Origin of the sequence: Paenibacillus luteus (assembly GCF_006542765.1) — a bacterium.
Lineage (GTDB): Bacteria > Bacillota > Bacilli > Paenibacillales > Paenibacillaceae > Pristimantibacillus > Pristimantibacillus luteus.
Window position 1 is genome coordinate 346,029 of the sequence record NZ_SKCD01000011.1, and the last position, 57,671, is coordinate 403,699.

49 protein-coding genes (2 of these 49 cut by a window edge) are annotated in these 57,671 nt (G+C 45.9%); 8 read left to right on the top strand and 41 right to left on the bottom strand.

Annotated features, from left to right (window positions below):
- From E0496_RS09545 to E0496_RS09625, 17 genes are all read right to left on the bottom strand, one after another.
- Window positions 1-277: the start of an AAA family ATPase gene (locus E0496_RS09545; protein WP_141501340.1), read on the bottom strand. Its footprint begins 713 nt before the window's first position; only the first 277 of its 990 coding nucleotides appear in the window; its start codon is at window positions 275-277; the stop codon falls past the left edge of the window.
- Window positions 278-366: 89 nt separating this feature from the next.
- Window positions 367-1,044, bottom strand: a complete 678-nt coding sequence (locus E0496_RS09550; protein ID WP_141501341.1) for a YdcF family protein — start codon at window positions 1,042-1,044, stop codon at window positions 367-369.
- Window positions 1,041-1,598 (bottom strand): ribonuclease FAU-1 family protein, encoded by a 558-nt coding sequence (locus tag E0496_RS09555; protein WP_141501342.1) that lies wholly within the window; start codon window positions 1,596-1,598, stop codon window positions 1,041-1,043. The genes E0496_RS09550 and E0496_RS09555 overlap by 4 nt, the downstream gene beginning before the upstream one ends.
- Before the next feature lie 222 nt (window positions 1,599-1,820).
- Window positions 1,821-2,465, bottom strand: a complete 645-nt coding sequence (locus tag E0496_RS09560; protein ID WP_141501343.1) for a peptidylprolyl isomerase — start codon at window positions 2,463-2,465, stop codon at window positions 1,821-1,823.
- Window positions 2,466-2,467: 2 nt separating this feature from the next.
- Window positions 2,468-4,957 (bottom strand): penicillin-binding protein 1A, encoded by a 2,490-nt coding sequence (locus E0496_RS09565; protein ID WP_141501344.1) that lies wholly within the window; start codon window positions 4,955-4,957, stop codon window positions 2,468-2,470.
- Between the two features lie 151 nt (window positions 4,958-5,108).
- Complete coding sequence (hfq, locus tag E0496_RS09570) at window positions 5,109-5,354, bottom strand: RNA chaperone Hfq (RefSeq protein ID WP_141501345.1); 246 nt, start codon at window positions 5,352-5,354, stop codon at window positions 5,109-5,111.
- 17 nt (window positions 5,355-5,371) lie between these two features.
- Window positions 5,372-6,385, bottom strand: a complete 1,014-nt coding sequence (miaA, locus tag E0496_RS09575; RefSeq protein WP_421923543.1) for a tRNA (adenosine(37)-N6)-dimethylallyltransferase MiaA — start codon at window positions 6,383-6,385, stop codon at window positions 5,372-5,374.
- Window positions 6,382-7,158 carry a class I SAM-dependent methyltransferase gene (locus E0496_RS09580; RefSeq protein WP_141501346.1) on the bottom strand — a complete coding sequence of 259 codons (777 nt, stop codon included), beginning with the start codon at window positions 7,156-7,158 and terminating at the stop codon, window positions 6,382-6,384. Before E0496_RS09580 ends, miaA begins: the two co-directional genes overlap by 4 nt.
- Entirely contained in the window at window positions 7,155-9,374 is a 2,220-nt protein-coding gene (gene mutL / locus E0496_RS09585; protein WP_141501347.1) for a DNA mismatch repair endonuclease MutL, read from the bottom strand. The genes E0496_RS09580 and mutL overlap by 4 nt, the downstream gene beginning before the upstream one ends.
- 27 nt (window positions 9,375-9,401) lie before the next feature.
- Complete coding sequence (gene mutS / locus E0496_RS09590; protein ID WP_141501348.1) at window positions 9,402-12,089, bottom strand: DNA mismatch repair protein MutS; 2,688 nt, start codon at window positions 12,087-12,089, stop codon at window positions 9,402-9,404.
- Window positions 12,090-13,793: 1,704 nt separating this feature from the next.
- Window positions 13,794-15,374: a putative amidoligase domain-containing protein gene (locus E0496_RS09595; protein WP_206669737.1), complete on the bottom strand. Its 1,581-nt coding sequence runs from the start codon at window positions 15,372-15,374 to the stop codon at window positions 13,794-13,796.
- A 33-nt stretch (window positions 15,375-15,407) separates the two neighbouring features.
- Window positions 15,408-15,971 carry an outer spore coat protein CotE gene (locus tag E0496_RS09600; protein WP_141501350.1) on the bottom strand — a complete coding sequence of 188 codons (564 nt, stop codon included), beginning with the start codon at window positions 15,969-15,971 and terminating at the stop codon, window positions 15,408-15,410.
- A gap of 783 nt (window positions 15,972-16,754) precedes the next feature.
- Window positions 16,755-17,723 (bottom strand): aromatic acid exporter family protein, encoded by a 969-nt coding sequence (locus E0496_RS09605; RefSeq protein ID WP_141501351.1) that lies wholly within the window; start codon window positions 17,721-17,723, stop codon window positions 16,755-16,757.
- Window positions 17,724-17,762: 39 nt separating this feature from the next.
- Window positions 17,763-18,560, bottom strand: a complete 798-nt coding sequence (locus E0496_RS09610; RefSeq protein ID WP_238404453.1) for an ABC transporter permease — start codon at window positions 18,558-18,560, stop codon at window positions 17,763-17,765.
- A gap of 82 nt (window positions 18,561-18,642) precedes the next feature.
- Complete coding sequence (locus E0496_RS09615; RefSeq protein WP_141501353.1) at window positions 18,643-19,440, bottom strand: ABC transporter ATP-binding protein; 798 nt, start codon at window positions 19,438-19,440, stop codon at window positions 18,643-18,645.
- Between the two features lie 28 nt (window positions 19,441-19,468).
- Window positions 19,469-20,479, bottom strand: coding sequence for an ABC transporter substrate-binding protein (locus E0496_RS09620; RefSeq protein WP_141501354.1), 1,011 nt, complete (start codon window positions 20,477-20,479; stop codon window positions 19,469-19,471).
- 153 nt (window positions 20,480-20,632) lie between these two features.
- On the bottom strand, window positions 20,633-22,147 hold the full coding sequence (locus E0496_RS09625; RefSeq protein WP_141501762.1) for a carboxypeptidase M32: 1,515 nt from the start codon (window positions 22,145-22,147) through the stop codon (window positions 20,633-20,635).
- Between the two features lie 135 nt (window positions 22,148-22,282).
- Here E0496_RS09625 and E0496_RS09630 point away from each other — a divergent pair, with 135 nt between their 5' ends.
- Window positions 22,283-22,615 (top strand): iron-sulfur cluster biosynthesis family protein, encoded by a 333-nt coding sequence (locus E0496_RS09630; protein WP_141501355.1) that lies wholly within the window; start codon window positions 22,283-22,285, stop codon window positions 22,613-22,615.
- Entirely contained in the window at window positions 22,612-23,178 is a 567-nt protein-coding gene (locus E0496_RS09635; protein WP_141501356.1) for a beta-class carbonic anhydrase, read from the top strand. Before E0496_RS09630 ends, E0496_RS09635 begins: the two co-directional genes overlap by 4 nt.
- A 26-nt stretch (window positions 23,179-23,204) precedes the next feature.
- Here the strand turns inward: E0496_RS09635 and E0496_RS09640 are convergent, their stop codons facing one another.
- Entirely contained in the window at window positions 23,205-23,738 is a 534-nt protein-coding gene (locus tag E0496_RS09640; RefSeq protein ID WP_161601353.1) for a DUF309 domain-containing protein, read from the bottom strand.
- A gap of 191 nt (window positions 23,739-23,929) precedes the next feature.
- On the opposite strand from E0496_RS09640, the gene E0496_RS09645 reads away from it, so the two are divergent.
- The 3 genes from E0496_RS09645 to E0496_RS09655 all read left to right on the top strand — a co-directional run bounded on the left by E0496_RS09645 (window position 23,930) and on the right by E0496_RS09655 (window position 26,746).
- Window positions 23,930-24,349 (top strand): hypothetical protein, encoded by a 420-nt coding sequence (locus E0496_RS09645; RefSeq protein WP_238404399.1) that lies wholly within the window; start codon window positions 23,930-23,932, stop codon window positions 24,347-24,349.
- A gap of 2 nt (window positions 24,350-24,351) precedes the next feature.
- Entirely contained in the window at window positions 24,352-24,636 is a 285-nt protein-coding gene (locus E0496_RS09650; protein WP_175598033.1) for a DUF2653 family protein, read from the top strand.
- Between the two features lie 190 nt (window positions 24,637-24,826).
- Window positions 24,827-26,746, top strand: a complete 1,920-nt coding sequence (locus E0496_RS09655; protein ID WP_141501358.1) for a glycosyl hydrolase family 18 protein — start codon at window positions 24,827-24,829, stop codon at window positions 26,744-26,746.
- Window positions 26,747-26,812: 66 nt separating this feature from the next.
- Here E0496_RS09655 and E0496_RS09660 read toward each other — a convergent pair whose 3' ends face one another.
- On the bottom strand, window positions 26,813-28,090 hold the full coding sequence (locus E0496_RS09660) for an ATP-binding protein (RefSeq protein ID WP_141501359.1): 1,278 nt from the start codon (window positions 28,088-28,090) through the stop codon (window positions 26,813-26,815).
- A 221-nt stretch (window positions 28,091-28,311) separates the two neighbouring features.
- Here E0496_RS09660 and E0496_RS09665 point away from each other — a divergent pair, with 221 nt between their 5' ends.
- On the top strand, window positions 28,312-28,866 hold the full coding sequence (locus E0496_RS09665) for an SMI1/KNR4 family protein (protein ID WP_141501360.1): 555 nt from the start codon (window positions 28,312-28,314) through the stop codon (window positions 28,864-28,866).
- Between the two features lie 6 nt (window positions 28,867-28,872).
- Here the strand turns inward: E0496_RS09665 and E0496_RS09670 are convergent, their stop codons facing one another.
- The 15 genes from E0496_RS09670 to E0496_RS09740 all read right to left on the bottom strand — a co-directional run bounded on the left by E0496_RS09670 (window position 28,873) and on the right by E0496_RS09740 (window position 49,865).
- The gene (locus E0496_RS09670; RefSeq protein ID WP_206669738.1) at window positions 28,873-29,820 is read right to left on the bottom strand and encodes a formylglycine-generating enzyme family protein; all 948 of its coding nucleotides are present in this window, start codon (window positions 29,818-29,820) and stop codon (window positions 28,873-28,875) included.
- Between the two features lie 300 nt (window positions 29,821-30,120).
- Complete coding sequence (locus E0496_RS09675; RefSeq protein WP_141501362.1) at window positions 30,121-30,996, bottom strand: amidohydrolase family protein; 876 nt, start codon at window positions 30,994-30,996, stop codon at window positions 30,121-30,123.
- Window positions 30,983-34,153 (bottom strand): GNAT family N-acetyltransferase, encoded by a 3,171-nt coding sequence (locus E0496_RS09680; RefSeq protein WP_141501363.1) that lies wholly within the window; start codon window positions 34,151-34,153, stop codon window positions 30,983-30,985. Before E0496_RS09680 ends, E0496_RS09675 begins: the two co-directional genes overlap by 14 nt.
- Before the next feature lie 464 nt (window positions 34,154-34,617).
- On the bottom strand, window positions 34,618-34,896 hold the full coding sequence (locus tag E0496_RS09685; RefSeq protein ID WP_141501364.1) for a ParA family protein: 279 nt from the start codon (window positions 34,894-34,896) through the stop codon (window positions 34,618-34,620).
- A gap of 178 nt (window positions 34,897-35,074) precedes the next feature.
- A complete protein-coding gene (fxsT, locus tag E0496_RS09690; protein WP_141501365.1) occupies window positions 35,075-38,062 on the bottom strand; it encodes an FxSxx-COOH system tetratricopeptide repeat protein in 2,988 nt (995 codons plus the stop codon).
- Between the two features lie 97 nt (window positions 38,063-38,159).
- The gene (locus tag E0496_RS09695) at window positions 38,160-40,367 is read right to left on the bottom strand and encodes an AAA family ATPase (RefSeq protein WP_141501366.1); all 2,208 of its coding nucleotides are present in this window, start codon (window positions 40,365-40,367) and stop codon (window positions 38,160-38,162) included.
- A gap of 178 nt (window positions 40,368-40,545) precedes the next feature.
- The gene (locus E0496_RS09700; protein WP_141501367.1) at window positions 40,546-41,373 is read right to left on the bottom strand and encodes a recombinase zinc ribbon domain-containing protein; all 828 of its coding nucleotides are present in this window, start codon (window positions 41,371-41,373) and stop codon (window positions 40,546-40,548) included.
- 182 nt (window positions 41,374-41,555) lie between these two features.
- Window positions 41,556-42,878 (bottom strand): LLM class flavin-dependent oxidoreductase, encoded by a 1,323-nt coding sequence (locus tag E0496_RS09705; protein ID WP_141501368.1) that lies wholly within the window; start codon window positions 42,876-42,878, stop codon window positions 41,556-41,558.
- Entirely contained in the window at window positions 42,847-44,097 is a 1,251-nt protein-coding gene (locus tag E0496_RS09710; RefSeq protein WP_141501369.1) for an MFS transporter, read from the bottom strand. The genes E0496_RS09705 and E0496_RS09710 overlap by 32 nt, the downstream gene beginning before the upstream one ends.
- Window positions 44,098-44,411: 314 nt before the next feature.
- Window positions 44,412-45,272, bottom strand: a complete 861-nt coding sequence (locus E0496_RS09715) for a sugar phosphate isomerase/epimerase family protein (protein WP_141501370.1) — start codon at window positions 45,270-45,272, stop codon at window positions 44,412-44,414.
- Between the two features lie 67 nt (window positions 45,273-45,339).
- Window positions 45,340-46,173 carry a sugar phosphate isomerase/epimerase family protein gene (locus tag E0496_RS09720; RefSeq protein WP_141501371.1) on the bottom strand — a complete coding sequence of 278 codons (834 nt, stop codon included), beginning with the start codon at window positions 46,171-46,173 and terminating at the stop codon, window positions 45,340-45,342.
- Between the two features lie 204 nt (window positions 46,174-46,377).
- Window positions 46,378-46,668 (bottom strand): ArsR/SmtB family transcription factor, encoded by a 291-nt coding sequence (locus E0496_RS09725; RefSeq protein WP_141501372.1) that lies wholly within the window; start codon window positions 46,666-46,668, stop codon window positions 46,378-46,380.
- A 102-nt stretch (window positions 46,669-46,770) separates the two neighbouring features.
- A complete protein-coding gene (locus E0496_RS09730) occupies window positions 46,771-47,712 on the bottom strand; it encodes a ketopantoate reductase family protein (protein WP_141501373.1) in 942 nt (313 codons plus the stop codon).
- Between the two features lie 232 nt (window positions 47,713-47,944).
- Window positions 47,945-49,168 carry an amidohydrolase gene (locus tag E0496_RS09735; RefSeq protein ID WP_141501374.1) on the bottom strand — a complete coding sequence of 408 codons (1,224 nt, stop codon included), beginning with the start codon at window positions 49,166-49,168 and terminating at the stop codon, window positions 47,945-47,947.
- Between the two features lie 19 nt (window positions 49,169-49,187).
- A complete protein-coding gene (locus E0496_RS09740) occupies window positions 49,188-49,865 on the bottom strand; it encodes an ankyrin repeat domain-containing protein (RefSeq protein ID WP_141501375.1) in 678 nt (225 codons plus the stop codon).
- A 119-nt stretch (window positions 49,866-49,984) separates the two neighbouring features.
- Between E0496_RS09740 and E0496_RS09745 the strand changes: the two genes are divergently transcribed.
- Complete coding sequence (locus tag E0496_RS09745; RefSeq protein ID WP_141501376.1) at window positions 49,985-50,872, top strand: LysR family transcriptional regulator; 888 nt, start codon at window positions 49,985-49,987, stop codon at window positions 50,870-50,872.
- A gap of 63 nt (window positions 50,873-50,935) precedes the next feature.
- Here E0496_RS09745 and E0496_RS09750 read toward each other — a convergent pair whose 3' ends face one another.
- From E0496_RS09750 to E0496_RS09780, 7 genes are all read right to left on the bottom strand, one after another.
- On the bottom strand, window positions 50,936-51,424 hold the full coding sequence (locus E0496_RS09750) for a GNAT family N-acetyltransferase (RefSeq protein ID WP_141501377.1): 489 nt from the start codon (window positions 51,422-51,424) through the stop codon (window positions 50,936-50,938).
- A gap of 18 nt (window positions 51,425-51,442) precedes the next feature.
- Window positions 51,443-51,820 (bottom strand): VOC family protein, encoded by a 378-nt coding sequence (locus E0496_RS09755; protein WP_141501378.1) that lies wholly within the window; start codon window positions 51,818-51,820, stop codon window positions 51,443-51,445.
- A 196-nt stretch (window positions 51,821-52,016) separates the two neighbouring features.
- The gene (locus tag E0496_RS09760) at window positions 52,017-52,829 is read right to left on the bottom strand and encodes an SDR family NAD(P)-dependent oxidoreductase (RefSeq protein ID WP_141501379.1); all 813 of its coding nucleotides are present in this window, start codon (window positions 52,827-52,829) and stop codon (window positions 52,017-52,019) included.
- A 20-nt stretch (window positions 52,830-52,849) separates the two neighbouring features.
- On the bottom strand, window positions 52,850-53,620 hold the full coding sequence (locus E0496_RS09765; RefSeq protein ID WP_141501380.1) for an SDR family NAD(P)-dependent oxidoreductase: 771 nt from the start codon (window positions 53,618-53,620) through the stop codon (window positions 52,850-52,852).
- 214 nt (window positions 53,621-53,834) lie between these two features.
- Entirely contained in the window at window positions 53,835-54,413 is a 579-nt protein-coding gene (locus E0496_RS09770) for a TetR/AcrR family transcriptional regulator (protein ID WP_141501381.1), read from the bottom strand.
- A gap of 261 nt (window positions 54,414-54,674) precedes the next feature.
- The gene (locus E0496_RS37160) at window positions 54,675-55,367 is read right to left on the bottom strand and encodes an ABC transporter substrate-binding protein (RefSeq protein WP_421923558.1); all 693 of its coding nucleotides are present in this window, start codon (window positions 55,365-55,367) and stop codon (window positions 54,675-54,677) included.
- A gap of 123 nt (window positions 55,368-55,490) precedes the next feature.
- Window positions 55,491-56,897 carry an MFS transporter gene (locus E0496_RS09780; protein ID WP_241674666.1) on the bottom strand — a complete coding sequence of 469 codons (1,407 nt, stop codon included), beginning with the start codon at window positions 56,895-56,897 and terminating at the stop codon, window positions 55,491-55,493.
- A 352-nt stretch (window positions 56,898-57,249) separates the two neighbouring features.
- On the opposite strand from E0496_RS09780, the gene E0496_RS09785 reads away from it, so the two are divergent.
- Window positions 57,250-57,671 carry the 5' portion of an SMI1/KNR4 family protein gene (locus tag E0496_RS09785; protein WP_141501382.1) on the top strand. The gene runs 22 nt beyond the window's last position, so only the first 422 of its 444 coding nucleotides appear in the window; it begins with the start codon at window positions 57,250-57,252; its stop codon lies off the right edge, out of view.

The window sequence follows — 57,671 nt, forward strand, 5'->3', positions numbered from 1 at the left end:
CTGCTTCCGAACGCATCCGGCTAATATAAAGCAAAGCATATATTTCATAAACAAGGGTTTTCACATTGTCCATGCCAATCATTGGCTCTAGCTCTTTTTGGATATCCGCATAATGATCCACGCTGGGCAGCGGTTTAACGGCAGGAAGCGGCTCTGCTTCCAAGACATGAGCAGATGCTCCTGTTTGAAACGTTTCTTGACTTCTAAGGACCACATTGATTTGGCGGGAAGGCCTTGCATTGCTATTTACAGGTCCAGATTTGACGTGTCCACTCATCTGTCGCATCACCTATCCTTTGCATCGAAAGCTGTAGCGGCTGACCGCACTACAAGTTTATTCTATCTTGCAGCAGCATATTAGCAGATTTACAGCGGCGATTCCGACGAACGGATTCCAAGCGTGAGAAGCAGCGAGTCCATCTTCCATTTGGTAAAAGCAAGTACCTCTCGCGATTCATTATATAAGGGATTCAACACTTTGGATTTTGTTGCGGCAACTTGAAAGCCTTTGAATTCAAGCTTTTTGGCAATCTCTTTCGCTCTTGCCGCATGATAATCATGCGTGATGACAACCAGTTTTCCCAGGTTGTTCTCTTCGGCTATCCGTTTGCTAAGAGCTAAATTTTCATAAGTGCTAGTCGCTTTATTTTCTAGCAACAGCTTGTCAGCTGAAATACCTTTTGCAATCAAATAGTCACGCATGCCCTCGGCTTCGGTCTTCTTTGCTCCGTTAGCATCAAGACCACCAGACAAGATCAGCTTGTCCACCTTACCAGCCTCGTGAAGCTGCAATGCGAAGTCCAACCGCTCCTTTAGAGCGGGACTCGGAACATCATTCCATAAAGCCGCTCCAAGCACGATGCCTGCATCGGCCTTAGCTAATGGCTTGTTCACGGGAAAACCATTAATTAACCAAAGCAGATAACCGCACCAAAACACGCCTATACAAATGATCCAGGCAGCAACGCGAAACAGGAACAGCCACGGACGACTTTTCTTCGTTCGTTTACGTGAGCTGCTCCTTCTTCTAGTTGCAGTATTCATGATTCGCTTAGCTCGCCGGTTCGCTCTAGCAAGCTCTTCCGATGCTTCAGACTAAGCGTAAAATAACGAAAACGGCCATTTCGAATGCTCGACAGCAGCTTGCCCGCAGTCTTTCGCGCGAGTGCGACGTCCCTGCTGTTCACATCGCCTGACCTTAAAGCATCCTCCAGTTCATCCTCATCCATCAAGAATACTTCCCCACTTGGGAGAACAACCACATCCAGATAAAGATCATCGAACCAAGGCACCTGTTGATCGGTCAAGCCCTGCGTCTTGCAAACATCGATATACCATTGCACGACGCGTCCCTTATCATCGAACATCGTCGTAACCACAAAATGCTCACCCTTCGGAAAATGCTGCATCCACAAGTAACCGCGATCAGCCAGACAAAGTTTTCGCCCGTTATATTCCTTCCATAACGGTTCTCTGAGCTCGTGAATCCGGTAAAACGTAACGAGACCTTTGAACTCCTCGCCGTCCAGCGCTAAGCACGAATAGCTCTTGCGCAAGATACGCCTCCAGTTGGCCCGGTCTGAAAATTTTCTCTTCATACGGAACGTACCTTTCCGTTCATTTGGGATTCGTGCGCCAAGCCTGGCGCAGCTCCTCCTGGTGTTCCTTCACAATGAACCCATCACGACATACGACAGTTTACATCTACCTATAAAAAAAGATTACCATATCTTAACGTCCATCTCCAGCCGACAGACAAAATAAACCAAGCTATTCACTCAAAATAAAAAGAATACCGCCATTTCTGGCGGTATTCTTCCTTATTGCTCAACGATCTCGATGGAATTAATTTTAATGACCTCGCTCGGAATGTTGTCCTTCACAGGTGTTTTGGCTATGGCTTTGACGACATCCATACCGCTCTCCACCTTGCCAAAAATCGTATAATTGGGCTCGCGGTTTAAATTAGCCGCATCAGGACCGGTGCAGATAAAAAACTGGCTGCCGCCCGAGTTCGGCTTGCTGGCATTCGCCATCGCCACGATGCCTTCCTCATACTTCACATCCGTGCTCAGCTCATCCGGTATCACATAGCCAGGTGTCCCCGTTCCATTGCCTTTCGGATCACCGCTTTGAATCATGAAGGACTCGATAATGCTGTGAAAGGTAAGTCCCTCATAGAAGCCCTCACGGGCCAAGAACACAAAATTATTTACCGTAACTGGTGATTCATCCGCAAACAGTCTGACAGTAAAATCGCCTTTAGTCGTTTGGAACTTCGCTACATACGTTTTGTCCAGATCAATCTGCATTTCAGGCATCTTGTCCCAGCTCATCGTTTTTGTCGAAGCGCCAGCACTGCTCCCTTCTGAACCAGATCCGCCCTTGCTGCAGCCAGCGATAAGAATCACTGCTGAGACAAGGGCAATCAAGTAGAGGAACCGCGCTTTCTTTCTATCCGCCATTACTAACCACCCGTTCCTTGCGAATTGCCGCCGGTTGCCGTATTTCCTAATGTATTCGTATTATTCTCATTGCCTGTCCCCATGGCAGGTACATCTGTTGGAATGGGATCTGTTGAACCATTGCCCGTACCAGGATCAGGCGTTGGGGTTGGAAGCTCGGTTCCATCGCTTGGCGTTGGAGTTGGCTCCTCACCGCCACCATCCACCGGAGGTGTGATTTCTCCTCCATTTGGATCATGCGGGTCCGGCTCCATTGGAATTTCCGGAATGATTTCCGTTTCCGGAATGGTCACCTTAATTTTCTGGGAAGGCGCGCTTTCCTGGTCATTTTCCGCGTCATACGCTACGACATAGTATTCGTAGGTCATTCCCGGGAACGCGCTCATATCATCAACCCCAGTTGAAACAAGCGAATCCACAAAACGGATATAATCAGTCTCCGACGCTTCCTTGCGGAAAACTTGGTAAGTCACCTTGCCATCCTGATAAGGATCCCATGATAATTTAACCTTCATTTCTTCCGGAATGAAGACGGCGCTAAAATTCGTTATCGTTGCCGGCGGCTTGTCTTCTTTAATGCCTTGCGGTTTATTAAAGCTGGATTTCGGCACATTTTTCATTGCACTCTTCATGACCTTGGAGAACATGGCAGCTGCTTGGCTGCTGCCCGTCTTTAGAATATGGTCAACATTTGTTTTATCGTATCCCATCCAGACGGCTGCTGTCCACTCCGGTGAGTAGCCAACGAACCATGCATCCCGAATTCCGGAGCCGCTGTAACCCGGAATACCATGCTGCGTTGTACCCGTCTTACCCGCTAGTGGACGATCAATGGCCGCTTTGGTGCCCGTGCCGCCTTTTTCAACGACCGTCTGCATCATCTCCGTCAAGTAATAGGCAGTCTGTGCAGACATCAGCTGCTTGGAGGCTGGTGCCTCATACGTATATGGGTCTTTATTTTTGCCAACAATTTTCAAAATCGTATGAGGGTCAACGGATTTGCCACCGTTCGCGAACACGCTGTATGCCGTTGCCATTTGCATCGGCGTCGCACCTTTGGTAAGTCCGCCTAGTGCAGCTGTCAAGTTGCGATCGTCATCCTCTAGAGTAAAGCCCAGTTTGCCAGCAAAAGCAAAACCGCTCTTCAAGCCGATTTGGTTCAGCATCCATACCGAAGCCAAATTGCGAGAATCCTTAATTGCCTGCGTCATAGAGACGGCTGTGGCGCCCCATCTGTCGGTCGGGCAATAATTGCCGTAGCATTTCTTGTCATTGGCAAGCACGGTCCAAGGGTAATACTTCCCTGATTCTAAAGCAGGGCCATATGAAATGATTGGTTTAAAGGCCGAACCAGGTTGCCGGGCTACTTCGACGCGATTAAGTCCTTTTTTCACATAGTCGCGACCGCCTGACAAGGCCTGAATCTCACCATTGCGGTGATCGATAATAATCATCGCACCTTGTACCTGCTGGTCGTCCTTGCTTTTCTCGAAATTATCATCGTTGCTGAATTGATTGTCCATGACATCCTGCGCTTGCGTGTTAAGCGTCGTATAAATCTTAAATCCGCCTATGCGCAGCTCTTCTTCGGAAAGATTCGTCTTCTCTACCGCTTCTTCAACGACATAATCAACAAATGCCGGATATTTATCCGTATTTCTTTCGGCATGGTTTTCTGGAATTTCATAGACAACCGCTTTCGCTTGCTCCATCTCCTCTGCCGTAATATAGCCCTGATCGAACATAAGCTTCAGAACTACGGCACGGCGGTTCATTGAATCCTCGGGATGAGCAATCGGATTGTAGCGGTTTGGCGCTTTAGGCATCGCTGCTATCGTAGCAATCTGCCAAAGCTCCAAATCCTTAAGGTCCGTATCAAAATAAAACTTTGCGGCTTCCTTGACCCCATGTACTCTTTTCCCGAAAAAGATCCGGTTCAAGTACATCGTCAATATTTGCTGCTTGGACATTTTTTGCTCAAGCGCAACAGCAATCGATGCCTCCGTCGCCTTCCGGAAAAACGTTTTGTCAGCCGTTAGGAAGACGTTCTTGGCTAACTGCTGCGTAATCGTACTCGCACCTTCAACTGCACTGCGCGCAATGACGTCCTTGACGACGGCACGGCCAATCGCGAAGAAGTCTATGCCTGAATGCTCGTAGAACCGCTGATCCTCCGTTGCTACGATCGCATTGAGCAACTGCTCAGGAATCTCTGAAAACTCAGCCAGCTCCCGATTCTCGTCCGGGTCCGATAATCTTGCAATTTCAACTTCATTCACATCATAGATAATCGATGCTTCGCCAAATACCAGCTTATTGGCATTTTCCGTCAGTACCCGCTCCCCGTTTAAAATAATAAGCAGATACCCGATAATGCCACATACAATTGCGATAACCGCGGTAAAAAATAAACCGTAAAACCATTTCCGTCCTGATATCTTCTTTTTCTTCTTTGGTTTCGGTGCAGTCTTGCTGCGTGGTCGCTCAGCCATTGCCGACTCCCCTCCTGTTGTTCCATAGTCCGTCTAATCTATCTTTGCCACGAAATGGAAAGAGCAACCCAGCTTGGAGCGGGTTGCTCTTACCTGCCGCTATCTAGTTAAACGATACTCGTTATTAGAAAGTTTCACTTTACGCTATCACCTATGAATCGGAACCACTATGATCCTGCTGCATAAGGGAAACATTTCGCTGCGGGGTAAACGTCGAAATAGCATGTTTATAAACCATTTGTTGACGACCTTCGCTGTCAATGATAATCGTGAAATTATCGAATGCTTTAATAACGCCCCGAATTTGGAACCCATTCATTAAAAAAACCGTAACCGGTATGTTGTCTTTGCGCAGCTGATTCAGAAACGTATCTTGAATATTGATCGATTTGTTCATTGGACGTTACCCCCGTCTTAAAAAGATTGATTAGAATTATATTCAAGATTAACTTGAAACTTTCCTGCTATTATACCATGAACAGCTTGCAAATTGTTGTGAAAATTTTCCCCCATATCAATCCAATGAATGTCCTTCATATGGCGAAACCAGGAGAGTTGGCGCTTGGCAAATCTTCGCGTATCCCGTTTGAGCCGTTCTATAGCTGCTTCCAATGTGCAGTTTCCTTGCAAGTAATCCGCAATCTCCTTGTAGCCTAGCCCCTGCATAGCAACTGCCGCAGGCGGCAAATCTCTTTCAAGTAGTCGTCTCACCTCTTCTACTAACCCTTGCTCCATCATCAAATCTACCCGCTGCTCTATTCTACGATACAACTCCGCACGGTCCATAGTCAAACCGATGATGCAAAGTTCGTAGGGAGACTCCTTCGTTTGGCCTGCTTGCTGCTCCGAAAAAGTCTCGCCAGTCATGTGGTAAACTTCTAATGCACGAATCACGCGCCTCAAATCATTAGGGTGCAATCGCTCGCCAGCCGGCGGGTCAATCGCCGCTAGCCTTGCGTGCAGCGCTTCAGCGCCCTGTTCAGCGGCATAACGCTCCTGCTCCAGCCTGAACGCTTCGTCCGAGCCGATATCCGCGAACTGAAATTGATAGCAGACTGATTCTACATAAAGTCCGGTTCCTCCAACGATAAAAGGCAGCTTGCCGCGAGCAGCGATCTGCGAGATAGCCCTGGTCGCCCCTTCTTGGAAATCCGCAGCGGAATAGGCAACATCCGGCTCGCAAATATCGATCAAGTGATGCGGGATGCCTTCCCGTTCGTCCATGGCGATTTTGGCTGTTCCGATATCCATGCCGGAATATACCTGCATCGAATCACCTGAAATAATTTCCGCATTCCAGGCTTTTGCAATATCTAGGCTCATACGCGTCTTGCCTACCGCAGTTGGCCCAATAAGAACAAGCAGCGGCTGCTTGCGTTGTGGTTTATTTTCAAGGCCTGAATCCAAGCCCGTAAGTTCTGTATTCAAAGCTGTATCACTCCATATGCAATTTTCGAAGTATTCACATGGCGGCGCTCAAATCCAAGCCTCGCGAATTCTTCACTTGCTTGATGCTCCTTAAGCACTACGCATTTGCGGGCAACCCGCTTCGCTTGTTCGATGGTCTCCAAGGATAAAGCATCCATATTTGCCACAGCCCTGAGCGGCTCCATCGAGCTCGATTCATGGATCGGCTTTCTGAACATGGGATCAAAATATACGATATCAACGCTTTTATCAGGCAAACCCGTTAAATAAACAAGATGATGAACGTTTATCATTTCGATGCGCCTCATCGCTTCATTCACATCTTCGAGCATAGTCTGATAGCCCGCCAAACCCTCCCGCACAAGGGCGCAAAGCACTGATTCGCTCTCTAGAGCAGACACCTTTCCACTAGGACCCGCGGCATAGGAGAAAACGAGAGAATCCGAAGCCAGCCCCGCAGTGCAGTCTACGATAAGGTCGCCTGCCTCGCATCCGGAGAGCTGAATAAGCGGGTCTGTCTCCCCCCGTCGCAGCCGCTTCACGCGGACAAACGCCATGCTGGGATGGAAATACAACGGCGTCTCTGCTTGGCCGTCATAATAACGAACCTCTTCTTCGGTAACGACAAGCAATCTCTTGTCCTGTGTTAAGGTGAGCAGCTTATTAACGGTCAGATTGCCTCGTGATCTAAGCGGTGAAGCGAGCTCTCCGGCAAGCCGTTCTGCTTGCGCTAGCGCGCGCTGGCTCGGCTTAGCCGTTGTTGTAACGATCACGACATCACCCGCTTGAACATTTTTTCCAGCTGGTAGGTCGAAAGATGTACGATGATTGGCCGACCATGCGGGCAAGTATAGGGCTGCTTGCAATGGCCAAGCCTCGCTAGCAGCGTTTCGCCTTCTTCACGGTTCATTCTGTCATTGGCTTTGATGGATGCTTTGCAAGCACACATGATGGCCGCTTTCTCGCGCAGCTTTCCGATATTGATGGACTTGCGTTCCGAAATGAGCAATTCAGCCATTTCTTCAAGCAGAGCCTGCTCCTCTCCCTGCGGCATCCACTCCGGATAAGCGCGAACGAGGAAGGTTTGTGCGCCAAAGGCCTCCAGCTCAACGCCAGCCTGCGCAAACAAAGGCAGAAGCTCTCTGAGCTGCGAGGCTTCCCCCGCTGTAAATTCTAACGTCAAAGGCACAAGCAATTGCTGGCTTGCTGATTCGGGATTCCCGAACTTTTGGAAAAAATATTCATAATTAATCCGCTCATGTGCCGCATGCTGATCAATCAAATAAAGTCCGTCCTCGGATTGGGCGACGATATATGTTCCGTGATGCTGGCCAATCCAATAAAGCTCTGGAAACGCCGGCTGTCCATCTTGTACATCCTCATCCGTAGGCAATTGAGCAACCGGTTGCTCAGCGGAAGGCGAATATTCGCTGCTAACTTCACCTGCTTCAGGCTGCTCTGACGACTGTTCGGAAGACACCTGAGTGCTTTGCGATATGATCTTGCTGGCTTGAGCAGTTAGCTGTTCGGCAGTCGCCTGTGCACTTTGCTCTATGCTATCGTTGACCTGCTCAACCGGCTGTTCTGTATAGCCCTGAACATTTAGGGTATAAGCCAACGGTTGAGCATTCTGCTTAGAAGCGATACCTGGCAAATCGGCCGGTTGAGATGTCTGCTTTTCGGAACGATCCGCTTGGTCCGGTGAGCTAGCTAAGGTTGGCGCAGCTTGCTCCCATGGTGCAAAAGCCTCGCGGACAGCAAGAGAGTCGCTGCTCGCTGCTGGTGGTGCATAAAGCTTCTCCGCTGCATTTTTGGGCACATACTCCCGTTCAATGATAGGCGGCTTATAGCTGCTAGCCGAGGGTTTAGGAGTCGCTGCCGGCTGAAATGGCTTAAAAGCTTCTGCTGCGGGCTCAGGACGGTGAAACGATATCGCATCCTGGACAAAAACAGGCTTGGAACGATCTGCCTTTCTGCTTGACTCTGGCCCTGGGATATGGCGTTGACGTCCGAGTACGTCCTTAATCGCTTGCTCGATCATTGTCCGCAGTTCAGGCTCTTTGCTGAATCTGACCTCCATCTTCGAAGGATGTACATTGACGTCGAGCAGGCTCGGATGCATGCCCAGCTCTAAAATAACCAGCGGATACCGGTTGATCGGCAGCAGCGTATGATACGCTTGCAGCAAGGACTGATTGATTGTATGGCTGCGGATGTAGCGCCCATTGACGATCGCAGTGATCCCGTTCCGGTTAGCCCGGGTAAGCTCAGGTTTCGAGATAAAGCCTCTCAGCTCGTAATCTGACGTTTCCGCTTCGATCGGAAGCATAACTTTGGCTGTATTCGATCCGTAAACAGCGGCAATCACCTGCAGCCTGTCCCCGGTGCCAAGCGTACGGAGCAGCACATTTCCGTTGTGCTTGAATGTAAATGCAATGCCGGGGTGCGCTAACGCAATCCGGTTGACATAATCCGAAATATGGCCAAGCTCGGTTTGAATGGCCTTCATGTATTTAAGCCGGGCAGGCGTGTTATAAAATAAATCCTGTACGGTCATTTCTGTCCCTTGCGGCGCGTTTGCCGGTTCATCGATGGTAACCTTGCCGCCTTCAATCACGATTCGGCGCGCCAGTCCCGTGGATGTCTCGGATGAGACGCATTGCAGACGGGATACGGCCGCGATACTCGGCAAAGCCTCCCCACGAAAGCCAAGACTCGCAATCCGAAAAAGATCGCTGCTCGTAGAGATTTTGCTCGTAGCATGGCGTTGAAACGCTGTAACGATATCGGAGGCTTCAATGCCATAGCCATTATCAACCACTTTTATAAGCGACAAGCCGCCTTCTTCAATCGTAATATCGACTGTAGTGCTGCCGGCATCGACGGCATTTTCGACTAGTTCCTTCACGACAGAAGCTGGCCGTTCCACCACCTCGCCTGCTGCGATTTGGTTGGCAAGCTGCTCGTCAAGCACTTTGATTTTCCCCATGACGTCACTGTTCCCCCTCTCGCCAGGCTAATTGTTCAATTTGTTTTTCATATCGTTCAGCCATTGCATCGCTTGCATTGGCGTTAGATTAAACAGATCAAGCTTACGTAATTGATCCGCCAGCAATTCAGCCTTTGGACTAGCTTTCTTCTTCGCTGGTTCTACCTCGCTGGCAGCTGCTGGCTCATCAAAGATCGAGAGCTGAACCATACCGCGGGATTCCATGACCTTCTCTGGCTGTTTGCTCTCCGCTTCGGGAACGGAAGCAAGCGGTGCATATGAAAAGCCCGGTAAAGCTGCAGCCGACATTCCTGATGCTTTAGGCGCTTCAACAACAAGCGTCTCATCCAGCAGCTCATAAGCCCTGCCAATAATCGACTGCGGAAGTCCCGCAAGCTGAGCGCAATAAATGCCGTAGCTGGTACTTGCCGCACCAGGTATCAGCTTCCGCAGGAACGTTACATTATCGCCGCTTTCTTCTACAGCCATACGCGCATTGGTTAATGAAGGCAAAGACTCCTCCAGATGCGCCAGCTCATGAAAATGGGTCGATACGAGCGCTTTGCAGCCAATATGGTGATGGACATACTCGATGACCGCTTGCGCAATGGCCATGCCTTCGCCTGTCGAGGTGCCTCGGCCTAGCTCATCGATAATAACGAGGCTATTTTTTGTCGCTTTTTCTGTCATGAGCTGGATATCCTTCATCTCGACCATAAACGTACTTTGACCGCCAATTAGATCGTCGGCAGCGCCAATTCTAGTGAAAATTCGGTCGATTAGCGGGATAACCGCCGACTTGGCGGGCACGAAGCAGCCCATTTGAGCCATGATGCAGATAAGCGCCACCTGGCGCATATACGTGCTTTTCCCAGCCATGTTCGGTCCGGTAATAAGCAGCATCCACTGGTCATCCTTATGCAGGCCCGTACCGTTTGAAATAAACGGCGTGCCGTCCATCATCGCTTCGACCACCGGATGCTTGCCATCCTCAATATGCAAATCGTAGGCTTCGGTTACTTTCGGCCGCGTAAAACGGCGCTCGGCGCTAACCGTCGCTAGCGACTGGTACACGTCAAGCTCGGCAATAATCGCAGCTGCCTTCTGAAGCCGATGCAGATGGAGCGACAAATGGTCCCGTAGCTCGATGAATCTTGCATGCTCCAAATCGACCATTTTATCCTCAGCCTCAAGAATCAGCCGTTCCTTCTCCTTCAGCTCTGGCGTTACGAACCGTTCAGCATTGGCAAGCGTTTGCTTGCGCTCATACCTTCCTTCCGGAAGCATGGCCAGATTCGCTTTAGAGACTTCCAAATAATAACCAAAAATACGGTTGTAACCGATTTTTAACGTTTTGATGCCGGTTGCCTCGCGCTCCTGGCGCTCCAGCTCCGCAAGCCATTTTTTCCCGTTCGTGCTTGCTTCGCGAAGTTGGTCCAGATAGCTGTCATACCCTGCACGAATCAAGCCGCCCTCCCTAATGGTGACAGGAGGCTCGTCTACCAATACAGTCTCGATTAGGTCCGCCAAATCCGAACACTGGTCAGCGCCTTCAACAAGCGCCTTAAGCACGTTAGAGCCGGACTGCTCGCAAAGTGCCGTTAACTGTGGAATGCGGCGCAGCGAGCTTCTTAGTGCGTTCAAGTCGCGTCCGTTCGCGCTGCCGAAGGCAACCCGGCCGACCAGTCGTTCAAGATCGTATATGGGCTGCAGCTCTGAGCGGATATCGTCTCTTAAAATCAGATTCAAATACAAAGTCTCAATCGCATCCAACCGGGCTTCAACTGCCGTGCTGCTGAGCAGCGGCTTGTCAATCCAGCGGCGAAGCAGGCGCGCGCCCATGGAGGTCTGCGTCCGATCAAGCAGCCAAAGCAGCGACCCCTTCTTATTGCGGTCGCGTACCGTCTCGGTAAGCTCTAGATTTCTTCTCGTGTAATGGTCCAAAATCATATATTGATTCGGTTCATAGCTTGTAATCGCACGCACATGCCCAAGTGAACGTTTTTGCGTTTCTTCCAGATAACCGGTCAAGACACTTACTGCTTGCAAACGTGCGCCCGAGACCTTCGCCAGCTCAGCATCGCCAAATTGTTCGACAAGCTTGTCCGCTGACATCGGCTCCCGTGCGGTCAACAGCAGCTGTTTGTTCCATACAGCCGCCTCCTGCACCTTGCCGAGCAGCTCCTTGTCCCCCACTAGCTCAGACGGCTGATAGACGTTAATCTCATCAATCAACGCCTCCATATGTTCTGGGAAAGAGGTGACATAAAGCTCGCCCGTCGACAAATCGCATGCCGATAGTCCAAGCATTCCGCCAACGCGAACGATGGCCGCAATAAAGTTGTTCGACTTGCCTTCTAACGCCTTCGATTCCATGACGGTGCCTGGGGTAATAATGCGAACGATTTCACGGCGCACGACGCCTTTGGCGACTGCAGGGTCCTCAACCTGCTCGCAAATGGCAACCTTGTACCCTTTTTCCACCAATCGGCTAATATAATTCTCGGCAGAGTGGTATGGCACGCCGCACATCGGGATCTTTTGTTCGCCGCCGCCTTCTCTCCCTGTCAAAGTAATTTCCAACTCACGGGAAGCTGCTATCGCATCCTCAAAAAACATCTCATAGAAATCGCCTAACCGAAAAAACAAAAAAGCATCCTTCGCCTCTTCCTTAATCGCAAGATATTGCAAAATCATTGGAGTATATCCAGCCATTCCGATCCTCCTCAAGAACCTATGTATCGTCATTCTGCTTTAAGCTCATCTTTATTTAACAGCGTTAATTACATGGCCTCTTCCTTTAATGACATTCCGACCATGCAGTAAACATTAGATATCTATTATAACAAGCGGAACAGATGTGCGCTATAAGCGAAAACAACCAATGCGGGCATGGTCGTTATAGATAAGTATGATTTTACTGATAAAGAAACTTTTTTGAATCCATTTTGGCTTAGCTGGGTTTACATCAGAAACTAATTTAATCCATTTTGGCATAGCTAGGTTTACATCAGAAACTAATTTAATCCATTTTGGCATAGCTAGGTTTACATCGAAAACAATTTAACCCATTTCGGCATAGCTAGGTTTACATCAAAAACAATTTAACCCATTTCGGCATAGCTGCGTTTACTTCTGAGACTATTGAAACTAAATAATTATTGGATTTAAAATACCTTCTTACCTGCCTGCCTTCCTAATTCATTCTTGCTGTTGAAATATTTCTAATTAGGCAGTGTAGCCAACATTTAACTGAAAAGTTAATGGAAACGCAACCTGAAATTATTTCATGGTTGGGTTCATATGCTCCAACAAACTCCTTTTGCGAGTTCTAATATTATCCTCTATACTTCAACAGCTTTCTGACGAAGATTTTTGTAACAGTTTAGTTGGGTTGGGTTGGGTTGGGTTGGGTTGGGTTGGGTTGGGTTGGGTTGAAAATGGTATTTCAGTTTGAATTAATGATAGTAGCAATATCTTATTTAGTTTTGTGTCATAAAGGCTTCTTTTTAGATCACGCGTAGATTTTGAATAGAATATGTTTTAAGATGGCTAGGCTATATTGTACGTAGGCACTAACTTACCTTATTTCGGCACAGAAAAATATGCTATCCTGCATATTCGCAGTAAAATTGCTCCTTTCATCTGTGGATTGAAGGTCAAAAGCCTGCTAGCATGCATTCGTACATTATAGCTTCCGAGAGACCTCTTAATCCTCTTTGTATAGAGCAAAAATACAGGATAGCTTAGCTATATTCATTAAATCCCTGGTAGTTAATGAGGTTAAATAAAGAACTACTCGAGGTCGTTCTGCCAATCACAAAGTGAAATCTTTTCCCAAAGTATATTCAATATGGACTCTGTTTTTTGGAAATCAACGGTACAGTATTTCAGCGCACTTTAGGAAACTCGTCTCAGAAAAGGATCGGAAATCTTTTTAAAATAAATTAGATAATGATTTCATCCCGTCTTAATTAGGGGGCTTGGCTTTATCGAAAAAATCCGGTTGGCCGGCATTTTCATTAACAATTACTTACCAATACGTAGATAGGATGATGCTTTAACAAGCAAAAAATAATGGTTAATCAGAGCTTTATCAAGCGCATGAATAATATCAATCTGGCATTGAAAAGTAGATGTATTAAACACACACAATTGATGATCAATCTGATGCACAAATGTTAATGGCATTAAATAAAGGGTGAATACGTCGCGCCTAACCGTTTCCAGAAAACAGGCTCATAACTGAGCAGTCTGGAATATTTAATAACGTTAAATAAATAACGTATTATTATACTTTCCTATCTGCCCCTATGACTATGGCTTACTAATAACGATGGAGACTTGTTTAGAATTTAGTCAGATTTCTAAAAGATCCCCATGTCTCGGCACGCATCACAAAAAATAGCAGCTCCCTCATCAATGAGGAAGCCGCCATTTGACGCGGATATCTGATCGTTCGTCCCAGGTCTTGCCGCGTTTAGCGGCATCAAGGAGAGGCTCAATATACGGAGCCAGCTCAGTGTAGCTGTTCGTGGCCGCGAGCGATGCGGCCAGCGCATCCAAGCAGCCGGCCAGCACTGCGCGGTCGCCGGCGTAATAAGCCTCAACATACCGCTCCTCCAGAGCAGGTATGTAATCCAGGTTCTGCTCCTCGCGGACGCACAACAGCGCGAGCGCGAAGGAGGCTTTGGCCGCTGCCGGCGATACGAGCCAGCTTGGCAGCGTTCGGTACTCAAACCCGCCATGCGGCTGCAGGCGGAAGTCCCCGAGCATCCCATATCGGGGACGGCGGGCCCGCCCAGCGGGGTCCTCGACTAGAGCGAGCGGGAATGCCGCGTAGCTGTCCAGCAGGCGGAGCAAGCGGCTCGTGAGCGGCGCTCCGCTGAGGTGGATGTGCCCGCCGAGCGCAAGCCCCGGCACGGGCATGGCTCCGGCGGCCCAGCGCAAGCTTGGGTCGCTGATGCGATCGGCGGCGCGCAGCAGCAGGCGCCGCACATTTGCGGCGAGCGCGGCCGGGTCCTCGGCCGGCTCGGGCCGCAGCTCAGCGACGGGATACAGCAGCCGTCGCCCCACAAGCAGGGCGTCGGCCCCGGCTGCCCCGCCGACGCCAGCGCCCAAAAACCGCGACGCCGATGCGATCTTACCGCCCGGCGTCACCAGCACAAACTCCGGATCGGCGCCAATCCGCAGCCGCCGATCGCCCTCCCCCGCTCTCGCCGCCGCATGCCACGCGGCAAATCGGCGCAGCACAACCGCCTCCAGCCTCGTGTCCCTTAGCTTCGGCCAAGCGGCGCGGACGACTGTTCGTCCGTCCCCGCCAAGCGCAATCTCGGCCTCACCAATATCGAGGCCGAGCGCATAGAGTGCCGCGACTGCCGTTCGCGCCACTCGCCTTAGCGCCGGGTCCTCCGGCCAGGCTCCAATCTGCTTAAGGCCAGCATCCACAGGCTCTACATTCCGTGATTCTCCGTTCCTCAGTTCTGCATTCCTCGATTCCATCCGCCTGCCCGGCAGAACCTTACCAGCCGCATCTATGCGTACCATGTCCACCGGTTCCAAATGCACGATACTGACAAGATACAAACGCTCGCTCGTCAGCGGTGCGCCTCCGCACAATCCGGCTCTGCGCCAAATGTGCTGCTTTTCCTCGTCGCTTTGCTTTGCAACAATATATCCGTTCCCATTCAGCACCCAAACGCCCGGAAACCGGCTTCTATCGAGTTCGCGCGTGTCTGACCACGCCAATACCGCATCGCCCGGTTTAACCGCTGACCAAGGCTGTGCATTAAGCGGCTGCCCATTGCGCTCGCCGGAAGTATGGAGCTCTTTCCCTGTGTAAGCAATCCGCTCTAACCGATCGTAGCTCCCTCTCCATATCCATGTCGAAGCCATTGTGTTTCCCGCCTTTACTCCTTTTATGTAAAGGTAATTTTTACGATTTAAATATTTCAAAAAAAAAGAGGGCTTTCGCCCTCGAATTTGCCGCTTGCGCAGCATATGATACCTTGACAGCAAAGCTTCCCGGCTTGCTTACAACTCATCGTCCAGCAAATCTGGATCCAAATCCTCATAATCGTTATCGCCGAGGCTGAATTCCAAATCCTTGCCGTCCAGGTCGCCGCAACCGCCTGGAAGAACCGCAACGCAGACCTTTGTCTCGGCGACAAGTTCCACTGCAAACTCACGCTCTACACGAATCACGACACTCGAACCGTTCGAAGAAATGTTGGCTTCGATACAGTTCGGCTCCTGAATCACCTCGGCAGACACTTCAACTGTAGAAGGCCGGTGCTTCGGATCTACATAGGAGAGGTTCACGTGCTCAACGTAATGCACGGATTCCTTTGCCACGTCCGTTTGCGAGTTCTTGCTGTACGAATACCAGATGTTGATATCGTAAGTACCAATTACCTCAATGCCGTCGCCCGAACGAACCGCTTCATATTGATGGTTGATTATCCATGCTCCGAGAATACTAGTCGGATTATGAGGCGGCGTTACGGTATGGGTTACAGTGGAAAACTTACGACCTTTGCCGCAGACAGCCTTCGTAATTATTTCTCTGTACTGTAGCTGCTTATCTGCAATAGCCATTGATTTAACCTCCTCCATACAATCATTCATTTAAAGTGTATGCAGGACATAGGCAAATGTTGATTAAGTGGTCCCATATAAATGTTTATGTTCAATAGCAGTGGGATATTAACACTCATTCGCTGCGTCTCCTTACATCTATATGTGCTATAAAAGTAAATGATTCGCGCTTGGCAACCTCGCCCACAAAAATAGAATAAAGACCTATAAATATAGAACTAGATCCGTTCACGGTACAAAAAGCAGCAGCCTTATGGACAATAAAAAGCCAACAATCCATAAAAACATTGTGCTAAACTAAATCGCCTATAATCGGCTTTCTATATATGAACAGGCTGTTATTTCATGAAAATCCGTCGAACTCCTCTGCTATCTTTTCGATATCTTGGTATTTTAATAAAATCATTCATCTCGCTGATACAATTCTCAAAACTGTCATCTGACGATAAATCACAAAAGAACGTTACCTTTTGACGCTTCCAATAGCCTTGAATAAAACCTTCAACACTCCAGGTAAGTGAAGTTCGAGTTAGCTTTGTTCTAGCACGAAATATTGAGCTTTCGTTTGCACTTCAACCTCAATCAGCTTCGCATTTAGTTCCTCAATCCGCTCTTTGAAGGCATTCACATTCATCCCTCCTTTTTCAAAAGCATATCATGAATTTTTGCGTCGATGATCAAAAAAAGTCCTGGCAGGCCTTGGGCTGGATTTCCCAAAGACATACGCAGGACAACATGCTCTCGCACTCACTATATTTTACTCATCCATTGCTATTCTGCTGGCTAGGCTTGAAGCTTGGCCATTTTAACTTTCCTTTTCTTCAAGCGCTTAGCAATGCCCAAATACCGCTCCAACTCGCGCAGCAGCTTAAGCAGCGAAGCGCGCACTTCGAATTCATCACGCGTCTTGGGAAGCTCCATCCCTTGAAACAGCTGTGACAGCTCATGCAGCCGCTCTTCGACGTTGCCTTCATATACATCCGATTTGACGTCGCTCGCGAGCTGATCAAGCAGGTCTGCAATCATCACGGCTTGCGGGAATTTCTGATAGACAAATGCCAGCTCCACGAGCATCTGCTGCACCGACTCCAACTGCTGGCGCCTCATCTCAAAATATGTCGACCAATACTGTTCCTGGCCCCAAAGTCGATTTTCCCGATTCCGCACAGACCGCTGCGCACCTTCTTCAATCGCGCTGTAAGCTTCAAGAATCTCGCTGCCGTTCCACACATGCGCAGGATTGCGTAAGGTGAAAGCCATTTCTTGAAAGATGATACCGAAGTTCTGTTCGAGCGAATTGCGGTAATGCTGCAGCTGATGCTCGTCCTTCGGCATGTAAATGATATTTACAATCGTCGCCCAGCCGAGACCCGCAAACAGCAGCAGTATTTCGTTGCCGATAATGCCCGTAGTTACTTCCTCGCGGTTAAACAGATGGAATACGATGACCGAACTCGTGACGATCCCGTCCTTCAATTGAAAGCGGGAAAGAACCGGGAAGGTAATCAAAATAAAAATGGCCACCGCCCAAATATGAAAGCCGAACAACGAAAAAATAAGCGATGCAAAAAAAAGGCCGAGCACAGACGCAATAAAACGGACGAATGCGCTCTTAAGTCCCTTCATTCGCGTCACTTCGACGCCGAGTATGGCAAGAATGCCCGCGCCAAGCGGCGGCTCCAGACCCAGATAGACAGCGGTATATATAGCTGCAATGGCTGCCAGAGCTGTTTTGATAATGCGAATGCCCATGAAATTAACCTCGCGTACGATAGGATTTATTCCTACATCCTAACGCTCGCGCCAGCCTGCCGTCAACCGTCGCTCCAGCATCGCCACTAGCTGATACATAACTGTCGCTACAATCGCGATCACAATGAGGCTGGATAAGACCAGTGTAAAATTAAACACTTGGAAGCCGTAGATGATCAAATAGCCAAGTCCAAGCTTCGCGACAAGGAATTCACCGACGATTACGCCTATCCAAGCCAAACCAACGTTAACCTTGAGCGTAGCGATTATGACCGGAAACGAGCCGGGCAAGATGACGAGCTTAAACAGCTGTAACCGCGATGCCCCAAGCAGCCTAACAACCTTGATATAGCCGGAATCGATCTCCCGAAAACGATTATATATATTCAAGGTTGTAATGATGACAGTAACCGATAACGTGATCGCAACGATGGACATAAACCCTGGGCCTAGCCCAACAATAAAAATCGGTCCCAACGCTACCTTCGGCATACTGTTGAGCACGACCAAATAAGGATCGAACACGCGCGACAAAAAGGGAAACCACCAAAGCACTGCAGCCATTGCCGTCCCCAGAATCGTACCGAGTAAAAAACCGACTACCGTCTCCGTTACGGTCATCCCGACATGCGGCCAAATGCTGCCGTCAGCCATCGTTTTCCACAGCTGCTGCAGCATTTTTGTGGGATAACTGAACAATAAGGGATCGATCCATTTATTACGTCCCGCAGCTTCCCACAAGCCAACAAACAGCAGGAGCAGAACCGTTTGAGTCACGATGACCGCTGCCGTAAGCTTTCGCTTCTGTGATTTGAAACGCATGTGAAGATCACCCATCCAGCTGCGTCGATCCTCCTGGATGCCGGAAGTATGGATGGGCCCTTGGACTTCTGCATTTTCAGCACTCTGCTTGCTTCGCTTATCCACTACTCCTGCCTCCTTCACCGACATCCTTGTCTAGCTCCGCCCATAAGCTGTCGAACAGTTCTTGAAAGCTAGGCAGCTTGCGTGCAGCCATTGGGGCCGCTGCACGAATAGGCTCATGAACGGAAATCTCGCTTCGGATATGTCCGGGATTTCGGCCAAGCACGATGATTCGATCGCTCATCGCAGCCGCTTCCGCCAAATCATGGGTGACAAGGACTGCGGTTTTTCCAAGTCGCTTCAGCGTCTGATGAACCAAATCCTCCAGCTGCAGCTTAATATGCAAATCAAGCGCGGAGAATGGCTCATCCAGCAGAAGCACCTCAGGCTCTGTAGCCAGCGTTCGCGCAAGCGCTACTCGTTGCCTCATCCCGCCTGATAGCTCATGGGGGTATCTCCCCCCTGCATCAGGCAAGCCAAGCTCGCTGAGCAGCTCATCAACAGCCCGTAAAGTCTTCTCAGTCTTGCGGCCGCTTATTTCAAGCCCGATGGCGGCATTTTCTCTAATCGTGCGCCATGGAAACAAATAGTCTTGCTGCAGCATATAACCTACCTTTGGCGAAGGCCCCTCTACCCGTTCTCCGCCTAGCAGCACCTGCCCTTTTGTGGGAGGGAACAAGCCGGCGAGCAAGCTAAGCACCGTCGTCTTGCCGCAGCCGCTAGGCCCAACCAGGCTAATAAACTCTCCGCGGTCAACCGTCAGATCGATCTGTTCAACCGCGAGAGAGGCTTCCTTTTCATTCACATATACATGTGATAATTGCTGCAGCTCAAGCACAGGAGTATGTTTCATGCCCAAGCCTCCATTTTCTGCATGCCGATTATTTCACTGCTTCGATCGCCTTCTCCGCAAAACTTGTGTCAACCAGCTCGCCGTGTTCCGTACGCTTCTCAAGCTCGCCCGCTGTCGTTATGACATCCAGGAGATTATTCCATTCCGCTTCATCGATAATCGGATCGGTAGCGAAGGACCCCTGCTGCTTGTAACGGTCAATTGAACTTACAACAATGTCACGATCCACATTTTCAAAGAAAGGCAGCACTGCGTCTGCAATCTTATCCGCGTCATTGCTCTCCACCCAAAGCTGCGCTTTATGCAAGGCATTCGTGAAGGACTGAACCGTATCCTTATTCTTCTTCAAATAGCTTTGCTTGGTCATGAACACCGTATAAGGCAAATGTCCACTCTCCGTTCCGAAAGACGCAATAACATGCCCTTTGCCTTCCTTCTCGAAGATCGATGCGGTTGGCTCGAACAGCTGGACATAATCACCCGTACCCGAAGCGAAAGCAGCTGCGATATTGGCAAAATCCACGTTTTGAATCAACTCCAGATCAGCCTTCGGATCAATGCCATGCTTCTTCAGTACAAACTCGCCTGCCATTTGGGGCATGCCGCCTTTTCTTTGTCCGAGAAAAATGCTTCCTTTCAGTGAACTCCAGTCAAAATCCTTCACTTCATCCTTCGCCACTAGAAATGTGCCATCCGTTTGAGTAACCTGGGCGAAATTGATGATTGGATCATCGGTTCCTTGCTGATACACGTAGATGGAAGTTTCTGAACCTACGAGCGCGACATCAATGGCGTTCGAGAGCAGCGCAGTCATCGTCTTGTCACCGCCCGGCGTCGTCGTTAATTCCACGTCTAGGCCTTCTTCCTCAAAGAAGCCATTGGCAAGTGCTACATACTCCGGTGCATAGAACAATGACCGGGTGACCTCTCCGATCCGTACCTTTGTTTTCTCTGAATCCCCTTTGCCGCAGCCCGCGAGCGCAGCAGTCATGACGAGCGCTACCGTAAGCAGCAGCGACATGAATATACGTCTTTTCATTTGGAGTCCCTCCTGCACATTTAAGTCATTTGATGTACTCCAGCCTATGCAAAGACAACTTGGGCGGTGAATGGGCATGCAAAAAGAAGGCTGCCCGCATATCGTCAATGACGAGCGGACAGCCTTCTATTTACCGTTCCTATTCGTTTTGCTTTACAGCTTGTAGATATCCGTATATTTCTTGGTCAGGTAATCAACTAAATATTGTGGGTCGAGCGGCTTGCCGGTTACGCTCTCAATCAGCTCAGATGGCGATCTCAGCTTGCCGTATTTGTAGATTCGCTCCGTTAACCAGTCCTTAATAGGAAGCAGCTCACCACCGCCGACATTCGTCCAGAAGCTGTGAAGCTCTTTCTCCATCGTATCTGCGATTTGCGCCGCATACATATTGCCAAGCGAGTAAGATGGGAAGTAACCGAACGCTCCGCCAGACCAATGCACATCCTGAAGGACGCCTTCGGCATCATTCGGCGGTGTCACGCCCAAATACTCTTTGTATTTGTCGTTCCAAATGGCAGGCAAATCGGCTGCTTTCGCTCCTCCGTTAAAAATCAGCTTCTCCATCTCATACCGAATAATGATGTGAAGGTTGTAAGTCAGCTCATCCGCCTCGATTCGGATCAAGGACGGCTTTACGACGTTGTTGCCGCGGTAAAACTGATCAACGCTAACATCAAGCTGGCCAGGAAAGCGTTTCTGAAGCTCGCCGAAATATTGGTTCCAGAACGGTCTGCTGCGGCCGATCACATTTTCCCAGAAGCGGGATTGCGATTCATGGATCCCCATGGAAGTGCCCGTGCAAAGCGTCGTTCCAATAAGCTCCTCCATAATATTTTGCTCATAGAGTGCATGGCCGCCTTCATGAATCGTGCCGAACAAAGCGCTAGTAACATCATCTTCCAAATAGCGTGTTGTAATACGTACGTCGCCAGGGCTTAAACCCGTAGCGAAAGGATGAGCACTCTCGTCCAATCTGCCTGCCTCAAAGTTATATCCCATTTGCTCCAATATGTATAAGCTGAAAGCTTTTTGAGCGGATTTATCATAATTTTGCTTTAAGAATGACTCATCCGGCTGGTGTGGCGAGTTCGCTATTGCCGCTGCCAGCGGAACGAGCTTCGCGCGCAAGCCGCCGAATACGCGGTCAAGCTCGGCTACGGTCATGCCCGGTTCATATTGGTCAAGCAATGTATCGTAGCGGGTTTCCTTAGCGCCCCAGAGATCAATAAATTGATTGGTATATGAAATGACCTTCTCTAAATAAGGCTGGAAGCCGGCATAGTCGTTGTTTTCCTTTGCTTCCTCCCACTTGGATTCGGATTGTGAGGCTAATACCACGTATTCCTGATACAGCTTTGGAGGTATTTTTACGCTGCGGTCGTATTCCTTGCGGGTTTCCGTTACAAGACGCTGGTCAATCTCAGACAGGCCTGAATAAGCAGTGCTTTCCTCCAACTCAGAAATCCATTCTCCCAGCTCGGGCGAAGTCGAAAGCTTGAATTGGTCGGCGGATAAGGCACCAATGACCTCAGAACGATTATCCATTCCTTTACGGGGCGCTCCTGTGCGCAAATCCCAGTACAGCACGCCGAGCGCTTCCTCATAGCTTTTTATTTTGCGAATCGTTTCTTTAAAGCTGTTCAGCGCTTCATTCGTTTTGGTTGACATCATTGTACCGCCTTTCTATAGTTATCGGATTGCTATCTTCATGGGAACTTCACTTGATCTTCATTATTTCAATCCTTATAATCATCTTAAACCTGCTCGTCATCCAGTGCAAGAGAGAGAAAGAGAGGAAGCCTTATGCATATTATTTTTTCGAAAGCAGCGATTGAACGAATTACTCCCTATTTGGATAACCGTGAGCTCAAGCTAAAGTTTCTTCATGATACGGAAGGCTGCGGCTGCGTCGTTAGCGGCGTGCCAGCGCTTCAGCTCATAAATGAACCGACTGTCGATGATCGGCTTGGCCAAGGCGAGCCTTTCGCCTACTATTATGAGCCCCGTCACGAGATTTATTACGAGCCCCAGATGAAAATCGATTATAACGCGGAAACCGGCAGTTTTAGTCTGAAAAGCGATAGCCAGATTTATACCCACCACCTTCGCTTCTTAACCAAAGGAAGTGCAGCGTGAACAAAATCGGCGACATCTTAGCCTACAATAAGCAATTTGTTGAGAATCGTGATTACGAAACCTATTCGACAAGCAAATACCCAAAAAAAAGAATGGTCATCGTAACTTGCATGGATACGCGGTTAACTGAAATGCTCCCTAAAGCTATGAATCTTAAAAACGGTGACGCCAAAATCATAAAAAATGCCGGCGCTATCGTCACGCAACCTTTTGGCAATATTATGCGGAGCATTCTCGTTGCACTATATGAACTCCAGGCAGATGAAGTTTTTGTCATCGGACACACCAATTGCGGCATGACTGGACTTAATCCCGAGCTAATCATTCAGCATATGGAGGAACGTGGGGTGTCTACAGATACCATCACTACGCTTAAGCATTCCGGACTGAATTTAATGCGCTGGCTGACTGGCTTCGACAATGTGCACGACAGCGTGCTTAACAGCGTAAGCATCATTCGCAACCACCCGCTGCTGCCTGCAAACATTCTCGTTCATGGTTTAATTATTGATTCGGAAACCGGACAACTAGAGCTTATAGACGCAGCTGATAAGCAAGATTGAAATAAAAAGGGAGCATGACGGCTTTATCAGCCGTTGCGCTCCCTTTTTTTCGCTTCATAAGCTTCCTGTCTAGCGGCGATCACATCCGAGCGATCTCTGAGCGTATGCCGGTGAATGGTTGCAGCCCCGAACGCTGAACTGGGGGCTCCCCAAATCAAGTCCCTATCCTTGCAAGCCTGTAAACATTGTTCCAAAAGCTCATCGCTTGTTAGGCGTAAATCCAAATCCCTATATTCAGCATCAGTTTCTGACTGCAGCGCCGCAATTCGCGGCAGCAATTGATTTTCTAAGTGGTCCTTGTCAATTCCTAATTGCTCAAGCGGGGATAAAGACAGCCTGCGCTCAGCTTGGACCATCATTTTGAGAGCGCCGCGCTTGTTGCCCCGCCTTTCGTGATAAAGCCCAACAGCCAGCTGAATAAGCCCTACCCAGGTGTCCGCAATCGGGTCCTCCGGGTGCTCTTTCCAATATTCTTCAAGCAGCTCATGGCATTCAAAGAAATCCCTAGTTGCATGAAACTCCACTAAATAAGATAAATAAGCAGCAGGAAAAGTGGTCATGTCATCCTCCCGGGCAAGTGTAATCATTCCTGTAAATTCACATTTAATATTAGAAATAGTAGCATAGATCACTTATACTTTCATACTTTTAGACCAATCCTATATAAATAAATGAAACCCAAGTCTCACTTATGCGTATGAAAGACGGTAAGCAGCTTATGTATTAAAGATACCAGGAGGAGAACAGACAGATGAAAAAGGGATTCATGGTCATGCTGGCGTTAGCTCTATTCTTCACATTAGGGTTTGGACAGTATGCCGATGCAAAACCACGGGGCGGCGGCATTAAATCTCCAAAGCAAAGCGTAACGCAAAACCCTAAGAAATCAGAAAACGTAAATCAAAGCAACCCGGGTACAAAAGCAGGAACGACAGCAGGCACAACAAAACCAGGATTTTTCAGCGGCGGCGGCCTTATGAAAGGCATGATGATCGGCGGCTTGGCTGGCTTGATGTTCGGCAGTATGTTTGCTGGCATGGGCGCATTTGGTAACATTTTGGGTTTCATGATTAATTTACTGGCGATCTTCGCGATCATTATGCTGATACGCGTAGCATTCGTATACTTGCGCAGCAAGCGCAACCCGCCAGATCAACGGAGACCTTACTAATCGTGCGTATCTATACGGATGAAATTATAAACGCTATCTGCCTGAACATGGCCGACCGCAGAGGCGTCAGCCCGACGGATGTGGAAGTTCAGCTCTCATGGGAAGAGGAATACGGATTTACGGCTGAGGTTTGGGTAAAGGGTCGCAGCCAGTTCATTCTGGAGTCTAACATCCTTGAGGCTATTGAGCAGTATATGATTAAGCAATACAATAAAAGAGTGTTTCGCTCCAACATTACGTTAGATGCGGATGAAGAGTTTTGGGCGGACATTACTGAAGAAGGTTAGACCATTAAGCATTCAGAAGCTTCGCTTATCGTGAGATAACGCGCCTCTGGGTGCTTTTTTTCATGTTCAATTACCGATAATCGTTCTATTTGAAATAATTGCTAGTCTAGGATTCATAGATAGAGAGCAACCTCCGCCCTTTCCTTGCGTCTAACTGTAGGATATGGAGAGGAGTGAGCAAGGACAATCTATGAGAAAGTGGATAAGCACCACCCTGCTGCTATTATTAGTTTTACAAACCAGCCTGACTACCTTGACGAGTACAGTCGAAGCAGCGTCCCCACAAATGACCAAATACCGTGTTTACCAGAACGATCAGGCATTAAAAGAATTCGCTACCGAGTCACAGGCTATCGCCTATGCTGGCAAATTCGCCTACAGCCATGTGGAGACCATTTCCGGACGCGCCTGGGTTTGGGACAGCCTTCCGCGCTATCAACTTTACCAGAACGGAAAGACACAGTCCAAATGGGCATTTCAGAGTTACAATGAAGCACTTTCGGCAGCGAAGAAACTGACCAACGTACATATTCGCGATTTGGAGAACGTTGGCTGGGTCTATCAATCCTACGCGAAATACCAGCTCTTTCAAGGCGATAACACGAATATAAAATGGTCCTTTCCTACTCTTGCAGCTGCTAAGCAAGAAGCCTCTAAATGGGGCAATGCTCATATTATGGAGCTGAACTCGAACACCTGGGTTTGGAGCAACCTTACAGCTGCACAGGTTAAAGCCCAACAAGAAGCAGCTCCTGTCTACCAATTGATGTTAAATGGGAAACCAGTGGAAGACACGCCTCAATATTCCTTTCTTAAGGAAGCCATTCATGCTTCTGCTGGAATAACGAGCAGCGAAGTATTGAACATAAGGACAAACAAGATCGTCCATTCGAATACTTCCGATTATTTGATTCAACAAGCAGGCAAGATTGTAGGCTCAGCTATAAGCCTGGAGGCTGCCGTTCAGCTTGCCAAAAAAACGCCAAATGCCGAGGTTTACTACAAGGATCAGGTTTATTGGTCCGGCATTCCTTTCCTAGCCGTCTATCAAGGCGACAACAAGCTCAAAGCATTCAACGCGCGAAGCAGTGCTGTTGCTTATGCCAAAGGTTTCGCGAACAGCTCTGTGCGAACGAGTGAAGGCAGAACCATATGGAGCCAAACGAAGAAGTTAGTATATATGGGCTGGAACGGAAGTTCCTCCAGTTCTACGATCATTGGCCATGCCGCTAACACGCAAGGCTTAACGATCGATTCTCCCACTTGGTTTGAGCTTGCTGCCGCAGATGGAACCGTCACTGATAAATCCGATCCAGCCATCGTTTCCTTGTTTAAAGAAAAAGGAATCCAAGTGATGCCGCTCGTTCATAATCAGTTTAATAAACAGATGACTACCGCGTTTTTGAAAAACAGCACAGCTCAGAAATCATTCATTAACACAATCACAACAAGACTATCTCAGCTCGGCGCAGCAGGCGTCAATCTTGATTTTGAGGAAGTGGCCGGCAGCGACCGAATCGCTTACACCTCCTTTGTTACAGCTTTCGCGAAAGCTGTGCAGGCAAAAGGCATGCAGCTGTCCATTGATTTACCCAGAGGCAGTCTAAGCTGGAATCACTTAACCGCGTATGATCATGCCGCGCTTGCTCCTGTCGTCGATACCATAATTATTATGGCCTATGATGAGCATTGGAGCGGCAGTGATACCCCTGGCTCTGTCGCAGGGCTGCAATGGGCCGAGGAAGGTGTAAAGCATTTTCTTAGCTACGGTATTCCGAGGAACAAGCTGATGCTGGGAATCCCCTTCTACGTCAGGGAATGGAAGCTCGACAGCAGCAATAAATTGGTTAGCAATCGCGCCGTTCTGATGAAGGAAGTGCCTAAACTGATCGCCGATACTCATGCGCAAGGCACTTATGACGCCGCCTCCGGCCAGATGAAATACAAATACGTGAAGGATGGCTTCACCTACTTGTTCTGGGCAGAGACCGAAGCCACCGTCAAAGCCCGCATCGATCTAGCCAAAGAATATGATCTCGCTGGCGTTGCCGCATGGCGCCTCGGCTACGAAAGCTCCGATTTATGGACGATGATGCTTCGTATGAAATAAGGTGAAACGCCCCTGTTCCGAGGTCAACGGAAACAGGGGCGTTCTTATTATTATCAAAATCTGAATTTATCGTTCCCCTTCTACCGCTGGAAAACGGAGTACAACCTTTGTTCCGGCCCCTTCCTTGCTCTCAAACGAAATTTTTCCGTTCAAGGCCTCCACGATACGAATCGTTACCAATATGCCTAGTCCCGTTCCCGTATCTTTGGTCGTAAAAAAGGCCGTTCCTATATTGTCTAAATCTTCCTTGGACATTCCTTTTCCGTTATCCTTAATCTCAATAAAGATCTCCTCATTGCGATAATAGGCGTTAACGGTAACTATCCCTGTATTGGGAATGGCCTCCACGCCATTTTTAATTAAATTCAGCACGACTTGTGACAGCTTTGGCTTGTCAGCAAGCACAAACAGATCTGTTTGATTGCAATTTAATTGGATTTGGACATTTTGAATTAAACTGAACGAGTTCATAATTTCGAGCGTACTGCTCAGAAAGCTGGACACTTCCACCTGTTCAAGCTGGTCTGCCTGAGGTTTAGCTAAGTTGAGGTAATCGGTAATAATATATTCCGCTCTCTCAAGCTCCGATAAAGCTATTTTTAAATAATCCTTTTTTCTATCATCTACCGATTCTTTGAGCAGCTGCAGAAATCCTTTGACAACAGTGAGCGGATTACGCACCTCATGAGCAACTGAAGCTGCGATCTGGCTTACAATCTTTAGCTTCTCGCTTCGCTCCAGCTCCAGCTTCAAATAGTTTGTTTCAATGATATGTTCTTTAAGCAGGGAAGAAATCGCCATCCCGATGAGTGAAGCTATTGCTAATATGGATATTGTGAGGAAAATATGTTTTTGATCCTCTACGGTGTAAGCTTGAATCTTTATGTAGCTTAACAAGCTGATGACAACAAGAATGACGGAATGCACGGATAAAAGGATACAGATGATCATGCGTTTGATCGTCTTATAGCTTGAAAATGATTTTATAAAGAAAAAGCTTGGAGCTACAATCGCTAAAAAACCAATCGTAGTTATGATAATAACATCGCCGCCTAAGTAAATACGGTAAAGTACGGCAATAGACAAGGCGATAATGCCGGGCAAATATTTTCCAGAGCTATACAAGATTGATATAATAACGGGTATGGATCTTAGGTCACCCTGAAAGTTTCCGATTACTTGGACTGGCAACGTCATGCACAGCACGGCTGATGCGCCGAACATGCAGCCATTTACGACTTGGTAGCGAATGTCATCCGATATTTTTTTGCGCGCAAAAAAGAACTGCTGGATAAAGATCGGAAACAATATGATAATAAGATGAATGAGTAATTGATTTATCATATCTCGTTATCGATTCTCTCTCCTTTTTACAAATTTTGTATAGTTCTTCGGAACTAATCATTATATTTGTATAATAACACAAAAAATAGAAGCAGATCACTATAATTTTGACATATTTACATTCCATCGGTAGACGCTTTTTATATTTCTCTGATTGTCGGCAATTAGCCAAATCTTCGTAACTATATTAGCTAATCCAGCACTGAAAGGAAGATGATGAGATGAACTGGACAATCCGCTTCGAATCTAATTATCAGAGTTCTGAAGGCGTATCTGAGGAGGAGTTACTGCGTTTTCTCCATACGTGGAATATCGCGCTAACCGCTCAAGAAAATAAGGAAATTAAGGATCGGCAGCGCAATCCGTTTCCGTTAACGGACCCCTTGTATCCGAAATATATCCCAATCGATCTTGCCACATGGTCCTTTCCTCAAAAAAAATTGCCAGAGAGCTATTTAGCTTTCCTGCGTTATGCCCATGGTGGCGAGTTCGGTAATGGAGAACGTTATTTTCAATTTTTCAGTACGGCTGATCTTAGAGAGATGAACTTGGCTTATGAGATTCCTGAATATATGCCTGATGCGGTTTCCTTCGCCATGGATGGCAGTGGGAACCATTACTTATGGGATATGCGTGGAGACAGGAAGAATGGTGAATATCCCATACTGGTTGCCCACTCCGGAAACTTGGGGTACGAGGACTGCAAAAAGATAGCGGATACATTTATGGAGCTTTGCACAGGGACAACTTCTGTTGATGAGGAGTTGAATGGTTGAATATTTTTACAGTCGCAAAATCCTCCTATAATGCAAATGTCCCATCATGTCATCCCATTCCACTTCTTCATGGTAAGGATCTCGATAATATACAGCGGCAGCTGGCAAGTAACCAACCACAACTCCCGTTCCCCCGCAGATCATGCTTCCTCCATCTCCCCCTTTGGGCATTAGGAGACCTTCGCGGGTAGTCCATTCACGCTGGTAAGGATCTCCGGTAAAATGCAGTCCGAAGGCATTGGGCAGCTCCAAATCGTACTCTCGCGAAGTATTGTCCGCATTTAGGTCTTCATAGTGCTTGAGCTTGAAATTGTAGTCGAAACTGTCGCCCCAAGGAAACAAGGTCCGGCAGCCGCCACCATAGCAATACTCCCACTCATCTTCAGTAAAAAGACTAAACCCTTCGTCATATAGGCTGCTCACCGCTTGATCATAGGTCAAATCTTCCTTGAACATATACAGGACGATTTCATCTTCTTTTCGTACAAGCCGAAAATGCAGATGCCGCTCATATTCGCTATAAGTGGAAGCACGGAATTTTGCAAGTTCATTCTCTACCTCTGGTTCTTCAAGCGTTGATAGTTCTTCAAGAGGAACCTCTTGCCATCCGGCTGACCGAGGGACGCGCTCCACAAGCATTGCTCCAATATTCGCTTGCCTCAGCGGCGACATTTGATCTCGAAGAAATTGATCCGAATCCTCGATGTCGTATTCGCTAAGCGATTCTAATAAATCCTGCTGAGTGGCTTCATCCATGCCATGTTCCCAGCGTTCCCAGCCGAGCGTGACCTGATCGCCAGGAAAAAATACAAATTCGCTATCCTTGTATGTAAATACCCCTGTTTCATTCGTTTTACCATATCGCTGAAAAGCCGTAAGTCCTTGATACTCAAAACCTTGCGGCAGTCTACTGAGCAGTGAACGCATCGCCGCGTCCTTCTCACCCTTGTTCATCGCAATCCAAGTACTCCGCTCTAACACGTGCATTCCTTCATTCTCATCCTCTCCAAATAGGCATATGAACCAGTTACGGACTATTTTATCAAAAATAGATTTCCACTGAATATCCTTAAATCTTACTTTTCTAATATGATATCTGGCAACAGCTATAATAGTGGGGAGCCTCTAGTCAATGTCTGCTTTATGCAGTTACAAAAAGCCATCCCATACTTTGTAGTACAGGGATGGCTTGCTCGTTTTCATTATCCTAGCGTTTAATTGCACCAAAACTACACAGTTATCAAATGAATGAGCTTAGAGCGCTGCGATCCGATCATGGATACGTGGAAACAGTCCAAACGCATTCTCGTAAAATACCTTCTCATGATGCTGCTCCGGAACAAGCCGACGGACGAATTCGGCATACAGGTCAATTGCTGCTAAAGGCCAGTCCGTCCCGAACAACATCTTCTCGTAATGGTCGGAGTACACCAGCGCCCGTCGAAAATGGTCCATATATAACGGTTCGTTCATAAACCTTTCAAAGTGAGGCCGATCGCCAACGACCAGGCCTGACAAATCGGCGTAGACGTTCGGATTCTTGGCAACCACTTCGGCGGCATCCATTACCCAAGGATCACCCAGATGGCAGATCATAAAGTTTACGCCGCGCTGCTGATAGGCTAATTCATCTACGGTAAGCGGGTGCGAATACTTAAGCAATCCGTTCATGGAGTAAGTATCGCCAGTATGAATAACCACAGGCAGATTATACTTGGCTGCCAGCTCATAAATCGGTGAGTAGATAGCGTCATAGACGTAATGATGATAATATCCAGCATACAATTTGATTCCGGCCACATCAGGTGCTTGCAGCCGCGCTTCAATCCGGTCCAGCTCTGCTACAGCATTTTTCCCAGTGAGCAGGTTCGGATTAATCCCCACACATTCCATCAGGAAAGGCGGGACGGTGCCTTCCAAGTCCAGTCCCATCGGATTAGGCGAATGGATATCAGGGAAAGCTCCCTTCGTCTGCTCCGAAACGCCCATTCCAATGCCAAGAATGACATCGTTTTTATCAAATTCCGCCTTTAGGCCGGCAACGGAATAATCCACTTTGGACAAATTCCTCGCTGTATGATGAAAGCTATCGATATCCGATAGATGAATATGAATATCAATGATCGGCATGAGAAATCTCCTTTTCATCCGTAAGGTTCGCAAAGGTTAGCTTTGATAAGCCACGTACATCCTCTTCGTTCAGAGGCATTTTTCCAAAAATCAGAAAGGTCGGCTGTGTCCAGACGGTTTCTCCATTCAGCAGTGGCAGCTGGCAATGTACACCGTGAGTGAGCACCATATTGTTCACATACACCGAAGCGCTCTGGTTGGGATGCCTATTCACGATATGCAGCATATCCTTGCGTGTTGATGCACCGATTCGCATGAGCCCCTTGGAAGGAAGTCCTGCTCCCAGCTTTCCTAGAAGGAACCGCTCTCCTTCAGGGAGCTCTACCCATCCTTCAGAAAAAACAGCCGAAGGCTTGAAGTAACTATCTTCCGACAGCGAATAATTCGGAAGAGCCACGCCGCTTTTGTTGGTTACCGAATGCAGCACACAGAGCACAGGCACGCCAGGCAGCATAAGGTAATGCTGATCGATCGTGATCCCTCGATTCGCTTCCTGCTTCTCAATGCAAGTTGTCATTCGAAGTCCCTTCCAGACGTTGCCTTGATCATCCGTCTGCTCCGTCCAAACTGCGGATCTCGGCTCCTGCTGACGACTAAATCCACTCATTCCTGAAATCCCAACGCCTAATCCACCGTGCCATGGATTCCACCACGAATGAGGGATCGCTTCCGGATAGGAGCTGTCGAGCCATTCTTCCCCTTGGAATTTCAGTGAATGTACGATGCTGCCAAATCCAGGGGCAGCTGCTAGCGAGAGAACTCCGTTGCTTACAGTGTGAATGGGCCCTGCCTCTCCTTCCTCTATCTCGCATACGATGCTTGCTTCTGTCTGCGGGAACCATAGAGACGAACGCTCCTGAACTCGGTCCTCACCGTGATAAACAGTACGGACCTTCCAAGCAGATGCGCTAAGTTCTGGCGATTCCTGTTCCGTAGGAGCAAAGGCAAAGCGGGCTGAACGCAGATCCTGCTCCCTTTGCAGCTCGAGGACAGAAACCTTCTTCTCTGGCTCGTTATCGTTTTGCGCATGCCATTCGATGCTGCCAGCGAGCGGTACCAGCTTCCGTTCGAGTAATTCTGCACTTAACGTACTCGCCGCGAACGGATTTCCCTCGCCGATTATAAGTTCAAGATGATCATTCAGCATCGGTTCAACAGATTTTCTCAGCTTACGGGCGTAGGAGCGGAAATCCCACCACTTGTTGAAGGTATTTAGCGCAAACACAGTGGACTTTGTCCGCACGACGGCTCCGCCTGAAATACGGCCAACGTTATGCTCCAGCCCAAGCGGATATTCCGGGCGAAGGAGCTTGAGAGATGGGTCCCAACAGATCCCGTAAGCGACGCTCTCCTCTTTGCAGAACAGCCAGTTTTCTGTGATATGGGCACTTTCCCAATGATCCGGATCTCCTGAGTAAGCATCGCCCATATCCACAAAATGTCCTTGGTAAGGCAGAATAAGCCGGTTTCCGAAAAACCCAAAATTCGTCAACAAATAAATATCTTCTGTCAGCTCAATACTGCCGGTGTTGCCCACTTCGTAATAAAATTCGGTGATTCCACTTGCGAAGAGCTTGCCTACTGATTTGATCTCAAGCCCAGGGAAATCTTCCGACTCGTAGAGAGCTTCAAGCACTTGGCTCTCCCCATCCGAATAGATGTTCACTTCTCTGGCCTGCTTCTTCGAAAATTCTTCTACAAATGGCTTGCCTAGCTTCGGATAAGACCACCAGAATCTATGGTTAGAACCAGGATACTCGATGCTCATGTGATTTTCGTGCTTGTTGAGATGAAGAGAAAATGCGCCATTCACGGCGACCCACTGTTCTCCGTCTTCCCCGCCAAAGCGTCCATGCGTTCCTTTTATTAGTACGGACAGTTTGCTTTTGAAGAAAACCGCGTTCTGACCGGCCTGATCTGCCTTAACCTCAACTTCTCGCGAGTAGAGCCCGTAGGACTGCAAGGTAAAGGGGACGGAAATAGAAGCTTTCCCTTTTGCCGGAACCGTAAAGGCGACTGCACGATCTTCCCAAACCAAGAATTCATCCTCCGGCAGGTCAAAAGCGAACTCCGCCTCTGAAGAAAAATGATTCTCCACATTGAGGTACAGCTCGGCTAGTATGCCCGGATAAAGCTGCTGTGAGGGTAATACCATCTTCATTTTAACCGGGAATTTCGGAGCGATGCCTATACGAAACTCTGCCTGCTTACCGCCGATCATCCATTTGCTTATCACAACGGGATGGGTCTTCTTATCCTTCTGCTCCTCCATAACCGGATCAAGCTCAAATTCACCCTCCACGATGATTGTTTCTCCTGGAGCGATCGTTTTTGCTGCAGAGAGGGCAAAACGAATATTTTTGTCGTCCTGGCCTTTGATTTCGATGAACAGCTCCGACGCCGAGCAATTCTTGATACGATAACGAACCTGATAGCTGGCTCCGAACACAAGATCATGCTCTTCGATCTCGGTGGAAATTTCATAATCTGGCGTTTGGAGAGCGGTCAGCCCACGTCCGCTTTTCTCAAATTCAGCGCGCAGGAATAGCTCTCCCTTACGCCAGGAGTAATCATAAAAATCAAAGCCACGCTCTCGGCGACCATCGGGCTCAATGGCGAGCTCACGTGTGCTGTCTTCGTACCAATGAAGCTCCTTGAAATATGGAGCGAGCGCCTCCGTTTGCAGGATCGTTGGAATGAAATTCATCAAATGAACATAATCATCATTTTTCTCCCAGAAGAACCCGCATTTCTTATACATCGGTACGGCTTTTGTGTTGCCTGCCCAAGTGAACAAATCGAGGCGCGGCCATCCCGCTTCAACCGTCTTATGGACGGCGTTCAATATGAGATTGCGGCCGACCTTGTAGCCATGATAATCCGGATGCACATTTAGCAGCGGCACATACAAGGCGCCTTCGTCCTGACGATAGTGGGCAAAACTGCAGAAGCCAACAACCTCTTTGCCATGGACAGCGAGAAATACATGAAGATTCGACGAACTCTCCATCTCCCGTCGCACCGTGTCCTCCGTTCTAAGGCTGGTGCCGCCTCCCCAACTTTCGCGGCTGGCGTTCCACATCTCAGCCACAGCTCCTGCGTAAGATGGATCATATTCTATAATGCGGATTTGTTCCGCAGTGATTTTTGCGGTCATGATTTCAGCTCCTTATTGTCAACTATAAGCATTAGTACGTAAAATCATTTTGGCTAACGAATGAGCAGAAACGATAAGCAGCTTAACTACTGAATTGATAATTTAAAACATAGTCCAATGCTCAAATTTGAGAAATACAGCCATTGAAGACAATACTATTATCATACCATTAGTTGGAATATTATTACCAATGCTCTCACCTTAAGCAAAAAAACTTCTACCGGCATTTAGCGGCAGAAGCTTTAAAATGGATTAAGTTAAGAGACCTCCCATCAATGACAGGTACGTGTGGGTCAATAACTAGCTACACTAAATAGAAAAGAAGATAAGTTTGTTATCGCGTTTTTCGATTTAAACGCTTCTTACAACCGTGGCAAACAGTGCACGTGCTACAGCAAGTCCGGTGACTTTTCTTGCTTGATCTATTGGGTACTTTTTGAGTTGTCACGGGGCATCAAATCTTTTCAGTGAGATTTGGGTAAAGTATTGCTTAGGGTTAGTTTACTCAAAATGGTGGGGGAAATCTCTTCCTGTGTCTCGTATGCTTCCTCCATCATCGTTTTTACAAGCAGCGTAGCCAATGAGACAGGAATACTGTCCGGCTCCTGATAGCCCAAAGAGTCTGTTAAATTCCCTTTCGCATCTGCATCCACAAGTAATACCCTTTTATTTTCCTTGGCCAAGTTAATACCCAAATTCACTGCCGTTGACGTCTGATTTGCTAGGGCCATTACTTTGGTCATTTCATTTCCTCTTTTCAACGCAAAAAAGCCGACTGCGCTGAGTTTCAGCACAATCAGCTCTTAAAGGATATCTATATCAAAAAGAGAGCATCTGGTGAAGGACACTCTCATTAGTAACCATGGTTAGTAATAAACCACTGGACATTTATAAAATAATCGAAAAAAGGTTTTACACAATTCATAAAAGCTGATTCATCATTTTTCTTGAATCTTCATATTTCTCAAAAGTGATTTTTTCTTGAACTGCAAGTAAGTATCTTTGTGTATCCTTGGTATAGGGATGATTCTCTCCTAAAATTCTTCTATATATTACTAATGCTTCTTTAAATATGTTTTGAGCTTCTGTCCAATTTTCTACCACCCACTTAAGTTTTCCAATACTATTAAGGACAAGTCCAACATTAAAATTATCTTCTCCATAATAAATAGAAAAATATTCTAATGCAAAGGTGAAATACTCCTCTGATAACTTATACTCCTTTAATCCGCGACATGCCATACCTAAATTATTATATATTCTTGCTAGGCGAGGTACATCTTCTCTAATTAACTGTTTCTCAATCTGTAATGCTCTGTTACATTTCTTAAAAGCTTCTTCAAACAACCCTAGTCGAATACATAAATAACCATAATTATTTTGTATATGTGCCTCTTCTAAGTAATCTGGATTCTCAATTTCATTTATTATAGTTAATGAATCCTCAAAATATTCAATTGCCCTATAAATGTCCTCTCCATTGTTTTCTGAAATTCCTTTATCTCGATATGACAGTGCAATACTGCTCAATATGTCTAACTTAAGAGATGGTATGGGCTCATTTTCATTTAATAAATGCAACGATTTAAACAAGATTTTGAGTGCATCACTGAATAGTCTTAATTTCATTAGCGTTTGTGCTAAAGAAACTTCTGCAACAATGATCTCATTATATCGCACAAATTCCTTTTTACTAACTAGATCAATGACCCTTTCCATATATTTTCGAGAATTTGTATAATCACCAGCATCACGCAGATATGTCCCAAATGTAGTAAATAGTCCAGCTATTCTGTACGTAACTACAAATTCACGTTTTTCCTCCATTTGTTCAATCCATTTTACAACTTTAGTGAATAGCTCTTTTCCCTGAAGGTGCCTACCATGTTCTAAAAGAAATATTCCTGTCTTCTGAACCAAGTAAAATACTATTTGTTCTGAAACTCCTTCTTCTATTGCATGGTCTATAAGTGCTAATGTGTGAGGCAACCATTTTTCGTAATGAATCCAATTAACAGGATCATTCGTATTATACTCGAATTTTTCTTTAATTGTTGCTGCCAGTTCAATGATGCAGTTACTTTTTGAATCAGAGGACATGCTGTATTTAATTACCTCTTGAACTAATCTATGAATAGATAATGTTTGTTCTTCATTATCTATATCTATAAGTGAATAATTAAGTAATATACTAATGGCATTATCAACTTCAAATTCATCGAATGACCAGATATCATTTTGCTCAAACAAAGAACGTGGAATTAACTCTGATGCAGTAAATGAGAGCCAATTCAATAATTTTACTGGAATTTTAGATTGACTTCTAACTTCTGAAAAAGATAAATTCCATGTAGTAGCAACAGTGGCATTATAATCAGGAATTTCTGGAGATTGGTCCAACAGCCTTAACTTGTGTTCATTAAACATTTTTAAATAGCTACTAAAAGATTTCCCTTTTTGCTTGATGTATGCTGCTGCATGAGCTAGAGCAAGAGGTAAATTCCCCAGAACTGCTGCTAACTCCTTAACTTCTTTTGACCACTTCAACTGAGTTCGGGTCACCAGATAAGTTTCAGCTTCTTCAGGTGAGAAGCATTCTAGTTGTATGGTCCTTGAGAAGCTGTCAAGATGTTGATTTCTAGATGTAATTAGAACATGTCCAAGAAGATTCTGCGGTAAATAGGGTTCTATTTTACTCCAATCATTAAGGTTATCGAATATTAGCAACCAACCTTTATGACTACTTAACCAATCAAAAGCAATATCCATTAATTTTTCATTGCTAACTTCTTCATCTGGATATTCTTTCAATTGCTTTGCAAATCGAATATAGTCAGAATAAAGTTTATTATCGTCTTCTGAATTTATCCACCATACTACATCATATTGATCTTTATAGCGATAAGCATATTCAATTGCAAGCTGTGTCTTCCCGATACCACCAAGTCCTACAATAACCTGAGTCAATGTAATCGTATTGATTGTTTGTAAGGATTCTAATAATCTATTAAAAAAGTTATCACGACCAGTAAAGTAAACATTTCGTTTCGGCAAACTAAAGATTTGCTCATGATTCTCATAAGAACTAATATTTTTAATATTAATTCCTCTGCTTCGGATAAGATCTACTAATTGTGATCTATTAATGGTTCCAGCCATTGATGATTTTTCTTCAACAGCTGTCCTTAGTACGTCAAATAAATTATGCGCCACTCTTGAGTCTCGTTGAACAAGCATATCAAGCAATTTATTCCATATAATAGTACTTTCTCTACTTGCTAAGCTTTCTAGATCAAAATATATAACCACCAAAGACTTCATAAAAGACCAAAGTTCTTCATCAGTGACTGGTAATCCTTTAGCCTTAGTTAATTGTGATCTAAATATCTGCAAATAATTTCTCTTTGAATTAGAGCTAAATCTTTCTATATCTATTTTCGAGCAATAATCATTCGCATCCTTGGCAGACCTAGCCCATTGTAAAATTAGTTGAAGATCTTTATCTATATTAGCATTATATATCCCAATACCAATTCCAATTCTATCAGTTTGCACATCAAATACTGCACCAAACCTGTTGTTAAAAGTATACCATGCATCTTTTATAACTGATTCAAAAATAATATTTGAAGGTGCATCACTAAATTTTAAATCGTGTTTAATCTGTAAAAACAACTTTCTAATCACCCCCTGATCCTCACTTGACACAATAATATCGTCAACTGTAGCGCCACTAAATCTCTGCTGAAATGAAACCTCTTTCGTTAGCCCTAACTCTAAACCTCTTGGGATGCTTTTATTTAAGAGGTCGACTAAATATGTTGTACCAACCAAATTTTCAAACTTCACACCCCCATTTCCTGTAGAAAAAGGGTTAGATAATGCTGAATCCCGATTAGTCTCTTTCATAGTAGATTTCCTTTCAAATATTTAGGCTTTAACTTAAATGTCTGTCAGTACTCATTTTCCTTTTCATAGTACTTGACATGATAATATCGTATTTTTTTTAACTGGATAATGGCAAATAGTCTTCGCTCATACCCATCATCATTCTATAATGAGCATGGTGTCCCGTAACCTCAAAAATTTTTTCAAAGACCTTTAAGTATTTTTCGACCATATCAATTGTAACTTCAGAATATAAATCATCATTAATAAAATGAGAACCATCATTCACCCATGACATAAGAGACTTACAAATAACTTTTTCCTCATCATTAAATAGATCAATAATTTGGTCCTCATGATAATTCCCGAAAATCTTGAAATAGTTCTCGATAATTCTTCTTATCAAGTTCTGAACAGAACTTGATGATCTTTCTTGAGCAAATTTCACTTCCTGCCACATCAATTCATAGGATGATTTGATTGGATTAGACTCATAATATTTTATTTGCGATACATTATTGATCTTTCTCAAAATCCAAAATGATTCATCACTTAATCGATTTGTCCCCTTACCTTTATTAAAAGAAACTTCTTTGTGAAAATATATATTATGTGTAAGGATGAACAGTTGACGTATCATTCCGTTCCTGTTTTTTCTTATTTCGTCAATAATTTTTCTTATTAGGCTACTTACTATGAAAATAATATTGCTATCGAGGCTAGAAATAGGATCATCAATCACGACAATTTTATTCTCAGTTATTCTACTTTTATCATTGCTTCCATTAAGTAGTTGAACAAAATATAGGAAAGTAACAAATGTTTTTTCTCCCTCGCTCAAAGTTTCCTTTGCATCCTCCCCATTTTCTCTTACTATAGAGTAATTTCCTTTTATAGATGTTTCTGAGAATTTAAAGTTTGTAAAACTGAATGATTTTAATAAATTATTCATTTCATTGATTGATGGTATAACACTTGTTATTTGACTTTCAAATTCTTCAATTTCTTTTATGAGCATTTTCTTCGTTTCTTTTTTTGTCTCTATTTTCGACAAAATACCCGTCTTAGCGCTATTTAAACTGAAATCTTTCTCTTCATATAATTTTAGATTATCCTTATTCTCAACAGAAATAAATTTCCAAACACGAGCAATGAGTATTCTTTTTTCTTCAATAATGTTATCAATTAGTTCATTATGATTTCTAATTTCCCTATTATAAGCGTCAATCATCTTATTAATTGCTATAATATCTTCAAAGCATGATTCAAGTACTATTGAACTACTTGGCTCATTCTTTTTTTTAGATAGTAATAGCATGTTAGCTTGGTACTTTGTTTTTATTATTTCTTTCCTACTGCTTATTTCTTGTTTATTTATATACTCATTTTCAATTTCTAGCAGTACATCAACTTGTTCAATGACATCAACTAGCGTTCTAGAATATTTAGAACACACTTCATTAAGATAATCTATTTGTTTATTAAATTCTTCATTAAAAAGCTCATCTAGCTTCCTTCCGAATTCTTCACCTGTTGTTTGCTGGCAAAAGGGGCAAACTCCATTGGTAAGTTTTAAATGATCATGACCTTGTTTTACCCAATCACTAATATTCAGTTTTGAAATTAATCGAGAGATATCTATGTCTTCACGGCCAATAATTTTTGATGAGAAAATTGGATCTATTGTTATTTCCAAACAATCTCTAGGATCAATTTTTCTTAAAATTCCAACTTTTTCTTTAGTACTTCCAAACACCCTACTACACCTATTTTGAAGCTCGTCATATGTTTCTATAATTTCGGTATTTCTTGCTTCTTCTTTACATTTTTCCTTGAATTTAGTTTTCACTGCCCTGAATCCTTTAAACGCCTCTTCAAATACACTGTCATACTTTTGTTTAAGTTTCCAGCATTGTTCTTCAAAAACTGATTCATTCTGAATTTGCTCATCAGTCTTCTGTTGCCGAATAATCTCTAGTTTAGATAACTCATCATTTGTTTTATTTAGTTCTATTCTTCTGCTTTCTATTGCTTGCTGGATATCATGAGATTCTTTCCCTAAAGTAAAAATACCCTTAATGTTACTATCCTGGTGAAAATTCTCTTCAATAAAATCTTTATTATATACTAATTTTCTCAGTTCAGAGCTATTGACCCACGATATCTCAGACTGTGGATATTTTTCGGGATTTTTCAATAAGTTTGAAATAGTAGTTTTCCCACTGCCATTCGTACCGTATACAAAATTCACTTGCTTTAATTGATCTATCACAACGCCAGTATCGTCATAACTTGCCTTACTTTTTATAACAATTCTATTAATCAAGTAACTCCCTCCTAGTTTAGAAGTTTCTTTTGAATACCTTTACAGGAAAAATTCTTAAATATAATATTCGACATAGTTCTCATCACCCCTTCCAAAAGAACTAAAATTCTCCATACAAAAAACCTCCAGAATATTTCTAGAGGCCCATTCCCAACTTTATATTGCTTCATGCGATATCTTACCTATAACAAACCCTCAACTCCACCCGATTCCCTTCCCGATCATACACAATCCGCTCCACTAGCTTCTTCAACGCCCGATTCTTCTCTTCACTCGTCACTGAACCGCTCCACAACTCCCTAAACTCACCTATCCGCTCATATATCTGCTCCACAGTCGGATAATTCCCTTCATCTACTACAACCTTCCGCAAATCCTTCAACTCTTCCTCCAGCTTCTGTATCTGCCTTGACCGAACAGCCTTTCGCTCTAAAAATACTTGTTTCGTTATCATGTCCTCTTCATACGATTCATGCAGCTTGTCCAGCGCCCGCTTCTGCTTTTTCAACTCCTGCTCCTTGACCTCAATGATCGTCTGCGTATCATTATAGCGACTGCCATGTAATTCAATTTCTCGCAAAATGTTTGGATCAACATGGATAATCCGATCATACAGAGCATTGAAAAAATCAGCATCCATTACCTTTCCGCGCTGCTCACATTTGCTGCCATCTTTGTACTCGTGATAGCATAATGCGCTCCAATGCTGCCCTTGCTTCTTATTCTCACCTACTCGGAATCTCATTCGTGAACCGCACTTTTCACAATACAGCAAGCCTGACAACGGAAAAATGTTACGCCTTGAATTGGGGTTCAGCATGCGATTCTTAAGCAGCCGCTCCATAATGACTTCATGTTCTTCCGGCGTTTTCAGCTTTTCATGCGTTCCCATGACTTTAATCCGCTCTTCTTCAGGTACAAGTTCCACCTGACCACGCTTGGAACGGGTTTTACCATAAGCGATGTAACCCAAATCGATTTCACTTGCCAATACGTTTACTTCCAAAACAAAAAGCCTCCGCCAATTCCACTGGCGAAAGCATTTTAAAATTGATTCATTCTAACAACCAATCAACGAAATATTCATATGAATCACTAAGCTTCAACAATCCCCGATAGCTTAGAAGCACCGCTCTTTTTCACCTTAGAATTCCCCAAGTTTATTTACCCAAAAGCCAATTCACTACACTAATTAACCGTCTCCAAAGCATAACGGTTATCAGGAACCTGAAGCCCCAGGTTACCACGCAGCGTCTCATACTCGTATTCGGTACGGAACAGCCCCCGTTCCTGCAGGACCGGAACTACCAGATCAATAAAGTCCTCGAGACCGCCTGGCACTACCGTACGAATATTGAAACCGTCAGCGGCTTCACTTTCAAACCAATCCTGAATCAAATCAGCCACCTTCTCTGGTGTACCGATGAACGAAGTGCGAGGCGTAGAGGCGAGCAATGCCACTTGACGCAGGGTCAGCCCCTCTTCTTTTGCCTGCTGCTTGATCTTGTCTGTGGTGCTGCGGAAGCTGTTACTGCCGAGATCACCGATCTCAGGAAACGGTTCATCCAGCAGGAACTGAGAGAAGTCGAAGTGTTCGAAATATCGGCCTAAATAATTGAGAGCCTGATCAATGGTGACCAGTCCCGCGATTTCCTGATATTTTTGCTCGGCTTCTTCTTCCGTTTTCCCCACGATTGGACCGATGCCAGGGAAAATCAGGATTTCCTCTGCCTTGCGACCAAGCGCTACCGCTCTTTTCTTAACATCTGCATAAAACTCCCTTGCTTCTTCCAGCGTCTCATGCGCCGTGTAGATAGCATCTGCCGACCGGGCTGCCAAATCCTTGCCGGATTCGGAAGAGCCAGCCTGAAAGATGACCGGCTGCCCCTGTCTGGAACGTGCCACATTGAGCGGTCCCTGCACAGAAAAGTGAGTCCCTTTATGATTCAACGTGTGCAGCTTCGCGGGATCAAAGAATACGCCATTCTCCTTATCGCCAATAAAGGCATCGTCCTCCCATGAATCCCATAGGCCTCTGACCACATCCAGATGCTCTTCCGCAATTTCGTAGCGCAAAGCATGATTCGGATGCTCGCCTTTGCCGAAATTAAGCGCTGACCCTTCCAGCGGTGAAGTGACGACATTCCATCCGGCCCTTCCACCGCTTAAATGATCGAGAGAAGCGAATTGCCTCGCAACCGTGAATGGCTCACTGTATGAAGTAGATAAAGTCGCGACCAGTCCAACGTTTGAGGTAACCCCCGAAAGCGCAGTTAGAAGAGTCAGAGGCTCAAAACGATTTAGAAAATGAGGATTGGATTTCTCGTTGATAAACAGACCGTCCGCAATAAACAGCAGATCAAATTTTCCTTCCTCGGCCTTAAGCGCCTGCTTTTTGTAGAAATCAAGGCTTACGCTCGCATTGACCGGAATGTCCGGGTGACGCCAGAAAGAAATACTGTTGCCCACTCCGTTCAAATTAGCTCCTAATTTCAATTGTCGTTTCGTCATCTTTGAGTCCTCCTATATTTGGGTCATTTATCAAATCGGTTTTTAACGTCTTGTTTGGATCGTTGATCTTTACCACACATGCGGCTAGAAGTAGTACAACACCTGTCAGAAGAAAAATAAACGGCACTCCTGTCCAGCCACCCAGAAATCCGCCGATTAACGGTCCCAGCACAATACCGAATTGGCTGGCGGTCTGACTCAAACTGACGGCCCTCCCCCGGAAATCGTGATCGACATATTTTATGATCAGAGCATTCATGGCCGGGTACACCGCTGCAAAGAACAAACCATATACAAATCGCAAGCTTCCAAAATAAATCAGGTTAAACGCAGTCAGTTGCAGAAGACAGCCAAATCCGCCACCTAGCAGACCGATAAATAATGTTTTCTCGTACCCGATCCTCCCGCCAATCCGTCCCCAGCGCGGCCCCATAATCACCGTAGCTACGCCGATAGCCGAGAAAACGATGCCTGCACTAAGTGTCGCACTGCTGACATCTCCCCCGATTTGCACGACATAAAGCGTCAGCACAGGCTCTATAATTAGAACGGAAGTCGACACCAGCAGAATCAGTCCATAGATTCGCATTAATCCGGGAGTGGCGGCTGCCTTTTTCAGATCGCCTACGATGCTCGAACGAGCGCTGGTCCGAGGCTCGCGCGTTTCTTTGACTCCAAGTACCATAAGCGCCGAGATCAGCGTAATCATTCCGGATGCAATAAAGCATCCCCTCAGCCCGATCCAATGGCTTAATATTCCACCTGCCAGTGGTCCAAGAATTCCTCCAGCAGCAGTAGATGTGGAGATGACACCAAGCGCATAGCCTACATGCTTCTCGGGCGTATTGGTTCCCACCAAGGTGATCGATGCTGGATTAAATCCGGCCATGAGTCCCTGAAATATCCGCACAGCAATGAACATGTAGGGATCATGTACAAAATAGTTAGCCAGATGGGCCACGGCCAGCCCAACGCCTGAACGAATCAGCATTAGCTTGCTGCCGTACTTGTCAGCTAGCGATCCCCAGAAAGGGGCACATAGTCCACTGATCAGAAAGCTAATGGAAATCGATACGCCGGACCAAACTTCCAGTCCACTCTGTATTCCTAAATTTTTTTGCAGGAACAAAGGAAAAAACGGAACAGACAAGGTATATGCCATATGATTGAAAAACAAGCCTAACCATAGAATATACAGATTTCGTTTCCAATGAGGCATAGGCCAATCTCCATACTCCATAATTCCTATATAAAAAGTAGGTTATAGTCCATATTAAGTTACAGCTTCGGGAAAGTATAATAGAAAAGTTCAATATGCACATTCAACAATTGAATCAGGTTATCGCGAATATTCGATAAGGAATCACCTCATCTTAATCATGTGGCGAAAATCAAAATAAGCCGCCTCCAATGCCAGAAGCATTGAGGCGGCTTAAATAAGATGGCGGTACAGATTATCATATTCTCTCTGCACGAGGTACGCCCTGTTTTGCTATCAATAAGACAGGTGTCGAAATAGATAGTTAAATAAAATTAACCCCTAACCGTAATCTTTAATTGCTCTTCTACAAAATCACGACAGATCTCCATGCTTTGATACGGCGTATTGGTCGATTGGTCTACTTCGAGCGTTACCCAGTCCGTATAACCGATGTCATTCAGCGAGTCTATAACAGCAAAAAAATTCACAGCCCCTCTTCCCAGCTCACAAAAGAATGGGATCTGTTCATGCTCCTGTAAATCTGGAAAATTAGCTCGGCTTGCTCCTTGGACAGTCAGGTCTTTAAGGTGGACGTAGGCTACTCTATCCTGATATTGCCTAATCTTAGCTGCGGGGTCCATTCCCGCTCCGAGCAAATGGGCGGAATCCGGCGCGAAGAAAACAAACTCCGGATCTGTAAGACTCATGATGGCATCGAGTTCATTCTCGTCTTGCAACTCTGTCCATAGATGAGGATGGACGCATGCTTTTACCCCCCATGCATAGGTTTGCTTAGCCAGTTCATTAATCGTATCCGCAGCAATTTGCAGTTCTTCACGAGTAGTAGGCTTGTCTCGCGTACCTCCCGGGCCTAGCACCAGAATATCAGCGCCACATGCCGCAATGATCCGAGCCAGCCGTACATTATAATCAATGATATGGGGACGGTCAGCCAAATTTCCAAAGCTTTGGTTTTGCCCGCCTGAAGCCCCTCCGTACAAGGCGTTCATTGCCAGCCCATGGCCAGCTAACAGCCCTTTAAATTGTTCTGGCTTCTCTTCAAATTGGAGGGCGAAAGACGCCCATGGCTCTATCGCTTTATAACCCAGCTTTGAAACTTCCTCTAGTGCCTGGAGATGCTCTTGTCCCCAAGTAATGGTGTGCGCCGCTATTTTACCTTTAAACTGAGCCATACCTAGTCTCCTTTAACGTCAACAAATACTATATTTCCAACCTGCTATTCGTTCATGCTATGACCCATTAGTTTTCCAGCGACGCGAATACTTTATCAAAACTAGCCTTTGACCGGGCCAACAATTCTTGTGAGCTCTGGCTAGGCGCAGGAGACAACACTTCTTGGGCGACAACGCCGGTGTAGCCGATCTGCTTCAGACTCCGCAAAAAACCAGTTAGATCAATGACGCCTTCTCCGGGATATAACCGATCTGAATCCTGCACTTCCTCTATAGGCAAAGGCTTCGCATCATTGATGTGGACATACGTAATTTGATCGGGTTTTAGCTTTAGCAAATCCACGGTGGTAAGGCCATTCGTATGCCAATGGTAGGAATCCAGCAATAAGCCGACGTTCCTCGCTTGAATAGCCCCCATCCATTCCAGCGTATCTTCCATTTTCCAAACAAACGGATTGGCCCACTGGGTACGTAAATGATGAGAACCTACAAACTCCAGGCCCAAAGAAATTCCATATGCAGCTAAAATGTCAGCACACAATCTTAATCGTCTCGTAGCTGCAATCATGAAGGGTGCTGCTGGAAGATCCGTAGAAGGCAAAATGTACGTACAGCATGCCGAGCAATTCAATGCAGCCGCTGCCTCCGCCATTTCAACAAGCGGCTTCAGACCTTCCTGAAAGTTTATTTCGGTTGACCGCCAATCTACTTCCAAGCCAAATGAACCGATAGAGATACTGTGTTCTTTCAATAATTGAAGAGCGCCTTCATTGCCATATTGCTGTATGAGTTCCAACGGATTCAAATCGACCGACTGAAATCCGAATCGAGCCGCCTGCCGAATAAAATTTTCATTAGAACCGATCTCTCCCAAGCCTGCTTTCGTTAATCCTCTAATCATCGCAGCTTCACTCCTCATCATTAGTTGTCCCTCTAAATGTATGGTTTTTTGAAGAGTTTGTCTTTGACTGCAATTATGATTTTTTGTCTAAAAACACGAATTAGCAGCTACATAAAGTTTCGTATCCTAACAATATAAAAAGCCGGAGCGCATGATTCACATACGCTCCGGCATCAAAATAATTCGCTTTATAACCGATCCAATTTACCGCAATGACATCATCTCAGTGATTTCATTTACTAGCTCCTTATTAACCCTGCAAATAAGAAACTTTCCTTTTTTTTCAGTAGTAACAAGCTCGGCGTTCACCAATTCTTTGATGTGATGGGAAACGGTAGGTGCACCGATATTCAAGCAGGAAACGATTTCTGCAACGCAAAGTCCTCCACCCGCTTCAAAGCTGGATTCATTGGACTCCGCGATTTTAAAATATAATTCCAAACGATTTTCATTCGAAAGGGCTTTAAATATTTTAGCCATTTTTTTTGTGTCCAATGTCCAACAACCCCCTATTCGACGATATCATTATTCGATAATTATCGAATAATTTTAGCTTACAATAGGGTTCATGTCAATGAACGGCCATTCCACCACTATTCAGATATGATCATTAGGAAAATAACTTTCAAGCTTATCCCAATTCGGTGTCGGAATGTTTGCACTTTTTTTCAAATCGTGAAAGGCTTGATTTAATGCTGTCATCTCATCTTCCGATACCGCTTTATCGCTTAACATCATTCGTCCTGCAGGAATGGCAAGCACCATTTTCAACCCGAAATAGAACAGCTTTTTTTTCTCGCGTGCCAATTGAACTTGACTAGCAGGCGTTATCGTATAGCCAAGCTTTTCTAATACCCGATGCCCCTCATCTGTCGCTTCAATCACCTGATTCAGTAGTTTTTTGTCTCTACCGGCTTTGCGAAGTTTACCTTGACTCGCACTCGCAATAAAGTTAATCGGCAAAATCATAACGAAATGACTTTTCAGCCATAGATCCATATTCTGATAATACGTCAGTTTATATTTCGTGTTAACAAAAGCTTCGTCGATCATAGCCCGCCAAGTTAATTCTTCATTAAGGCCCCCAATGGCCATTTCCACCTTCGGACCACGCAAGCTTATCATCTTGCCTTCCTCCCTCCAGCCGCCGTTTAGTTGAAAGGCGAATGCGATCTTTTTCTCAGAAGGGCTGTTTACTTGCAAATAATCCTGCATCTCCCCAGGGCTCGCATTATTTCCCGTGATTACGATATGTTTGCTTTGATTCGCCGCCAGCGCAGGCAGTACCGCCTGAAAATCCGGGTACTTCATGACAACAAAAATAAGATCATAAATATCGTCTTCGCGCAGCTCACTGATCACACTCACCTTGTCCACCGTACCATGAAGCTGAAAATAATGCCGAATTACGTTTCCTTTAAGCCGCAGCTCTTCCAGGCGGCGTCCTCTTGCCAACATGGTCACCTCGTTGCCGCCGCGCACCAATACGTGGGCAAGATAACTCCCTAACACTCCGGCACCATAAACTAAAACTCTCATTCTATCGTCCTCCTTCTTATGCTGCTTCATATGCTTGCCACATCAATACTACAATTCGATAACTTTCGAATTGATTCTAAAGCATACTTTCTTTATTGTCAAATTATGAATATGATTTCACCATATACAAATAAGCTGGAATGCATGACCTGCACTCCAGCTTGGTTTATTTCAGGCTATTCATCATCTTTGAAAGTTTGATCCTTCCATCGCGACTGCATTTTCGAAATACTTACAATGCTCCACTCACCAACCGTCCAAAGTACCAAACGGCCTGCCGGGGTGCTCTTCGGGCAACTGCCTCCGCAGAACAGCTGGCATGAAGCAATACAAAGCTCGCATCATCGCCAACCTTAGGCCAAAGCTGTTCACCGTTTGCATGGAGTGGCGATAACCCGCCAGTAATGAATTGAAGGGTTTGCGACAGGGAAGCTTCATCCTGGCAGCCATACAGTTCTGCGAATCGGCCTGCCTTTTCGAGCTGATCCCCATTCCCGAACGGTGACCAATGATCCGTTAGGCTATCTGTCGCAAGCTTGACTTTTACGCCTTGGCTGTGGAGCATGGGGAGCGGCATGGTCATTCTTCCAATCGGTACCGTCGATGCAATAGCCATGCCGAGGGAGGCCATTCGCGCTGCCATTTCTTTTGCCTCCTGCGGCTGAGCGCCTGCAAACCAGAAAGCGTGGCTAACGGTTACTTTACCATGAAGGCCAGCTTCCTCCGTTAAATCTGAGAGCTTGGTCAACGTCTTTTTGCCCACTTCGCCACCCTCGTGCAGATGGATATCCACACCTGAGCTGCTCTCCACAGCGAGTTCAATCATCGCGCTCAACGATCTTTCTATGCTGCCGTCCACCGCATGCGGATCTACCCCGCCCACATGAGTTGCACCTTCAGCTAGCGCTTGCTTTACGAGTGATACGGATTGCGAACGAAGCAGGCCATGCTGCGGAAAAGCGACGATCTCAGCTGAGATTTTGCCCGAGAATGTTTCTATCGCTTGCTTCGTTGCCTCTAGCCTCGCCAGTCCGCTTACTGGCTCTATATTGCAATGAGCGCGCACATGCGTGGCGCCATATCCTTGGATCAGTGTCAAAATACTCTCGGCTTGCTGCTTCGCCATAGGGAGTAGCTTGGGCAAAAGGACTTTTTCTTCCTCTATTCGGTCAAAGATGCTGGAAGCCGATCTGACCGCTTTCCACGCACCGTTGTAATAAGTCTTGTCCAAATGAATATGCGCCTCCTCGAAGGAAGGAAGCACTAATAAACCCTTAGCATCGTATTTGGGAAGCGAACTCTTCAGCTCCTCCCCCTCATCCAAAATTTCAGCAATCTTGCCGCCTTTGATTCGAAGATGGCAAAGCTTCGTTATTGTGCCTATGACTTGACGCTGTTCAATTTCATAACTCTGTTCTACCCTAACAGTAGTGAGCCAATATGCATCATGTAACATGCCATCCCTGCTTTCTGCTTTAAGCCCCTGCGTCTAGTAACAAACGTTCGATTGCTGCAAATTGTCTTGCTTTGGCATGCTCCAGCGGCGTAATCCCTTCTTTATCAGGAATATTCACATCCGCGCCATGCTCAATTAACAATTGAATGACTTGCTGCTGCTTCTCATCGCCATCACTAAGCACAATCGCCTCCATTAACGCCGTCCACCCCAGATTATTGATATGATTGACGTCAATGCTTGAGTTCTTGAGCAGCTCCTCGACAACCTCCACATACCCATGCTCTGATGCTGGAATTAGTGCCGTACCGCCAAACCGATTCGTGATGGCAGGATCTGCTCCCGCTTCATTCATTAGTTTCACGATCTCCAGCTTGCCCTCTGCGCCCGCGTATAACAAAGGATTATCCAATCGGTCATCCTGTAAGTTTAAGTCTGCTCCGGCATCTCTTAATGCTTGAACAGTGTCCACCCGATTCCTATGAGTAGCCGCCAAAATCGCCGTCCGTCCACGATCATCTCTGACGTTAATATCGATACCGTCCTTGAGATACTGTAAGACCTTTTCCGTCTCCCCGCGCTCTGCTGCTTCGATGAATGCTTTGCCCACAAATGTCACATCCTCTTCGACTACGTTCGGTCTGTTTGTACAGCCTGCAAGCAAGCAAACTAGAACGAACAATATGATTTTTTTCATGGCAAGCGACCTCTTTCTCGTAAGCCTAACCTTATGGTAACATAGCCATTATCATACTTAAAATATTTATATAATTCGTTTAACATACCTTAAACCTTTAGAAAGGAGTGATTTCCAGCATGGATATTCGTCAGCTTCGCTATTTCATTGCTATCGCTGAAGAGAAACAGCTTACGGCCGCTGCCGATAAGCTCAACATGACGCAGCCACCGCTGGGTCAACAGCTAAGAGGCATGGAAGAAGAGCTTGGGGTTCAGCTTTTTATCAGAAACGGGAAATGGATGGAATTGACTGAAGCAGGTGAAACGTTATATACGCATGCGTTGCAGTTGACAAAATCTCTCGAAGAAACAGCGATGGAGCTTCAAGAGATGGGCCTCGGCATGCGCGGGAAATTAACGATCGGAGTAAATACTTTATCCGCATTAGCTTTGCCTATGCTGCTGCATACATTCAAAGAGCGATACCCGCTCGTCACCTATAAAATTCAGCAAAATGAATCCGCGCAAATTGTTCGCCTCATTAAAGAAAGATCCATTGAGCTTGGTATCGTTCGCCTGCCCTTGGAGTTGAGTGATTTTGAAGTGCTGACCCTTCAGCCCGAACCTTTCTACTTTGTGACCGGCAAAGGCTCGCCGCTTGACACCCCTGTATTCACTTATCGCGTTATCCAGCATTATCCGCTTATTTTGCCGAGTGCCGAAGGACTTGGATTGTACCAAAGCATCGTCGGACAGTTCACGGATCGCGGCTTGACTGCGAATGTGATTGGTGAATGCTCTGACATTGTAACCTTGTTAAAGTGGGTAAGTTATGGCGATGCTGCAACGATTGTGCCGGAATCTGTTCTTCAATTGCATCAGGGGCACGAGATCCAATCATTTCCCATCACGGATAGCGATTTGCAGTTTGCGATAGGACTTATATGGCTGAAGGGGCGTTATATCACTCAAGCGGCTAAACAATTTATTGAACTGATGAGGGTAAACGAAGATACGCGCCAATGATGACAGCTGTTCGGAGATCAGGATAAATTAAAAAGTGCCTATTAGTTGAATAGGCACCTGTTATTATAGCTCTGCAACCATGGTCACTGAAGTTCCACTTACACCTACTACCTTAAAGCCGAATCGTTGGTACAACTTCATTGCAGGAACATTGTTTGGATCTACGCTTAAAGATATTTTAGAAACCTGTTTTCTGCGAAGCTCCTCGACCATAGTTTTTAACAGGGCATTTCCAATTCCTTTCCCTCTACAGGCTTCCGTTATCGCCATTCCAAGCTCCGGCACATCATTACCTACATAACCAAATCCTTCGTTAGCCTCGTCAAAATAACGTATCGTCACTGACCCTACAGGCTCATTCCGATGATTAACAGCAATATAGCCCAAATCGCCTTTTCTTCCCCAGCCCTCCGCATATTTGGATATTACCGGTTCTTTAAGAATATCCCTGCTGAAAGCCTCTTTCCCCTCCGGAACATACATGGACTCATACAGCATTTCCCATAAAAATGGTTCGTCTTGCACATCTGCAATTCTAATTGTATATTGCATACATGAAATCTCTCCTTATCATGAAAGCCATTCTAAAAACTCAATTCGATTTCCAAATGGGTCGTTTAAATAGAAGCGTCTTACTCCTTCATCAGCCCTTGCCTCGTCGTCAATTACCTCAATATTATGGTGATGCAGATATTCACGCAACTCATTTAAGTTCTGTACGTGAAATGCTGGGTGAGCTTTTGTAGCAGGAACAAAATCTTTTTGTATTCCGATATGCACTTGATGAGTGCCGCATTGGAACCAAACGCCACCACGTTTTTTTAGTATTTCAGGTTTTGGAATCTCCGTCCAACCCAATATATTATGGAAAAAATTCCGAGCCTCTGTTTCACAACCTTCTGGGGCTGCCAATTGAACGTGATCAAGACCATAGAAATGGTAAGCCATATAAACCCCTCTCTCATGTTTCATATAGTGAAACCTTGTTTCGTATTATTTTTCCATTTTATAGTAATGCTTGATAAAAATCCAGTTCTTTTTAACCAGCTGAAAGCAACAATAAAACGACCGAATCCCCATTGAAGCCAGGGACTCGATCGCTTTTTATGAAAATCAGCTAAACTACTCTCTCATTGTTCCAAACTCAATCCGCCAGCAAGGAAACCTTCTCCCATTCCGCTACTTCATCCATTCTTTTGCCCAAAGCATCGCGAATGCCATACGAAGCCAACGATCCGACCGGAAAGTGAAGCGGTGGATTTTCGCTATTAATCATCGTGATCATCGCTTCAACCGCTTTATTCTGATCTCCTTTATTCAAAGCCTCATAGCCTTGATAAAAAGCATCATATACAGGAGCATACTCGGGCAAAGGCTTGGCTAGTTTCCTGGAATGACCCATAAATTCAGTTTCAAAGACACCTGGCTCCACAATCGTAGTCTTAATGCCAAATGGCGCAAGCTCCGCAGCCATTGACTTCGAGAAGCCTTCGACAGCAAATTTGGAAGCAGCGTAAAGACTGAAAGTCGGAACGGCCCACACGCCAAAGATAGACGAAACATTCACATAATGACCTGATTTCTGTTTCTTAAAGATAGGCAAGGTTTCACGGATGACATCCAGCATGCCAAAAACATTCACATCAAACTGATGCCTCATTTGTTCGTCTGTGTATTCTTCCAGCATGCCGAATAATCCATAACCGGCATTATTTACAACAATATCGATGGTTCCAAATCGGTTAACCGCCTCTTGAACCGCTGCTTTGACCTGCTCTTTCTTGGTTACATCCAATTGTGCGATATGCACCTGGTTCGGGGAAGCTTCCTTCAGATCCGCGATGGACTCCAAATTACGTGCGGTCGCGACAATTTTATCGCCAGTGTGCAGCAGCTGCTCTACGAATTTTCGGCCGAATCCCGTAGACGTTCCCGTAATCAACCAAACTCTACTCATGATACTATTCTCCTTTGCAATTAAGCTTTTAGATAAATAGGAGCGCCGAACGGGGATGAACCCGCGCCTCCGTCAACGCTGATTTCTGCACCTTGAACGAAAGAAGCATCATCAGAGGCCAGGAACAGAGCTACGTTTGCGATTTCTTCCGGCTCGCCCAAGCGGTTAAGCGGAATCGAGCGTGTGAGCGCGGACTCCATCTGTGCCAGCCCTTCGGGTTGTCCCCAAATCGGCGTGCGCGTCGCTCCGGGTGAAATGGTGTTTACGCGGATTCCGCGTGGTGCCAATTCAGATACCAGCACTCTCGCCATACTGCTGACCGCGCCTTTACTCGCAGCATATGCGGCCCATCCTGGGCTCCCTGCCGTTGCAAGCACCGAACTATTCAAGATGACCGAGCCCCCAGCCTTTAAGTAAGGCAGAGCAGCTTGAACCGTAAAGAACACTCCCGTCACATTGATCTTGAGTATATTTTCAAAAACCGAAAGCTCCGTTCCGCCTGTAGGCGTATAGCCAGAGATACCCGCATTGGCGAAGACGACATCCAGTCCGCCAAATTTTTCTACAGCCGCTGCTGCCGCTTTTTCCATACTTGCAGGATCTGTGGTATCTGCTTGGACTGCATAGCTAAACTCAGCGCCAATCTCCTCCACTGCCCGGTTCAGCGTCTCCTGATTCCGACCAGTAATGACGACCTTTGCTCCTTCAGCTACGAATTGTTTAGCCGTTGCCAATCCGATTCCGCTGTTGCCTCCAGTAATAAGCGCTACTTTACCTGTTAATTTTCCCATTTTTCATATCCCCTTTAGCTTTTTATAATTATTGTTCAACCATTATATGAGAACGATCATTCTCATAATTTCAAAAAAAATTTATTGCCCTCGCATTTACATCAAACCGTTCGGTCTAAGTAAGCTAATTCCTTTATAGATACTGGCAAAATTGCCGAATTCATTTGAGAACAATCATTCTCAAAACATTAAAAAAATAAATAAGGTTTGCCTATTATTTATATAATGTTTCCATGGAAACATTGGCAATACGATGAAGCTTCTCCTTGTTTGCTGTAGAGGTCCGGGTAAAAACCCGCAGCCCTAACAACGTGTTATGGATGCTTTCAGCGAGTTCCTCGGCGTTCCGTTTGGATGTAAACTCACCCGACTGCTGTCCTCTTCGGATAATATCTGTGAGCAGCTCCTCAGATTTAGTAAAGCTGTCACAAACCTTCGCTTCCACTTCCGGATCTCTTGCAGCCAGCTCGACCGCCATATTTACAAATAAGCAGCCAGGAGGACTATCGTCGATGCCTTGAATCATGAAGTCAAACATAAAAGCGATGGCCTGCTTAGGTGTTGCGCGAATGACGCCAGCATGCAGTTCGGCATTGATCAGCTTACTGTATCGATCAACTACGGCAAGAAACAACTTATGTTTATCGCCGAATGTGTCATACAAGCTCCTTCGGTGAATTCCCATACACTCAACAAGATCATTAATGGATGTTTTTTCATATCCCTGTTCCCAAAAAAGCCTCATCGCCTTATACAACACCGCATCATCATCAAATTCTTTCGTTCTTGCCAATGCGATCACTCCCTCCTCTCGAAGTGATCATAACATATTGAGAACGATCGGTAAAGAATATTTTTTACTGATCATTCTCAATATGAATTCAATCAATCGATATAGATTTTTCAAGTTTGGACAAAATAAAAAACGACCATCCCAGCCCTTCTTCTTATTTATAATGCCGTTCAATTGTCGACTCAAATCTTGTTATGATACGATGGGCTGAATTTAACCCAATCGAAATGGAATAGGCCATTGTGTCTCTTCTTTTATTGATTACAAAAGCAGGTGTACATCGTGTGGAAACCCGATCGTCAAAGCTCTACTCCCTTGTATCAACAAATTGCCAACGATTAGCAAAGCAAAATAATCGATGGCGTGTACCATCCTGGCAGCCCGCTTCCTTCCAAACGGAAGCTTGCGGAGCAATTCGGTGTTAACCGAAGCACCGTCGTGCTGGCTTATTCTGAGCTTCGCTCGCTCGGCTTTATCGAGAGCCAACCCGGGAGCAAAACGCTGGTTAGCCCGTATAAATGGAATGACGAAGCCTACCGTACGCCGGAATGGCATCGATAGGCCAAAAGCGGAGGCTTTCTTCCGAATCTTCCGTTTCTGCGCCGTATACGGGAAGAGGTTGCCCGTAACGTCTGCCACTTTAGCTTGCAATTGGTCCTGTAAGTACTCAGGGAATTTAGTTGTTCCAACACCAGCATTGCCCACAGGCGTTACGCCTAAGCTCGTTAACGTATCCATAAACGAAAAATCCAGCGTGACTACCTTTTGCGGAGCTTGCTCGATTTTATATGTTCCCCATTCATGGGTGATGCTCTTTCCATCGCCTTGTACGGCTGTTCCTGCATTTGCACCGTTTCCGGTCCCATTTTCATTTGCGCTTTTCTCTGCTCCGCAACCCGTAATGGCTATACTGAACAACAGCATAATGGATGCAATCAGTTGTTTTTTTCTCATGTTACTTAATCCCCTTTACCCTCATCGTTAATGATTATTATTCTCAATAACATATTGTAAAGGAGGAATTTTCTTTTACACCATCCAGTTCTCAAATGTTGCCGCCATCCAGTTGCGTGCTCATTAGCTCTTCAGCGTCTCCCTACGTTTCCCATTATAGATAAATGCCAGTAAAGCAATAGAGACGATGCAGATGAGCAAAAGGATGATAAAAAACGATCCTAATACATCGCTCCGGCTCTCTAATGTTTGATTCCCATTCCACATGGAAAGCGCCAGCGCAGATCCAAAAACCATGCCTGCATTGCGGGTTAAGGCAATCATTCCGCCAATAGCCCCCATATGCTCTCCCGGTGTATGCCGCATGATAAAACTGTTATTCGGGGATGCAATGAGTCCCATTCCAGCGCCAATGACAGCAAGCAATGCAGCAATTCCGCCTATTGGCAGCTGATTCAGATACATATGAAACATAAAGACACCAACTCCCATGCAGCTTAGTCCACCTAGCATCAAACGGCCAGAACCTAAGCGATCGGATAAATATCCGGCAGCTGGCCCTGCGATCGCAAGCGAAATTGGATAGGCAGCCAAGATATATCCGGTTGTCACTGGAGATAGTCCTGCTGCTCGCACAAGATAAAACGGCATGATCACGAGGATAGAATTAGATAAAACAAAAGATGCGCAGCTTATCAGCAGCCCACCTGCCACGATGGGAATACGAAGAGCTTGGAGAGGCAAGAAAGGAACAGATTGGCGCCGTTCCCACCAGATAAGTAAGAGCAATAGCAAGACAAAACCCAAAGCCAAATAAAGAAGCTTGGTTGAAGTCCACCCCCACTCTCTTCCATACAATAAGCCGACAATGGCCATGCTGATGACAGCAGCAAAAAGGACGGCCCCTAAACGGTCGAAGGCTCCTTTGCTGTTTCCTTTTTTTCCTGCGGGAATAAAGGAGTTAGCCATGAGCGTTGCAACAATAGCGACTGGTACATGAGAGAGGAACAGCCATTGCCAGCTTAACCCTTGCGCGATGAAACCTCCGACAACCGGTCCGGACATTCCCCCAAGTGCAACGGCTGTGCTTACGATGCCAAGCGCTCTCCCTCTTTTCTCCTTTTCCACATGGGTCGTAATGAGTGCAATGTTAGTCGCTTGAAACATCGCTGCACCTATCGCCTGAACAATTCTAAGCGCAAGCAGCGTAGGCAAATTGGGTGAAAAAGCAACTAGAATGGAGCCCACAGTAAAAATAAGGTAGCCCCAGTTATGTATGTTACGATACCCATATCGGTCGCCTAGCTTCCCCATAATCGGAAGCAGCGCTGTGATGATAAGCAAATACCCCGTCGTAATCCATGTTATTTTGCCAAGATCCGCCTGAAAATACTCCATAAATTGCGGAAGCGATACATTAACGACTCCTGCTGTAAAATGTGACATAAACGCGCCTAAAGCAATAGCGGTCATCATCCACAAACGATTGCGGCTGGCGTTAGTTTTTTGAGATGCATTAAAATCGGTCATGCTAATCCCTTCTTTACATGGAATGATGGCTCTAATTCTCTCTGTTCATTACAACTTGTTTCCAGCTCCCCATCCGCCTCTTAATTAAGAATCATTCTCAATTATAGATGAGGTGAGCGAAACAGCAATCCCATATATATGGGATTCTTACTGCTGTGCAAGCATTTCTTGCGTGAGTTAATCCATGAAAACGCAGGTTACCGGTATGCGAACTGCCCGACAAGCCGCAAAACAAACAACACGCCCGCACAATGATGTGATGTGCCATTACTATACCTGTATAGTATAATTTGATTTAGTTGGCTGAAAAATTTTCCATAATGTATTCATTTTTGAAAAGGAGGCGATTAGGATGAACGAAGATCTCCTTGCGAGATTGCAGCAATTTCTATTTCGTGAAGACAATGAATCTTTAGTCGGCAAACCCGCTGCTGATGAAGAAATTGCTGCTGCCGAGCTAGAGCTTGGTGTTCCGCTAGACAAAGAATATATTCAATTTATTAAACGCTTTGGAGGGGCTTATGCGGGATTGTCGATTCATGCATTCTCCAATGGGTCCTCCATCGGCCGGGAGACGGTAACGGAATTAACGAAATCTTTCAGAGCGGACTTCATGGGCACATCTGCAGGAGACATGTTGAACCGTGCATGCGTGTTTTCCATTGATGGTTCGGGCGACCCAATCTTTCTTGATTCGGAAGGCAGGGTCTTCATTTGTTATCACGATACAGGCGAGAGCAAGATTTTGGCTAACTCTTTATCCGAACTGATTGA

Coding starts and splice junctions, on each gene's coding strand:
- E0496_RS09550 (WP_141501341.1), bottom strand. CDS start 1,044: ATGAATACTGCAACTAGAAGAAGGAGCAGCTCACGTAAACGAACGAAG.
- E0496_RS09555 (WP_141501342.1), bottom strand. CDS start 1,598: ATGAAGAGAAAATTTTCAGACCGGGCCAACTGGAGGCGTATCTTGCGC.
- E0496_RS09560 (WP_141501343.1), bottom strand. CDS start 2,465: ATGGCGGATAGAAAGAAAGCGCGGTTCCTCTACTTGATTGCCCTTGTC.
- E0496_RS09565 (WP_141501344.1), bottom strand. CDS start 4,957: ATGGCTGAGCGACCACGCAGCAAGACTGCACCGAAACCAAAGAAGAAA.
- hfq (WP_141501345.1), bottom strand. CDS start 5,354: ATGAACAAATCGATCAATATTCAAGATACGTTTCTGAATCAGCTGCGC.
- mutL (WP_141501347.1), bottom strand. CDS start 9,374: ATGGGGAAAATCAAAGTGCTTGACGAGCAGCTTGCCAACCAAATCGCA.
- mutS (WP_141501348.1), bottom strand. CDS start 12,089: ATGGCTGGATATACTCCAATGATTTTGCAATATCTTGCGATTAAGGAA.
- E0496_RS09595 (WP_206669737.1), bottom strand. CDS start 15,374: ATGCTGCGCAAGCGGCAAATTCGAGGGCGAAAGCCCTCTTTTTTTTTG.
- E0496_RS09600 (WP_141501350.1), bottom strand. CDS start 15,971: ATGGCTATTGCAGATAAGCAGCTACAGTACAGAGAAATAATTACGAAG.
- E0496_RS09605 (WP_141501351.1), bottom strand. CDS start 17,723: ATGGGCATTCGCATTATCAAAACAGCTCTGGCAGCCATTGCAGCTATA.
- E0496_RS09610 (WP_238404453.1), bottom strand. CDS start 18,560: ATGGGTGATCTTCACATGCGTTTCAAATCACAGAAGCGAAAGCTTACG.
- E0496_RS09615 (WP_141501353.1), bottom strand. CDS start 19,440: ATGAAACATACTCCTGTGCTTGAGCTGCAGCAATTATCACATGTATAT.
- E0496_RS09620 (WP_141501354.1), bottom strand. CDS start 20,479: ATGAAAAGACGTATATTCATGTCGCTGCTGCTTACGGTAGCGCTCGTC.
- E0496_RS09625 (WP_141501762.1), bottom strand. CDS start 22,147: ATGTCAACCAAAACGAATGAAGCGCTGAACAGCTTTAAAGAAACGATT.
- E0496_RS09630 (WP_141501355.1), top strand. CDS start 22,283: ATGCATATTATTTTTTCGAAAGCAGCGATTGAACGAATTACTCCCTAT.
- E0496_RS09640 (WP_161601353.1), bottom strand. CDS start 23,738: ATGACCACTTTTCCTGCTGCTTATTTATCTTATTTAGTGGAGTTTCAT.
- E0496_RS09645 (WP_238404399.1), top strand. CDS start 23,930: ATGAAAAAGGGATTCATGGTCATGCTGGCGTTAGCTCTATTCTTCACA.
- E0496_RS09655 (WP_141501358.1), top strand. CDS start 24,827: ATGAGAAAGTGGATAAGCACCACCCTGCTGCTATTATTAGTTTTACAA.
- E0496_RS09660 (WP_141501359.1), bottom strand. CDS start 28,090: ATGATAAATCAATTACTCATTCATCTTATTATCATATTGTTTCCGATC.
- E0496_RS09665 (WP_141501360.1), top strand. CDS start 28,312: ATGAACTGGACAATCCGCTTCGAATCTAATTATCAGAGTTCTGAAGGC.
- E0496_RS09670 (WP_206669738.1), bottom strand. CDS start 29,820: ATGAACAAGGGTGAGAAGGACGCGGCGATGCGTTCACTGCTCAGTAGA.
- E0496_RS09675 (WP_141501362.1), bottom strand. CDS start 30,996: ATGCCGATCATTGATATTCATATTCATCTATCGGATATCGATAGCTTT.
- E0496_RS09680 (WP_141501363.1), bottom strand. CDS start 34,153: ATGACCGCAAAAATCACTGCGGAACAAATCCGCATTATAGAATATGAT.
- E0496_RS09685 (WP_141501364.1), bottom strand. CDS start 34,896: ATGACCAAAGTAATGGCCCTAGCAAATCAGACGTCAACGGCAGTGAAT.
- fxsT (WP_141501365.1), bottom strand. CDS start 38,062: ATGAAAGAGACTAATCGGGATTCAGCATTATCTAACCCTTTTTCTACA.
- E0496_RS09705 (WP_141501368.1), bottom strand. CDS start 42,878: ATGACGAAACGACAATTGAAATTAGGAGCTAATTTGAACGGAGTGGGC.
- E0496_RS09710 (WP_141501369.1), bottom strand. CDS start 44,097: ATGCCTCATTGGAAACGAAATCTGTATATTCTATGGTTAGGCTTGTTT.
- E0496_RS09715 (WP_141501370.1), bottom strand. CDS start 45,272: ATGGCTCAGTTTAAAGGTAAAATAGCGGCGCACACCATTACTTGGGGA.
- E0496_RS09720 (WP_141501371.1), bottom strand. CDS start 46,173: ATGATTAGAGGATTAACGAAAGCAGGCTTGGGAGAGATCGGTTCTAAT.
- E0496_RS09730 (WP_141501373.1), bottom strand. CDS start 47,712: ATGAGAGTTTTAGTTTATGGTGCCGGAGTGTTAGGGAGTTATCTTGCC.
- E0496_RS09735 (WP_141501374.1), bottom strand. CDS start 49,168: ATGTTACATGATGCATATTGGCTCACTACTGTTAGGGTAGAACAGAGT.
- E0496_RS09740 (WP_141501375.1), bottom strand. CDS start 49,865: ATGAAAAAAATCATATTGTTCGTTCTAGTTTGCTTGCTTGCAGGCTGT.
- E0496_RS09745 (WP_141501376.1), top strand. CDS start 49,985: ATGGATATTCGTCAGCTTCGCTATTTCATTGCTATCGCTGAAGAGAAA.
- E0496_RS09750 (WP_141501377.1), bottom strand. CDS start 51,424: ATGCAATATACAATTAGAATTGCAGATGTGCAAGACGAACCATTTTTA.
- E0496_RS09755 (WP_141501378.1), bottom strand. CDS start 51,820: ATGGCTTACCATTTCTATGGTCTTGATCACGTTCAATTGGCAGCCCCA.
- E0496_RS09760 (WP_141501379.1), bottom strand. CDS start 52,829: ATGAGTAGAGTTTGGTTGATTACGGGAACGTCTACGGGATTCGGCCGA.
- E0496_RS09765 (WP_141501380.1), bottom strand. CDS start 53,620: ATGGGAAAATTAACAGGTAAAGTAGCGCTTATTACTGGAGGCAACAGC.
- E0496_RS37160 (WP_421923558.1), bottom strand. CDS start 55,367: ATGAGAAAAAAACAACTGATTGCATCCATTATGCTGTTGTTCAGTATA.
- E0496_RS09780 (WP_241674666.1), bottom strand. CDS start 56,897: ATGACCGATTTTAATGCATCTCAAAAAACTAACGCCAGCCGCAATCGT.